51 protein-coding genes and 2 tRNA genes (1 of these 53 running past the window's edge) are annotated in these 57,671 nt (G+C 36.1%); 37 read left to right on the top strand and 16 right to left on the bottom strand.

The features are described from left to right. The 4 genes from FYJ80_RS05935 to FYJ80_RS05920 form a co-directional block, all read right to left on the bottom strand. Positions 1–1,503, bottom strand: the 5' portion of a protein-coding gene (locus FYJ80_RS05935) for a heavy metal translocating P-type ATPase (RefSeq protein WP_154425287.1). It extends 684 nt beyond the left edge of the window; the window shows 1,503 of its 2,187 coding nt (coding positions 1–1,503); its start codon is at positions 1,501–1,503; its stop codon lies beyond the left edge, outside the window. Positions 1,504–1,644: 141 nt separating this feature from the next. Continuing rightward, the gene (locus FYJ80_RS05930; RefSeq protein WP_206360988.1) at positions 1,645–2,895 is read right to left on the bottom strand and encodes a chloride channel protein; all 1,251 of its coding nucleotides are present in this window, start codon (positions 2,893–2,895) and stop codon (positions 1,645–1,647) included. 60 nt (positions 2,896–2,955) lie between these two features. Further along, on the bottom strand, positions 2,956–3,861 hold the full coding sequence (locus FYJ80_RS05925; protein ID WP_154425285.1) for a hypothetical protein: 906 nt from the start codon (positions 3,859–3,861) through the stop codon (positions 2,956–2,958). A gap of 10 nt (positions 3,862–3,871) precedes the next feature. Further along, positions 3,872–5,251, bottom strand: coding sequence for an aldehyde dehydrogenase family protein (locus FYJ80_RS05920; protein WP_154425284.1), 1,380 nt, complete (start codon positions 5,249–5,251; stop codon positions 3,872–3,874). A gap of 317 nt (positions 5,252–5,568) precedes the next feature. Here FYJ80_RS05920 and FYJ80_RS05915 point away from each other — a divergent pair, with 317 nt between their 5' ends. Then, positions 5,569–6,378, top strand: a complete 810-nt coding sequence (locus FYJ80_RS05915) for an Rpn family recombination-promoting nuclease/putative transposase (RefSeq protein ID WP_154425283.1) — start codon at positions 5,569–5,571, stop codon at positions 6,376–6,378. 202 nt (positions 6,379–6,580) lie between these two features. Here the strand turns inward: FYJ80_RS05915 and FYJ80_RS05910 are convergent, their stop codons facing one another. From FYJ80_RS05910 to FYJ80_RS05895, 4 genes are all read right to left on the bottom strand, one after another. Then, positions 6,581–6,820 carry a hypothetical protein gene (locus FYJ80_RS05910; RefSeq protein WP_154425282.1) on the bottom strand — a complete coding sequence of 80 codons (240 nt, stop codon included), beginning with the start codon at positions 6,818–6,820 and terminating at the stop codon, positions 6,581–6,583. 644 nt (positions 6,821–7,464) lie between these two features. Beyond that, positions 7,465–8,718 carry a phosphatidylserine decarboxylase gene (locus FYJ80_RS05905; protein WP_154425281.1) on the bottom strand — a complete coding sequence of 418 codons (1,254 nt, stop codon included), beginning with the start codon at positions 8,716–8,718 and terminating at the stop codon, positions 7,465–7,467. A 222-nt stretch (positions 8,719–8,940) separates the two neighbouring features. Continuing rightward, positions 8,941–9,012, bottom strand: a tRNA-Glu gene (locus tag FYJ80_RS05900). A 6-nt stretch (positions 9,013–9,018) separates the two neighbouring features. Further along, a tRNA-Lys gene (locus tag FYJ80_RS05895) sits at positions 9,019–9,091 on the bottom strand. Between the two features lie 186 nt (positions 9,092–9,277). Between FYJ80_RS05895 and FYJ80_RS05890 the strand changes: the two genes are divergently transcribed. Genes FYJ80_RS05890 through recN form a run of 7 tightly spaced genes read left to right on the top strand, consistent with a single transcriptional unit; the run spans position 9,278 to position 14,762 of the window. After that, positions 9,278–9,679, top strand: a complete 402-nt coding sequence (locus FYJ80_RS05890; RefSeq protein WP_154425280.1) for a hypothetical protein — start codon at positions 9,278–9,280, stop codon at positions 9,677–9,679. Positions 9,680–9,711: 32 nt separating this feature from the next. After that, a complete protein-coding gene (locus tag FYJ80_RS05885; protein WP_154425279.1) occupies positions 9,712–10,125 on the top strand; it encodes an EamA family transporter in 414 nt (137 codons plus the stop codon). 51 nt (positions 10,126–10,176) lie between these two features. Further along, a complete protein-coding gene (locus FYJ80_RS05880) occupies positions 10,177–10,893 on the top strand; it encodes an AzlC family ABC transporter permease (protein WP_154425278.1) in 717 nt (238 codons plus the stop codon). Further along, a complete protein-coding gene (locus FYJ80_RS05875) occupies positions 10,890–11,189 on the top strand; it encodes an AzlD domain-containing protein (RefSeq protein ID WP_154425277.1) in 300 nt (99 codons plus the stop codon). Before FYJ80_RS05880 ends, FYJ80_RS05875 begins: the two co-directional genes overlap by 4 nt. Before the next feature lie 34 nt (positions 11,190–11,223). After that, positions 11,224–12,252 carry a DegT/DnrJ/EryC1/StrS family aminotransferase gene (locus FYJ80_RS05870; RefSeq protein ID WP_154425276.1) on the top strand — a complete coding sequence of 343 codons (1,029 nt, stop codon included), beginning with the start codon at positions 11,224–11,226 and terminating at the stop codon, positions 12,250–12,252. 7 nt (positions 12,253–12,259) lie between these two features. Next, a complete protein-coding gene (locus FYJ80_RS05865; RefSeq protein WP_154425275.1) occupies positions 12,260–13,111 on the top strand; it encodes an NAD(+)/NADH kinase in 852 nt (283 codons plus the stop codon). Next, positions 13,104–14,762 carry a DNA repair protein RecN gene (recN, locus tag FYJ80_RS05860; protein ID WP_154425274.1) on the top strand — a complete coding sequence of 553 codons (1,659 nt, stop codon included), beginning with the start codon at positions 13,104–13,106 and terminating at the stop codon, positions 14,760–14,762. Before FYJ80_RS05865 ends, recN begins: the two co-directional genes overlap by 8 nt. Here recN and FYJ80_RS05855 read toward each other — a convergent pair. Then, on the bottom strand, positions 14,748–17,063 hold the full coding sequence (locus FYJ80_RS05855; RefSeq protein WP_206360987.1) for a DUF3536 domain-containing protein: 2,316 nt from the start codon (positions 17,061–17,063) through the stop codon (positions 14,748–14,750). The two genes, recN and FYJ80_RS05855, sit on opposite strands and share 15 nt — an antisense overlap. Before the next feature lie 215 nt (positions 17,064–17,278). On the opposite strand from FYJ80_RS05855, the gene FYJ80_RS05850 reads away from it, so the two are divergent. From FYJ80_RS05850 to FYJ80_RS05770, 17 genes are all read left to right on the top strand, one after another. After that, positions 17,279–17,998, top strand: a complete 720-nt coding sequence (locus FYJ80_RS05850) for a DUF4912 domain-containing protein (protein ID WP_154425272.1) — start codon at positions 17,279–17,281, stop codon at positions 17,996–17,998. Beyond that, entirely contained in the window at positions 17,999–19,597 is a 1,599-nt protein-coding gene (locus FYJ80_RS05845; protein WP_154425271.1) for a glycoside hydrolase family 57 protein, read from the top strand. Positions 19,598–19,758: 161 nt separating this feature from the next. After that, a complete protein-coding gene (locus FYJ80_RS05840) occupies positions 19,759–20,214 on the top strand; it encodes a division/cell wall cluster transcriptional repressor MraZ (protein WP_154425270.1) in 456 nt (151 codons plus the stop codon). Position 20,215: 1 nt separating this feature from the next. Beyond that, complete coding sequence (gene rsmH / locus FYJ80_RS05835) at positions 20,216–21,100, top strand: 16S rRNA (cytosine(1402)-N(4))-methyltransferase RsmH (protein WP_154425269.1); 885 nt, start codon at positions 20,216–20,218, stop codon at positions 21,098–21,100. Further along, positions 21,097–21,411: a hypothetical protein gene (locus FYJ80_RS05830; RefSeq protein ID WP_154425268.1), complete on the top strand. Its 315-nt coding sequence runs from the start codon at positions 21,097–21,099 to the stop codon at positions 21,409–21,411. The genes rsmH and FYJ80_RS05830 overlap by 4 nt, the downstream gene beginning before the upstream one ends. Continuing rightward, positions 21,408–22,751, top strand: a complete 1,344-nt coding sequence (locus FYJ80_RS05825; RefSeq protein WP_154425267.1) for a UDP-N-acetylmuramoyl-tripeptide--D-alanyl-D-alanine ligase — start codon at positions 21,408–21,410, stop codon at positions 22,749–22,751. The genes FYJ80_RS05830 and FYJ80_RS05825 overlap by 4 nt, the downstream gene beginning before the upstream one ends. A 1-nt stretch (position 22,752) precedes the next feature. Next, positions 22,753–23,640, top strand: a complete 888-nt coding sequence (locus tag FYJ80_RS05820; RefSeq protein ID WP_154425266.1) for an MraY family glycosyltransferase — start codon at positions 22,753–22,755, stop codon at positions 23,638–23,640. Beyond that, positions 23,637–24,815 carry an FtsW/RodA/SpoVE family cell cycle protein gene (locus FYJ80_RS05815; RefSeq protein WP_154425265.1) on the top strand — a complete coding sequence of 393 codons (1,179 nt, stop codon included), beginning with the start codon at positions 23,637–23,639 and terminating at the stop codon, positions 24,813–24,815. Before FYJ80_RS05820 ends, FYJ80_RS05815 begins: the two co-directional genes overlap by 4 nt. Then, complete coding sequence (locus FYJ80_RS05810) at positions 24,808–25,587, top strand: cell division protein FtsQ/DivIB (protein WP_154425264.1); 780 nt, start codon at positions 24,808–24,810, stop codon at positions 25,585–25,587. Before FYJ80_RS05815 ends, FYJ80_RS05810 begins: the two co-directional genes overlap by 8 nt. Next, positions 25,577–26,809, top strand: a complete 1,233-nt coding sequence (gene ftsA / locus FYJ80_RS05805) for a cell division protein FtsA (protein ID WP_154425263.1) — start codon at positions 25,577–25,579, stop codon at positions 26,807–26,809. Before FYJ80_RS05810 ends, ftsA begins: the two co-directional genes overlap by 11 nt. 9 nt (positions 26,810–26,818) lie before the next feature. Continuing rightward, on the top strand, positions 26,819–28,075 hold the full coding sequence (gene ftsZ, locus FYJ80_RS05800) for a cell division protein FtsZ (RefSeq protein ID WP_154425262.1): 1,257 nt from the start codon (positions 26,819–26,821) through the stop codon (positions 28,073–28,075). Further along, positions 28,059–29,012, top strand: coding sequence for a tyrosine-type recombinase/integrase (locus FYJ80_RS05795; protein ID WP_154425261.1), 954 nt, complete (start codon positions 28,059–28,061; stop codon positions 29,010–29,012). The genes ftsZ and FYJ80_RS05795 overlap by 17 nt, the downstream gene beginning before the upstream one ends. A 37-nt stretch (positions 29,013–29,049) precedes the next feature. Next, positions 29,050–29,769 carry a hypothetical protein gene (locus FYJ80_RS05790; protein WP_154425260.1) on the top strand — a complete coding sequence of 240 codons (720 nt, stop codon included), beginning with the start codon at positions 29,050–29,052 and terminating at the stop codon, positions 29,767–29,769. An 18-nt stretch (positions 29,770–29,787) separates the two neighbouring features. Next, on the top strand, positions 29,788–30,675 hold the full coding sequence (locus FYJ80_RS05785; protein WP_154425259.1) for a tyrosine-type recombinase/integrase: 888 nt from the start codon (positions 29,788–29,790) through the stop codon (positions 30,673–30,675). A gap of 11 nt (positions 30,676–30,686) precedes the next feature. Continuing rightward, positions 30,687–31,214 (top strand): ATP-dependent protease subunit HslV, encoded by a 528-nt coding sequence (gene hslV / locus FYJ80_RS05780; protein ID WP_154425258.1) that lies wholly within the window; start codon positions 30,687–30,689, stop codon positions 31,212–31,214. Then, a complete protein-coding gene (gene hslU, locus FYJ80_RS05775) occupies positions 31,214–32,554 on the top strand; it encodes an ATP-dependent protease ATPase subunit HslU (protein WP_154425257.1) in 1,341 nt (446 codons plus the stop codon). The genes hslV and hslU overlap by 1 nt, the downstream gene beginning before the upstream one ends. Positions 32,555–32,568: 14 nt before the next feature. Next, positions 32,569–33,663, top strand: a complete 1,095-nt coding sequence (locus FYJ80_RS05770; protein WP_154425256.1) for a flagellar biosynthesis protein FlhF — start codon at positions 32,569–32,571, stop codon at positions 33,661–33,663. Here FYJ80_RS05770 and FYJ80_RS05765 read toward each other — a convergent pair. Beyond that, positions 33,648–35,219, bottom strand: a complete 1,572-nt coding sequence (locus FYJ80_RS05765; protein ID WP_206360986.1) for a peptidoglycan D,D-transpeptidase FtsI family protein — start codon at positions 35,217–35,219, stop codon at positions 33,648–33,650. The two genes, FYJ80_RS05770 and FYJ80_RS05765, sit on opposite strands and share 16 nt — an antisense overlap. A 132-nt stretch (positions 35,220–35,351) precedes the next feature. Here FYJ80_RS05765 and FYJ80_RS05760 point away from each other — a divergent pair, with 132 nt between their 5' ends. After that, a complete protein-coding gene (locus FYJ80_RS05760; RefSeq protein ID WP_154425254.1) occupies positions 35,352–36,416 on the top strand; it encodes a M23 family metallopeptidase in 1,065 nt (354 codons plus the stop codon). 1 nt (position 36,417) lies between these two features. Next, the gene (locus tag FYJ80_RS05755; protein WP_154425253.1) at positions 36,418–37,644 is read left to right on the top strand and encodes a metallophosphoesterase; all 1,227 of its coding nucleotides are present in this window, start codon (positions 36,418–36,420) and stop codon (positions 37,642–37,644) included. Between the two features lie 30 nt (positions 37,645–37,674). On the opposite strand, the gene FYJ80_RS05750 is transcribed toward FYJ80_RS05755, so the two are convergent. Both FYJ80_RS05750 and secA read right to left on the bottom strand, forming a co-directional pair. Beyond that, positions 37,675–38,604, bottom strand: coding sequence for an aldose epimerase family protein (locus FYJ80_RS05750; RefSeq protein ID WP_206360985.1), 930 nt, complete (start codon positions 38,602–38,604; stop codon positions 37,675–37,677). Between the two features lie 10 nt (positions 38,605–38,614). Further along, entirely contained in the window at positions 38,615–41,368 is a 2,754-nt protein-coding gene (gene secA, locus FYJ80_RS05745; RefSeq protein WP_154425251.1) for a preprotein translocase subunit SecA, read from the bottom strand. Between the two features lie 127 nt (positions 41,369–41,495). Between secA and FYJ80_RS05740 the strand changes: the two genes are divergently transcribed. The 6 genes from FYJ80_RS05740 to FYJ80_RS05715 are packed head-to-tail and all read left to right on the top strand — an operon-like array spanning position 41,496 to position 48,770. Next, positions 41,496–42,521: a UDP-N-acetylglucosamine--N-acetylmuramyl-(pentapeptide) pyrophosphoryl-undecaprenol N-acetylglucosamine transferase gene (locus tag FYJ80_RS05740; RefSeq protein WP_154425250.1), complete on the top strand. Its 1,026-nt coding sequence runs from the start codon at positions 41,496–41,498 to the stop codon at positions 42,519–42,521. A 4-nt stretch (positions 42,522–42,525) separates the two neighbouring features. Beyond that, entirely contained in the window at positions 42,526–43,050 is a 525-nt protein-coding gene (locus FYJ80_RS05735) for a CvpA family protein (RefSeq protein ID WP_154425249.1), read from the top strand. Continuing rightward, the gene (locus tag FYJ80_RS05730) at positions 43,047–44,171 is read left to right on the top strand and encodes a hypothetical protein (RefSeq protein WP_154425248.1); all 1,125 of its coding nucleotides are present in this window, start codon (positions 43,047–43,049) and stop codon (positions 44,169–44,171) included. The genes FYJ80_RS05735 and FYJ80_RS05730 overlap by 4 nt, the downstream gene beginning before the upstream one ends. Then, a complete protein-coding gene (locus FYJ80_RS05725; protein WP_154425247.1) occupies positions 44,164–45,336 on the top strand; it encodes a two-component system sensor histidine kinase NtrB in 1,173 nt (390 codons plus the stop codon). The genes FYJ80_RS05730 and FYJ80_RS05725 overlap by 8 nt, the downstream gene beginning before the upstream one ends. 1 nt (position 45,337) lies before the next feature. Continuing rightward, positions 45,338–46,699: a sigma-54-dependent transcriptional regulator gene (locus FYJ80_RS05720; protein WP_154425246.1), complete on the top strand. Its 1,362-nt coding sequence runs from the start codon at positions 45,338–45,340 to the stop codon at positions 46,697–46,699. Then, positions 46,692–48,770: an ATP-dependent DNA helicase gene (locus FYJ80_RS05715; protein ID WP_206360984.1), complete on the top strand. Its 2,079-nt coding sequence runs from the start codon at positions 46,692–46,694 to the stop codon at positions 48,768–48,770. The genes FYJ80_RS05720 and FYJ80_RS05715 overlap by 8 nt, the downstream gene beginning before the upstream one ends. Here FYJ80_RS05715 and FYJ80_RS05710 read toward each other — a convergent pair. The 3 genes from FYJ80_RS05710 to FYJ80_RS05700 all read right to left on the bottom strand — a co-directional run bounded on the left by FYJ80_RS05710 (position 48,738) and on the right by FYJ80_RS05700 (position 50,794). Beyond that, a complete protein-coding gene (locus tag FYJ80_RS05710; protein WP_154425244.1) occupies positions 48,738–49,175 on the bottom strand; it encodes a GNAT family N-acetyltransferase in 438 nt (145 codons plus the stop codon). The two genes, FYJ80_RS05715 and FYJ80_RS05710, sit on opposite strands and share 33 nt — an antisense overlap. 77 nt (positions 49,176–49,252) lie before the next feature. Next, a complete protein-coding gene (locus tag FYJ80_RS05705) occupies positions 49,253–50,386 on the bottom strand; it encodes an RNA-guided endonuclease InsQ/TnpB family protein (protein ID WP_206360983.1) in 1,134 nt (377 codons plus the stop codon). 144 nt (positions 50,387–50,530) lie between these two features. Then, positions 50,531–50,794, bottom strand: coding sequence for a co-chaperone GroES (locus FYJ80_RS05700; RefSeq protein WP_154425242.1), 264 nt, complete (start codon positions 50,792–50,794; stop codon positions 50,531–50,533). Between the two features lie 187 nt (positions 50,795–50,981). On the opposite strand from FYJ80_RS05700, the gene FYJ80_RS05695 reads away from it, so the two are divergent. The 3 genes from FYJ80_RS05695 (at position 50,982) to ppdK (ending at position 55,379) form a co-directional block, all read left to right on the top strand. After that, on the top strand, positions 50,982–51,362 hold the full coding sequence (locus FYJ80_RS05695) for a hypothetical protein (RefSeq protein ID WP_154425241.1): 381 nt from the start codon (positions 50,982–50,984) through the stop codon (positions 51,360–51,362). A 184-nt stretch (positions 51,363–51,546) separates the two neighbouring features. Beyond that, a complete protein-coding gene (locus FYJ80_RS05690) occupies positions 51,547–52,422 on the top strand; it encodes a sigma-70 family RNA polymerase sigma factor (protein WP_235899595.1) in 876 nt (291 codons plus the stop codon). A 248-nt stretch (positions 52,423–52,670) separates the two neighbouring features. Next, positions 52,671–55,379, top strand: coding sequence for a pyruvate, phosphate dikinase (gene ppdK / locus FYJ80_RS05685; protein ID WP_154425240.1), 2,709 nt, complete (start codon positions 52,671–52,673; stop codon positions 55,377–55,379). A 421-nt stretch (positions 55,380–55,800) separates the two neighbouring features. Here the strand turns inward: ppdK and FYJ80_RS05680 are convergent, their stop codons facing one another. After that, positions 55,801–56,811 (bottom strand): hypothetical protein, encoded by a 1,011-nt coding sequence (locus FYJ80_RS05680; RefSeq protein WP_154425239.1) that lies wholly within the window; start codon positions 56,809–56,811, stop codon positions 55,801–55,803. Between the two features lie 126 nt (positions 56,812–56,937). On the opposite strand from FYJ80_RS05680, the gene FYJ80_RS05675 reads away from it, so the two are divergent. Next, positions 56,938–57,537, top strand: a complete 600-nt coding sequence (locus FYJ80_RS05675; protein ID WP_154425238.1) for a TetR/AcrR family transcriptional regulator — start codon at positions 56,938–56,940, stop codon at positions 57,535–57,537. Positions 57,538–57,671: the final 134 nt, after the last annotated feature.

The following is a 57,671-nucleotide window of genomic DNA, read 5'->3' as shown; positions in this document are numbered from 1 at the left end:
CTCTGTAAGATGATCAACCTTAAAAAGCTGCTCCTTATTACTCTTTACAATTGCTTTTGCTATTGGGTGTGTTGATGAGCTTTCAAGTGATGCTAAATAAGGCATGATATTTAAGCTTGTAAGATTAATAACACTTGTACAGGTTAATTCTCCTTTAGTTAGAGTTCCTGTTTTATCAAATGCAATTTTACTTACCTTAGAGAGCTTTTCAACAACATCAGAGCCCTTAACTAAGATTCCATTCTTAGCATATGCGCCAATTGAAGCAAAATAGGAGAGTGGAATAGAAAGTACTAAAGCACAAGGACATGAAATAACTAATAGCTCCATAGCTCTATAAATCCACATATTAAAAGGATCCTTTGTAATTAATGGAACTATAAAGGCAATTATTAAAGCTAAGAGACAAACAAGTGGAGTGTAGTATCTTGAAAAGCGTGTAATAAACTGCTCACTCTTACTCTTTTTATCGCTACTAGTTTCAATTAGCTCTATAATCTTTGTAGCTGTTGATTCATCATATCTCTTTGTAACTTTTACCTTTATTAATGATGAAAGGTTTACAGAGCCTGATAAAACATTAGAGCCTACTTCAACATCAACTGGTAAGCTCTCTCCTGTTAATGCCTTTTCATCGAGTGCAGAGGTGCCTTCAACTACAACACCGTCAAGAGCAACCTTTTCACCAGGTCTTACAACGATAATTGTTCCTACCTCTATTTTCTCAACACTAATTAATTCTCCATTCTCAAGTAGAGCTTCCTTAGCTGTTATATCGAGAAGAGCTTTAATTGATTTTCTACTTTTTCTAACTGCCTTTGCTTGGAAGTATTCACCTATCTGGTAGAAGATCATTACAGCAGCGGCTTCTGAGTAGGAGGAAAGAATTAATGCTCCAACAGTTGCAATACTCATTAAGAAGTTTTCATCAAAAATCTTTCCTTTGAAAATATTTTTAACTGCATTTATTAATACATCATAACCAGCTATTACATAGGAAAGTAAAAAAAGATAATGGAGCTTAAAAGTAAATGCAACTATAAAAATAGCTAGAGAAACACATATTCTTATTAGTTCTAGCTTTTGATCATTTTCTATCTCTTCATGTTCTGAAAGCTCAATATCATCCTCACACTCTTTACAGAGCTTTTCAATTTCTGCTTTATTTAATGTAGTTTTTACAACTAGCTTACCCTTTGGAAAATCGAAGGATGCATATGATACATTCTTATTTCCGCTTAGAGCTCTTTCAACCTTTTTAGCGCAATCTGCACAATCGATTTTAGCATTAAAGCTATAGGTTTTCTCAAAGCTTATTTCATCGGAGATAGCTGTAGCTATTTTAATAATCTCTTCTCGAGAAAGCTCGCTATTTACAGTTAATTTTTTATTATTAAAGTCGAGTATTGCTTTTTCGACTCTTTTATCACTATTTAGTGTGCTTTCAATTTTTTGAGCACAGTGTGGACAGTCAATAGAAATATTAAATGTATGCTTTGTCATAGATCCTCCAATATATGAATATATGAGCAACTATTCATATATTATATACCTATATTACTATTGTCAACATGAAAGATAATTAATTTAGTATTTTATAAAAATTAACACCTCCAAAGATTATCTAAGGAGGTGTTTAAAGGCTTAATAAGGCTTTTTCTGGTGGTTATATATTCCACTTGTTCCTGAGGCTAAGAAGCTCAGTGCTGCAGCTAGGAATAGTAGTGTAGGCTCACTGTAGCCAAATAGCTCAAGGCCTAAAGCAAAGCATGCAAGTGGAAGGTTAGTTCCTCCAGATAGCATTGAAATAGCTCCTAATACTGCAAACGCAGAAACTGGAAGAGAGAAGAGAGATGCAAAGCTCATGCCAAAGCCAGCTCCTACAATTAAAAGAGGGACAACCTCACCTCCAGCAAATCCAGCTGCAAAGGTAAATGCAACCATTAAGAGCTTCATAAGGTCTGCTACATGATTTGCTTTTCCTTCAATAATATCTGAAAGTAAAGCACCACCTAAGCCGTTATATTTAAATGATTTTGTAAAGGCATAGGTAATCATAGAAACTCCAAGTAGGATGATACTTGGTACTAATACCTGTAAATATTCATTTTTTATCTTGCTCTGGAATATGTGCTTAATAGAGTGAGTAATGAAGCAGAATAACCTTGAATAAAATCCAGCTAAAACTGCAAATATTGCTACTATTAAATAGTTACTTACTGTTACATCGAGAGGAATAAACTCAGGTATATGTAATATATGAATATTTAATAGCTTTGAAATTATTACTGCTGTAAATGAAGAAATCGTGCAAGGAAGCCAAGCATCGAGTCTTGTTGTCTTTGGAGATGCAAATTGTGTTCCAAACATAACTCCTGCTATAGGAGATGAAAATAGGGCACCAAAGGCTGCAGATGCTCCGCACATTAAATAATATTCGCTATTATTATTTGAATTTAATTTAAATAGCTTATTTTCTAGCATTTCAACAGCAGAGGCACCGGCAAGTCCAATTTGAACACCAGATCCCTCCTTACCACCTGAAGCACCAGTAATATGTGTGATTAAAGTAGCAATATAGGCAATTGCTCCCATTTGAGGGCATACAGCATGCTGTACCTGTGATTTTGCTAGGTTACGACTTCTATTATTAATATCATCAATAGCTTCTGTTGTACTATTTCTATATCTTGTTCCTGCTACCTTATATAAAAAGGTAGTTGCAACAGCTCCTAGTGGAATTAGAAAAACCAAGAAAGGGTAAGAGGAGTTTATTTTACCGACAACATTAATAGAGAGTGCAAATATGGTCATAAGGACACCAACAAGTGCACCTGTTAAAAAACCTCTAAATAATTGGAAGAGCCAATTAAGCTTATTTGAATTGTATTCCATAACAAGCATGGCATTATAGTTAAAAAAAAGCTGTAGGAAAAGTCCTACAACCTAAAATAGTTATTTTGTTATAGCTGCTAGAAGCTTATTAATTTCATCAAGCTTAGATGCATCAGAGTCAAACTTTACAGGAGTTTTTTCATAGAATGCTAAAGCGTATTTTAAAATCATTACAGCTTCCTGCTTATCTGAGATTTTATCCTGAGTAACAGTTGAGTAGAATGGCTTTCCATTCTTTCCATCCTTACCCTCATAGTACTTCATCTTCTCTGTAGGCACTGTCTCAGCATTATATTTCTTCTGCATTTTATCAAATTCTTTAGCTCTCTTAGATGCACTCCAATCTCTATCAACAAGCTGCTGGGCAAGCTCAAGATAGTTAGTAAGGTTATTTCTATTTACGTTATCTTGAGTATCGACACATCTTCTCATATAGCTAATTGCAAAGTCCTTATCACCAAAGCTAATACCACCTGGAAGCTGGTTATATAAAATACCTAAAACATACCAGGAATCTGTGTAATCGGCATTAAAGTCATTTTGAACCTTTTCTACTAAGGCTCTCATCGGTTTAGCCTTGCTTAAGCTATTGAGAGGTCCATTTACTTGTCCAATTCTACCAATAGCACTTGCTAACCAGTGGTAAGCATTGTAGCTTTCAACTAAATCAACAGATTGCTGAGCAAGCTCCTGGGCCTTTTCATATCCATCAAGTCTAGCCTGCTTGTTTTCACTAGTTTTCTCAATATCATCTGTTAAGGTTAATACGTTTCTTGAAAGTCTCCATAAGATCTCAGCCTTTTCACTGTTATCAGCTGCCTGGTTAAGACTTTTCTCAAGGTACGCCTTATCTGTTTGATAGTCATGAACATTGTAGAACTGGTAATCACTATAAGCAGGATTAAATGCTGCAAATAGTGTTGATGCAATGATTAACATCATCACAATAGCTAATAGTTTTTTCATTTTTTATCTCCTAGTGCATTAGTAATCTTACAATTTTATCCTTTAGATTACTTTTATATGGTGCATACCTAACTGGTATGTCTAAAAGAAGACTCTTTCTTAGGATACTCTTCTCATGTGTGAAGGTATCAAAGCCCTGCTTTGAGTGGTATGAACCAAGACCTGAGTTACCAACTCCTCCAAAAGGCATATTCGGATTAGTTAGATGTACAACACAGTCATTGACACATCCACCACCAAAGGTAAGAACCTCATGAGCTTTTTTTACTCTCTCATTATTCTTTGAGAAAATATAGAATGCAAGAGGCTTTTCTCTTTGTCTTATAAATTCTAATGCATCGTCAAAGGATTTATAAGTAATTAAAGGTAAAATTGGAGCAAAGATTTCATCACACATAAGTGGTGATGATAAATCAGGCTTCTCAATTAAGGTTGGTTCAATTTTTAATGTGTTGTTATCAAATCCTCCGCCAATTACTATTTTACCACACTTAAGAAGGCTCTTTGCTCTTTCAAAGTGCTTTTCATTAATTATCTTTGGTAAATCAGGTGATGTAATAGGATTAGTTGAGAACATTTTTGTAATAGCATTTTTAAACTCTACTACAAATCTATCCTTTACCTTTTCATCTATTAAAAGATAGTCAGGTGCTACACAGGTTTGTCCTGCATTTAAATATTTTCCCCATGCAAGTCTAGTTGCACTTAGCTTAATGTTTGCACTCTCATCAATAATTACAGGGCTTTTTCCTCCTAGCTCAAGTGTAACTGGAGTTACATTTTTACTAGCAGCTGCCATTACTACACGACCAACATTAGGACTTCCTGTAAAGAAGATGTGGTCAAATCTTAAATCGAGTAAGTCTTGGTTTGCTTGGTGACCACCCTCAACAACATATACAAGTCCTTCCTCAAAGAACTCTCCAAGTACCTTCTTTAAGGCCTTACTAGTATATTCTGAATATCTTGAAGGCTTCAGTATTACAGTACAGCCAGCTGCAAGTGCAGCTGCTAATGGATTTAATGCTAATTGAATAGGGTAGTTCCAAGGTGAAAAAATTAAAACATTACCCTTTGGCTGCTTGAGAATATATGAGCTTGAAGGAAAGTGTGCTAAAGGAGTTCCGACTCTCTTCTTTTTAGCCCATTTCTTTGTATGCTTTATTAAATGATTAATTTCACTATATACAACACCTAGCTCTGTCTCATAGCCTTCAAAATGAGTTTTTCCTAAATCCTTATATAACGCATCTAATAAAAGAGCTTCATTAGATTTCATAGCACTTTTAAGAGTCTTTAAATTCTTAATTCGCTCTTTTATTAAAAGAGTTTTACCACTCTTAAAGTACTCATCTTGTTTCTTACGAACAATTAAATATTCTTCATTCATAATTTTATTTTGACAAATAATGTATTAGCTGTCAATAAAACTAGACACGTATGAAATTAAATAAAATAGGGAAATGATTTTTAAGAAAAGTGCTAAGAAATTCAAATTCTAGATTAAAATATTCTTTATCCTTCTTTGGTTTTCCAGGAAGGATTTTTTGTACCTCCTAAAAAAATAATAAAAAATTTTTAATTCATTTTATCTTAAAGAAATAATAAATCTTAAGGCTTGGAATTTCATGTTTTTACCTCATTTTTATTACGATTTTTTTAACTTTTATTTGAATTATTAATAGAAACCAAAAAAAGGAGGCAGCGATGGCAAAGGAAAAAGATCGCGCAGCAAAGAATTTTTTCTCTGATCCTAAGATCTTTTCAGAGTTTGTTAATCTATCTCTATTTAATGGAGAAGAAAGAATAAAAGCTGAAGACCTAAGAGAAATAGACCCTGTTAATTCTACAGTGTTTACTAAGAATAAATCCTTAGAGGTATTAGTAGATAATCTTTATGATTCAACAGTAAAGGAGAGTGATGAAAATGTATATGCAATCATTGGTCTTGAGTCACAAGCATATAGTGATAAGCATATGGTAATAAGAGCAGGCATTGCATCACTATTAATCTATGATAATCAAATAGCTATTATCAAGGAGGGTGAGAAGCTAAAGCCAGTGTATATCATAGTGTTTAATATGCTAGATAGGAAATGGAGTAATGCAACTGATTTAAGAAAGCTTTTATCAGATGAAGCGATAAATGCCTTTGGATATCCATTAGTAAACTCAGGATACTATGTATTAGATCCTCATGAGCTAAAGGGCGAAAAGTTAAATAAAATAAGTAAGCCATTAAAGCTAGTATTAAATATTATTAAAAACCAAGGAGATAAAAATGCGCTTTTAAGTTATATTAATAGTGAAGAGGCCTTTAAGAACCTTGATTATAGAACAGCTAAGTTATTAGAAACAATAATGAAGGTAGATATTCCAAATGATGGAGGTTATAACATGTGTAAGGCAATTGAAGATATAAAAAATGATGGTAAGCTTGAGGGTCTACTCGAGGGAAAGCGAGAAGGAAAACGTGAAGGTAAGCGTGAGGGGAAACGCGAAGGTAAACGCGAATGAAAGTGCGAAACTCTATATGAATTAACTCGTGATGGAATAATTACAAAGGAAATAGCTGCAAATAAGCTTAATATTACTGTTGAAAAGTTTGAAAAGAATATGAAGGCTTACTTTTCTAAGTAATAGATTCTTGGAGTAGAATAAATAAGACTCATGAGTTCTTAATTTACTCATGAGCCAATTCTTAACATAAATAGGTCTTTCAGTTTAGATAATCGCCAACAGGACTGCTATTATACTGCTTAATTATTTTAACAACTGTGGAACCATCTGGCTGTTTACTTTCTTCGATAATCCTGTACAGAGTTCCTTTCTTAGTCATGCCTTCCTTGTACTGCTGATATTCCTTATCAGCTAGCTCAACAGCATATTCATGTGGAATATCTTCCTTTAGCTCGAAATGCAGTGTTTGGCAAATACATGCAGCTTGTACTCTCTTCATTTAATCACCTCCTCGTTAAATATCTCTCTGATTACGGCAATTTTTTTCGCACGAATAGAAAATAGAATAGCATTAATTCTGTATTATATAAGTAAATGCTACTCGATATACTTAAATTATTCTGATTAAATTTTAAAAGTCAAGAAAGTATATTTGAACTTTTTTGAAAAAATCACTACCTTCTAATTTGAAAGTAGTGATTACATCTCTAATCACTCTTTCGATAAATTCTTCTGTGTACGAACAACCTTTAACGATTATATATACCTACATGGGGAATATGAAGAGATACATTCTGCATATGGGGATATATATTAAGGAAATAGCTCCTTATAGCCTGAATACTGTTACTTTCATACAGGAAAATGGTAGCCAAGAATCCCCATTAATGAGGTAAGAAGAAAGATGACGGAGCTATTCATCTGTCAGCTTCTTTCACTACTCCATTATTTTCTTAATGGTTCTCATTGATTGGGTAAGGTCTTCAGCTATGGAGGTCAGGTATTATCCTCAGGACTGACTCTGTATCATCATGAACCGAAAACAGAATGCATAAATAAAACTCCATCCGCATATTCCTTACATTGTATATTTTGTCGAAAGCGGATGGAGTCTATCTGATTAAGTATTGTTGTAGAATCTGATTATTTTTTTGTTAACTCAGCATAAGGTTCGCCCATGAGGACATGAGAGTATCCTCCATTTCCGTCCTCAGGAACCACCATGTTTACATCCACACCATCCTGGAAGATCATGACGATATCGCTGCCTCCGAAAAGGAAGTAACCAAGCTCATCCCCCTTATCCACTTTATCACCAACGGACAGCCCCTCGGTGAAGTTGCATGAAGATACCTGACTCATACCTACAGGGATTATCGCGACAAGACCGTAATCGGTATCAAGTACGATTGAGTCACGTGTCTCTATTGCCTGCCAACCGATTACCTGAGACTGCAGCACATACCTTCCGCTCTCCTCATCCCACACCGTGATTCCGCCTGCGGCATCCATTGCGGGGATTTTGTTCATCTCAACCACTGTTCCGGAAACTGGGAAGTGATAACGGTGGTAGTCATTCACGTCAAGGAAGGTGTGAGTGAGAGTACCTCCGGCAAAGGCATCTCCGTAGCTGCTGTCCGGACCGAGAAGGTCGGAAACCCTGTTGAACTGTCTTGACTTGATTAACACGCCCTCAGGCTGGATGATGTCACCTTTTTCGTCGATCTTCCAGATGCCCTGAGGCTTTGAGTCTGCCGGTGCAACAAGCTCAGTTTCAGCAATCGGCCTTACATCGGGACTTATGAGATGGCGGGCAAAGAATTCATTGAACGTTTTCCACCTGTTTTCATCTCCGTACCAACCTTCGGAAAAACCGAAGTCACCGCTTTCAACCACTGCATTGAAGTAATCATCATTCCAGCTTTCAGGTGTTGAAAGATATTCACCCCACGAGGAAGCATACTTGATGCACCATTCTACGATTGCAGGACAGTACTGGACTGTCGGGTAGTAATAGCCCCTGTCTTCAAGCTCCTTAAGCGGCTGATCTAAATAGTAGTAGAAATAAATTAGGGACTGATCTATCTGATCATAGATGGACGGATAGGTTTCAGATACATCGATCATCTCCCATGGCATGCAAACCGCGCACCAGTCAAGGTAGTCATAGAACTCATCCAGGGACTGGACCGGGTTAGTTTTCCTATCGGGATTGACGGCAACACCCTTTTCGATTGATTTTTCCATAAGGGCTTTCAGCTCAGGATCTGAATCCATGATAGCAATGAAGTCCTTCGTGATATCTGCCCTCTCTTTCTCAGCCTTAACCGTGGTACAGCTCACGGTCATGATGATTATCATCAGTATAAGAAGTAAGTAAATTGATAGTCTTTTCATTATCGTCCTCCGTGAAAAAATTACCAATTTTTTAAATGTATTACAAGAAATCTTACTCTTTTTACATTATGATTTATCGTACGGTTGGTCTCATACAATTCTGCGGAGTGTCACAATGGGTTTAATAATCTGAGTACATGGGATTACGTTTCAGAACGTTTACAACTTATGAGGTGAAAAAAAAGTCAGAACCCGTTTATTCCAGATTCTGACTTCTAGGGACATCTCCGAGGGGAATTGAACCCCTGTTGCTGGGATGAAAACCCGGTGTACTAACCACTATACGACGGAGACATTATGTGAGCCGCACTGGATTCGAACCAGTGACCCACGCCTTAAAAGGGCGTTGCTCTACCTACTGAGCTAGCGGCCCTCGCAACGTGTGATACTCTACCAAGAAAACTATTGGTTAGTCAATAGAATATAGAAAAAATTATTACCAAATTTTTATTTTATTTTTGAATAAGGAAATAATAGGTGCCAGATGCCCGAATTACGATTTTTTTAATTTTTTTGGTGATTATTAGTAGAACAAAAATTTTTAGGAGGAGAGATTCATATGATTAATTACCTTATGAACCTATTTTCAAATGATGATGCATTTGCAGCAATTGTTAAGTATCAACTGCAAGAAGAGAATTTAACTGCTAGCGATATCGCTACTTTTAATCTTGTAATTCCAAAAGAGGCAACTGGAAGGTCCCTTAGGAAATTCGAAAAGTACAGAGATGAGTGTGTTGTAAAGGAAAGTGCAGATTTTATTTATTGTGTCCTTTTTGTTGAGGATCCTGATTTATATTTCGACCAAGCAATAAATACATCTATTTTAATTGCTAACACCTTTAGAGCAACACTAAGAAAGCCCAAGGTCATTAAAATGATTAGAATGAGTGTAGATCCTGAAACACTGCAACATGCTATAGAGTCCTTTTACGAACAAAATAATGTAGATGCTGATTGATAATAAAGCTATATAGGGCTAACATAGCCTTTATGTGGTTAATATTAGCTATTTGTTCAGCACTTTTTGCTGCACTTACATCTATTTTGGCAAAAATAGGTATTGATGGAGTAGATTCAACTCTTGCAACTGCTATAAGAACAGTAGTTGTTGTCTTACTTTCTTGGGGAATGGTATTTATAACAAATACTCAAAATGGAATTCTTGAGATAAGTAAGAAGAGTTGGATCTTTTTAATTTTATCTGGCTTAGCAACAGGGCTTTCTTGGCTTTGCTACTATAAAGCTATTCAGCTAGGAAGCGTTAGTAAGGTTGTACCTATAGATAAAATGAGTACAGTGCTATCAATAATTCTAGCTGTTGTAATCCTACATGAACAAATTACAATTAAGAGTGTAATTGGATGTATCTTACTTACAGCTGGAACCTTAATAATGGTGCTATGATTTTCATTTTTCATCTTTATACAAACGAGTTAAAGTAATATTATCATTTGCATGCCAAATGATAATAGAAACTATTTTATATCAGGGCTAAGGGGAGGCTTACCAATAGGGATTGGGTATTTTGCTGTCTCCTTTACTCTTGGTATTGTAATGCAAAATGCGGGACTCACAGCCTTTGAGGGGGCTTTAATGAGTCTATTAAATAATACATCTGCTGGTGAAGCTGCCGGTACTGTGATAATAGGCAATAACGGTTCATACATTGAGCTTGCTATGTCACAGCTTATTATTAACCTTCGTTATTTATTGATGAGTGCAGCTTTAATCCTGCATATCGATAAAAACCTTTCCTTAAAGCATCGTCTTTTGATGAGTCTCGATATCACAGATGAGGTATTTGCACTCTCAATTACTCAGCCACATCCTCTATCTCCATTCTTTTCATATGGTGTAATGTGCTCGACTATACCTTTTTGGGCAGCTGGCACAGCCTTAGGAATAATGTTTGGAAATATTTTACCAGCTGCTGTAGTAAAGGCTCTATCTGTTGCTCTTTATGCTATGTTTGTAGCTGTAGTAATACCACCATGTAAAAAGGATAAGAAGCTCATTTTAGTAGTTGCTAGCAGTATGGTATTAAGCTTCGCCTTTGCAAAGCTACCTTATCTATCAAAGCTAAGCGAAGGAAATAGAATAATAATTTTAACAATTATTTTAGGAGCTATATTTGCTCTAGCTTTTCCACATGCAGAGGAGGAAGAAAAATGAATATTATAATTGCTATAATTATTATGGCTGTCGTTACATACATTATAAGAGTTCTTCCTTTAGCAGTATTTAGAAAGCCAATAAAAAATAAGTTTATTCGTTCCTTTCTATACTATGTACCTTACGTTACCTTGTCTGTAATGACCTTCCCAGCAATATTAAATGCTACAGGAAACATTTATCTTGGTGGCGTTGGATTTATAGTAGCTATTTGTTTTTCATTATATAAGGGCTCATTACCATTGGTTGCTTTAGTAAGCTGCTTAGCAGCATACATACTTGAATTCTTCATTTAATGAAAAAAATCAAATTATTTTGTATTATTAGTATATGGCACTAGTAAGATTCTATAAACCAACATTAAGAAGAAGAGATATGGATGCGGTTCTCCAAACTATGGTCGATGAAAAAATCGGACCAGGGGAGAGGAGAAAACAGTTTTTAAAGCTAATGGCAGAGTATCTTAATTTAAAAGATGGTATTGCTGTGCGTTCATATACAGATGCTCTTCGAGCAGCGCTTACTGCTTTAGCTTTAAATGAAGGTGATAGCGTTGGTGTTTCTATCCTCTCACCAGAGATTTATAGAGTAGTTTTAAGTGATATGAACCTTAAGATGGTCTTACTAGATATAAGTAGTGAAGATGGTTGTATTAGTGCTGAGGAAGCAACAAAGGCAGAAGGCTTAAAAGCTATTTTGCTTCATGAGCCTCTTTCTCAGCTACCAGTTTCATTTAGTGAAGCTACCTTAAGTATTCCTATTATTGAGGACATAACACAATCGATTGGCTCATCATATAAAAACCTCCAAGCAGGTACTATCGGAAATATTGTTGTATGCGCACTTGAGGAGGAGTCCTTGATCTCAACTGGAGGTGGGGCTGTAGTACTTTCAAAGAAGAGCGAATACATTGAAATAATAAAAAAATATGCAAGACGCTACGACCCTTATTTTGAGCTTGCAGATATGAATGCGGCTTTAGGAATCGTACAGCTTACAAATTGCGAAGAAAATTTAAAAAAGAGAAGGGAGCTATATAACCTTTTTACACAGGCCGCTATGAAGAGTGATGTAAAGCTCTTTGGAATGAGAAATCTTGATTTCCTCTCATCTGGCTATAGCTTTCCAATTATTGCTAACTCAAAGCCTGATGATTTAATATCATTTGCTGCTAAATATACAGTTAGTGTAAAGCGCTCCTTTACAACAAGTGTAGGTATTAATTATCAAGATAAATTTGATCTTTATCCTAATGGTGTTATTCCTCTCTCAAGAGGTGTATCATTTCCTCTATATCCATTTCTTCAGCCGAAGGAAACAGAAGCTATAATAAAGGTGCTTTCGCATCTTCCACAGTGAGGTTTTTATGGAACTAAAGTATGTTGTAATAATTGCAAATGGAGGTAAGAGTCAAGCTCCAGCAATAGCTAAGGAGATTAATGATTATCTTGCATTACATGGGATAGTAACTCAAGTCTATATTACAAAGGACTGTGAGGAAAATATTCCACTCTCTATAAGAACTGATTTGGTAGTATCTGTTGGTGGAGATGGTACCGTACTTTATTGTGCAAGACTTGTTCAAAACCTTGGAATTCCAATTTTAGCAGTTAATCTTGGAACCTTTGGTTATATAACTGAAATTGGATGCCATGAGTGGAAGAGTGTCTTTGAGGATATCTTTGGCGATAGAGAAAGACTATCTAGAAGATTGATGCTAAGAGTAAGTGTAATTAGAAAGGGGCTAAAGGTTTACCAGGCTACTGGCTTAAATGAAGCAGTAGTATCAAGTGCTGGTATTTCAAAGGTAGTAAAGCTAGACCTTTCTATAAATAATACCTTTGCAGGAACCTTCAGAAGTGATGGACTTATCATCGCAACTCCTACAGGCTCAACAGGATACTCTCTTGCTGCAGGTGGTCCTATCATAGATAGTGAAATGTCTGCTTTGATTATTACTCCAATATGTCCATTTACTCTCTCAAATAGACCTTTAGTTCTTGGTAGTAGTGAGATGATCACAATAAATGTTGTTGAGGGACAGAGAACAGAATTAATGCTTACTGTTGATGGTCAACAGACATTCGACCTCGAAGAGGGTGATGACGTAATAGTAGAAAAGAGTAGAAGTAGAATTTTATTAGTAGCTTCCAATGTTAGAAACTACACTGAAATAATTAGAGCAAAGCTCAATTGGACAGGAGAGTTACATGCTTGAGCTACTTGATATAAAGAATTTTGTTTTAATTAATCATCTTTCTATTGATTTCTCCTCTGGCTTTAGTGTTATTAGTGGTGAAACTGGTGCTGGTAAATCTATTATTTTATCTGCTATTTCTCTAATTTTAGGTGAACGTTGTAAAAGTGATGTAATTAGAAGGGGTGAAAAGGAAGCTGTTTTAACAGGTGTCTTCTCTTATTCTGATAAAGCTTCACAAATTAAGGCTTTTCTTGAGAGTGAGGATTTAGCTTCAGAGGATAACCGAATAATTATTACTAGAACTATAAAAGATAATGGAAGAACAATTAATAAAGTAAACTCAAAGGCTGTTACTAGAGAGCTATTAGTTACTCTAGGCTCTCAGCTTATAGATATCTCCTCTCAGGCAGCTCATCAAGGCTTACTAAAGAGTGAAGTACAGCTTCAGCTTTTAGATAAGTTTTCAAAGTGTTTTTCTGAGCTTGAAGACTATAAAGCCTCCTATGATGAATATATATCCTCTGTTAAGGAGCTTGAGGAGCTAAAGGAAAAAAGCGAAAAGGCTAAGAGAGATTATGATTACTACTCATTTTGTCTAAATGAGCTAGATAAGGCTCAGCTTAAAAAGGGTGAGGATGATGAGCTTAGTCAGGAGCTAAAAAAAATAAGCTTAAGTGAGGCCTTAACAGATGAGGTAACTAGTGCTATTGACTTACTTAAGGGTGATATAGGGGAGGGTGCACTATCGCAGCTTTCTCATAGCGTTTCAGCGTTAAAGAAGGCTTCTAGTAAGGATAGTAGCTTAGATGAGCTATGCTCACGTTTAGAGTCATGTCAAATTGAAGCAGAGGATATAGCAGCATCGTTAAGAGATTATCTATCCTCATTAACATTTAGTGAAAGTGAATTAGAGGAGAAAAATGCTAGACTATCACAGCTTCAAAGAATAAAGAAAAAATATGGACCTTCTATAGGGGATGCAATTAATAAGAGAGAGGAGTACAGATCCTTTATCGATAGTGCTGATAATGCTGATACTATTATCTTGGACCTTGAGAGAGAGGTTGAAAAGAAAAAGAGTATTCTTGATAAATGTGCTAAAGCATTAAGTGAAAGAAGAAGGGCTGGAGCAAGAATTTTAGAGGAAAAAATTCTTGAAGTACTTCATAAGCTTTCAATGAATGGCGCAGATTTTTCTATTCAATTTGATAGTATTTCCTATACTCAGGATGGAATAGATAAAATAGAGTTTTTAATTCGTGCAAATACTGGTGAAAAGATGGGTCCTGTAAAGGACGTTGCTTCAGGTGGTGAGCTTTCAAGAATATTACTAGCCTTAAAGGCAGTCCTTGCTAAGGAGGATGAAACAGAGACTCTACTATTTGATGAGGTAGATAGTGGTATTGGTGGTGTAGTTGCCACAAGTGTAGGTGATGAAATAGTAGAGCTAAGTAAGGCTCATCAGGTTCTTGCTATTACCCATAGTGCCCAAATTGCTGCAAAGGCGAATGAGCATTTCCTTGTCTATAAAGCAGAGGAGGATGGTAGAACTCTATCTCATGTGAAGAAAATTGAAGGCGATGAGAGAGTAAAAGAAATCGCTCGCTTATTATCTGGTAAAGCGAGCGATAGTGCATTAATACATGCTAAAGAATTAATAGAAGTTTAATACATTATATACTTCTCTAGCTTTCTCTTTTGCGATTGTAAGAGGCTTTGCACCAGAGACATATTGATAAACCTCATTTTGAAGGCTCTTGCTATCTGGCTCAAAGCCAAAGCTTCTGATTAAAGCAAAGTAATCGATGATTAAATCGGCTAGGTTATCATCTAAGCCGTTATTTCTCATAGAGAACGCAAGCTGAGTTACATCAGAGTTTAAGTACTCTAATACAATCTTAATCTCATTTGCTCTTCCATACTTTCTAATAATATCTAAAAGAACAGTTAAATAAGCCTTCTTCTCATTCCAGCTTAGCTCATCGCTATGGAATGAATTTAATGACTTAAAGATCTTCAAGGAAAGTCCTAGATTTTCAAGAATCTGAGTCTTCATTGGAAGATACTTACTATTCTTTGTTAATACAGAGAAGTGGTAAAGTGCATTAACAATAGACTGTATTTGAGATAGTGGAAGGTATGATGCAGCCTTATCAACCCATTTATTATATCTATCAATTACTAAGAGAGGTATTTCATCATTTGTAATTCTATATCTTTCCATCGGAGCTTTATTTGATGCTAGATATAAATTTAAACCACCCTGAATAGAGGATGATGATAATACTGTAAAGTCATAATTGATTAATGAAATAGAGTCATGAAATTTAATTCTTGCATTATCAGGACATTCACTAATGTAGTTATCAATTTTGAATCGTCCATAGCTATCCTCATAATCATCCTTAACTGCGATAACTCTATTTAAATAGAAGTAAATAGCTGCTTCGCACTCTCCAGATAAATCCTTAAGCTCTCCTTGCGCAATACTCATTCCATCACCCTGAGCCTTAATATTACTTTTTGCATTTCTTAATTCAGATAAAAATGGAAGTAGTAAATCCTCAGTAGAATATGGCTGGAACATCTTTATTGCATAGAGTGCATATCTAATGTTCTGTCTTGGCTCTATTCCTGAAATATCATTAAAGAAGAATCCACAGCTAGTAAATGAGAAATGCTTATATTGGATACCTGAGAGTAGGGCAGAGATTTCACTATCATATATAGTTGAATAGCTATATTTCTCATGAATTCTCTTTATTACCTCTGGCATAGTATCTTTACCAATATAAACGCTACCTGCCTCATCTAAGATCATGGAAGCAGTAATACCCTTTTGGAATATCTTTTTACACTCCTGCTCAAAGATTAAATCTAGCTTACTGGAAAGCTCTCTTAATGCATTTCTTAATGGAGTTCTCCACTTTTGGTTCCAGCCCTCCTCACCACCAGTGTGACAGCCACAATCCTTATACCATCTTGATACACCGTGAGAGCAGGACCATGAGGTTCCCTTTCCTTCTTCTCCCTCATGTAGGATAGCGTGTAGCTTAGGCTGGTGTGATGCTAAGTAGGCTCCATAGTTTGTAAACTCAAAGTCATCTCTTTCCTTTACCTTTTTGATTAAGGCAGCAAGAGCCATATCCCCAAATGGTTCATGGTGACCATAAATTTCACCATCTGTAGCTGTATGGATTAGGCTTTGATTATCTGTGTGCTTAATATTTAATAGAGTATTATAAAGCTCATCTGCATTTCTAAGTGCATGACCAAAGCTAATGCTTTCTGCAAGACCTGGATGGTAGAAGAAGCCAGCGATTTCTTTACCCTTTTTACCTGTTAGAATGAAAGGCTCTGAATAAGGGGCAGGGCGGCCATTTAAATCCTCAATTTTCTTTGTGTATGGATTTTCAACGCTCTTACACTGCCATGGAGATAAAACTACAAACTTTATTCCACTTTCACTTAATAGGTCGATTACGTCCTCATTTATTCCCGCTTCAGGAAGCCACATTCCCTCTGGCATTCTTCCAAAGCGATAAATAAAATCCTCTATACCCCATTCAATTTGACGTTTTGCATCGCTTATTTTATCTAATGGTAAAATAGTATGGTTGTAGCCCATTGCCATACCATTTCCGTGTCCAAGTCTTTTAACACTTTCCTTATCAGCCTCTATAATCATCTCATGATAAATAGGGTGCTTATCCTTTAGCCAGCTAAGTATAGTGTGTCCAAAGTTAAATGAGATGTAGCTATAGTTGTTAGTTAATGAAAGGATTCTTCCATCTGGGCCTAAATATCGTGAAAATGCATTTGCACCATAGCACTCAGAACAAATTCTTTCATTCCAGTTATCAAATGGAGCTGCACTTGTTTGCTTTTCAATTATACCTGTATATGGATTCTCTCTAGGTGGCTGATAGAAGTGACCATGGAGAATTAATGATGTTTTTTGTGTGTCCATAAGGAGAATATTAACAAAGGAAATATGCACTCTCAAGAAAATAGTTGTAAACATTTTACTTTTTTTTTGAAAATTTTTTCCGATTTTTAAATTCAATTTGAGGGATTATGCAAAAAAATACACGCTTTTCTTAGCTGCGCGATTATTCTATATATTATGCATTGGTTGACTAAATTTTAATTTATCCTTAACCTAAGGAAGTTAAGGGGTTGCAAATGGTTTTAATCAAAATTGATTCCCTCTCGCAAAATGAACTTGAGTACATTGCGCAACAAGAGGGGATTAAGGATTTTGATACGCTCTCACGCGAAGAGCTTATCGATGAGTTGAAAGAAATCTATGATGACGATTACTCAGAGAGTTTGAGTGTTACAGGCGAAAATGTAAATAAACGTTATGTGGCTGGCCTAAGTGCTTATAGAGGAGATGTTAATGAGGAGCTCCCTAGCTTACCTGGCGTTGAAAAGCTACCTGAGCTTTATCCAGAAACAGCAATACATGTATTAAATAAAAATGCGTCATGGCTTTATTGTTATTGGTCAATTGCACCAGGCGATTTAGAGTCATATGATTTAAAATTTGGTTCATACGAGCTTTATTTAAATGTTAATGTAACAGGTAAGGATAAAAGCGAGAAATACGATATTTTAATTGGACGTGATGACGTTGAATGGAATATCAGTGTTCCTCTAGTAAATGGAGACTGTAGAGTTTCTCTTGTACTTCAAACTAAAGAGAAGAGATATCTATTAGCAATGAGTGAATCTGTTCCTCTTGTATATTGCTATTGGCTAAATAATCCTATTGATAAAATCTATGATGAAGCTTTATTTAGACATTATGTTGCTCCTTTAACAAATAGAGATGGATATATTATTCCAAGTGACATCGTTGAAGAGATTGTTGATAAAGTCAAAAATGAGGTGGAAAAGTAAATGGATATTACAGCTAATGTTAATTTAATACTTCACGCACATTTACCTTATGTTAGACATCTTGAATATCCAAAGTTCTTGGAAGAGGATTGGTTGTTTGAGGCACTACATGAAACATATATTCCTCTTTTAAGAGTTCTAGAGGAGCTTGAAGAAAGTAATAAGAGATTCAAGCTTACTATTTGTTTTTCTCCAACCTTCACAACAATGTGTCTTGACCAACCTCTTCAAGAGAGATTTGTAAACTATCTTACTTCAAGAATTGAGCTTGGAGAGAAGGAAGTATTAAGAACTCAGCGAGAGTGTCCTGAAGCATATAAGAGTGCTTTAATGTATTTAAAGGCAGCAAAGGAGAATCTTCAATACTATGAAGATTGCGGTAGAAATATATTAGCTCGTTATGCAAGCCTTTCGAAAAAGGGTTGTATCGAGTTAGTCGCTACAGCAGCAACTAATGCATATCTTCCTCTATATAGAAACTATGAAACAGCTATTAGAGCTCAGATCGATTTAGGTGTCATGAGTCATGTTAAGGTCTTTGGTGAGCAGCCAAAGGGCTTTTGGCTTCCTGAGTGTGGCTACTATCCAGGAGTTGAAGATATTCTAGAGGAATATGGAATTAAGTGGATACAGCTTCCAAGCCAATCTGTTATTACAGCAAAAAATAAGCTTATAAGAGCAGATCATGCACCAACCTTAGTAGGAGACTCTACAATTCATAGCTTTGTTAGAGACTGGTCACTTACTAACCTTGTTTGGTCAGATGCATATGGATATCCTTGTGATTCAGATTACAGAGAGTTCTATAGAGATATTGGATATGATTTACCAATGAGCTATATACAGCCATATATCCATGATGATATTCGTGTATTTACTGGCTTTAAATATTGGGCTATTACCTCTAAGAGTGCTGTAAATAAGAAATTCTATGATGCTCAAAAGGCAAATACAAAGGTCATATTGCATGCTAATAACTTCTTATATCATATAAGGAGAAGAGGCTTATCCTTAGCTGCAGAGACTAATGAGATTCCAACCTATACTATCTGCTTTGACGCTGATTTATTTGGTCATAGATGGTTTGAAGGAATTAATTTCATTAAGAATATCTTACTTTCTGATACAAAAGAAACAGGAATTAATTTCACAACTCCTTCAGAGTGCTTAAATTACACAATTGAAAGTGAAAGAGGATATTTTAATGAGTGCTCATGGGGTCATGGTGGTTTCTCAGATGTTTGGCTTGATGGTTCAAACGCTTGGATTTATCGTCATACTCATAAGGCTATCGAGAGAATGCAGGAGCTTGCCTTTAGGTTCCCAAATCAATCATCTCTCAAGGCTAGATTCTTAAATCAAGCTGCTAGAGAGGTTGTATTAGCAATGGCTTCTGACTGGCCATATATCTTATACGATAAAACAAGTGTAGGATATGCTGAGAAGAGACTAAGAAACCATTTAGGCTCATTTAATGTTGTATACTCAAATATGTGTAAGAATGCAGTAAATACTGAGTGGTTGATAAAAGCTGAAAGAAGAAATGCTATTTTCCCAGATATTGATTACAACATATTCCTACCTAGATCTACAAAATAGCTTATAAAGTAACCTATAAAAACTACCTAATTAAATTTAGGTAGTTTTTTTATTTATAACCTAGAAATCAAAAGTTCCTTTTTTATTATTTCTCCCAAGTGGGGAAATTTGGGGTAAACTGTGGTAAAAAGTGGGTCAAAATCCCATAAAGTGGTGAAACTATGTTGCTTACTGGAGAGTACATTGTAAGAATCGATGAGAAGGGTAGAGTATCTATACCTTCAAAGCTTCGTGCTCTTTTAGGTGTTTCTCAGGTTGTAGTAACAAAGGGCTTTGATGGCGAATGTCTTGCAATTTTTACACCTCAATTTTTTGATGAGACAGTAACAAATGCAATTGCCGGTGCTGATGGTCTCCAGATTCTATCCCCAACGGTAAGAAAATTTACAAGAAAGTTCGTCTCTCCATCACAGAACGTAGATCTCGATTCTAATGGAAGAATTAATATACCACCATCCTTAAGAGAGCATGCCCAGCTTGAGCTTAAGCAGGAAATAGTTCTCATCGGAATGGGTAAGTATATTGAGCTTTGGAATAAAGAGAAATATGAGGCTTTAGATTCAGATGAATCTATATCAGATTTAGCGCAAGAGCTTTCAAGAATGAATAGGAGTTGAAATGGAAATTTGTCACTACCCAGTAATGCACAAGGAAGTACTTGAATACCTTAAGCCTGTTTCTGAAGAGCCTATTATGATTGACTGTACTACGGGAGAGGGTGGGCATACCGCTCTATTTTTAGAAAAATACCCAAGCCTTAAGGTTATTGGTCTCGATAGAGATAAAGAGATACAAAAGAAAGCAATTGAACGCTTTAAGGATTATAAGGATCGCTTTGAGCCTCAAAACTGTTGGTTTAATGACTATCTAAAGAATCGTGAAAGTGATAGTGCCGATATGATTCTCTTTGATTTAGGAATAAGTGTTTACCACTATGTTGAGTCTGAAAGAGGCTTTTCCTTTGCACATGATGAGAGATTAGATATGCGTCTTAATGCAGAGCAAGAGTTAAGTGCTGAGGATATTGTAAATATTTATCCTGAAACAGAGCTTGCAAATATCATCTACAAATATGGTGAAGAGAGATATTCAAGGCGAATAGCAGAGAGAATTTGTCGAGAGCGCTTAGAAAAAAGAATAACAACAGCTAAGCAATTAGCAGATATTATTGCGGCAGCTGTCCCTGCTGCTTATCGCTATGGAAGGATAAATCCGGCAACCAGAACCTTCCAAGCAATAAGAATTGAGGTAAATAAGGAGCTCGATAGAATTGAGCCTGCTTTAAAAGAGGCGGTAAGAGTTGTTAAAAAGGGAGGACGTATTGGAGTAATAACGTTCCACTCCTTAGAGGATCGAAAGGTTAAATGGTTCTTTAAGGATGAAGCCTCTGAGAATAATACTATATCGATTTTGACTAAAAAACCGATTTGCCCAAGTGAAGAAGAGACTAGTGTGAATTCACCTAGTAGAAGCGCAAAGCTGAGGATAGTTGAGAAATTATGAGTAATGAAAAAGAAATAAATAGATGGTTAACAACACCTAATAAAGTTCTAGTTCTGTTTATCATTTTGTTTGTTTTTTTATCTGTATTTATACCTCTTTTCCAAAGAGCAGCTAAGCACGATTTAGAAAATAAAATACGACTCAGTGAGGAGAGAGTTTTAATTCTTGAGGACAAGGCTAGAATAATAGAGAGTGAGATAGCTATATCTAAGAGCCCCGAGGCATTAATAGAGCGCTCAGTTAAAAAGCTAGTTACCTATGAAGAAATAGATAATAAATCTATCCTACTTGCCTCAGTGGAGGGAGTATGAGATTTACCCTTAAAGAGTTTTCCTTTCTAACAGCATCAAAACACTTTGGTTCTGCTATGATTGACAGCATCTCCTTTGACTCGAGAAATGTCAAAAAGGGAACTCTTTTTGTCGCTATTAAGGGAAAAAATAGTGATGGCTTTGATTGGGTAAAGGACGCTATAGGAAATGGTGCCTCAGCTATATTAACAACCAATAGTAATTTTTTTAAAGCAAAAGAAATAATTGCAAAAGGCTTTCCTATCGCTTTTGCAGAAAACCCACTTCTTAGCATACATAAAATGCTTGAGATAAAGAAGAAGGAAATTAATAATCTTATCTCAATTGGAATAACAGGTAGCTGTGGTAAAACAACTACTAAGGAGATGCTTTCTTCAATTTTAGCTCAAAGAAATAGCTGTGTTTCAACTATTGGAAATCTAAATAGTGAATATGGCTTAGCAATAAGCATGATGCAGCTTAAAAAGGATACAGCCTACTGTGTCTTTGAATGTGGCATTGATCATATTGGTGAAATGGATAGTATGGTTAAAACCCTAGATCCAGATATCGCTATTATTACAAATATATCAAATAGCCACCTAGAAGCATTTGGTTCAATGGATATAACAGCTAGAGAAAAATCTAAGCTTCTCTCTCTTGGTGCTAAGGGCTTTATGCTAAAAGACTGTGAGTGGAGCAGTACAATTCAAAAAAGCTATCCAAAGCTTTATAGAGCTGCTTACGCCTTTGATAGTGTTAAGGACCTCGGACTTAATGGCTTTGAGGTTAGCTTTAATAATAAAAAATTTACTATTCCTGTAATTGGTAAAGCAAAGCTATTAGATGCAAGCTTAGCAATTAGTGTTGCTTCATATCTTGGCTTTGAGGATGAAGAAATAATTTCTGGACTTAAGAGTGTAAATACTCTCTTTGGCCGAAGTAGATTAGTAAAGGAGAGTGGACTTGAGATAATTGAGGATTGCTACAATGCTAATTTGCCATCCTCAATAGATGCAATTAGAACTATTAGCTCAATAAATACTAAGGGTAATAAGCATGTAGTATTAGCTGATATGAGAGAGCTGGGGTGCGAAAGCGTTCCTTCTCATAAAAGACTTGCTCAGGAGCTATCATGTGCAGATGTAGATGATATCCTACTCTATGGCAATGAAGTTAAAGCTACCTACAACACACTTATTGAATTAGGCTTAAAGGATAAGGTCTTTTACACTCCAGACTTTAATACTCTATGCGAAGAAACAAAGAAAAGGGCAAAGAAGGGGGATATCGTCCTATTGAAGGGAAGTCGAGTCATGGCTCTTGAACGACTATATCCTACACTTAGGGAGGTATGTTAAGTTGTCACTGCTTATCTCATTCCTACTTTGTTTCATTTCGATGCCTTTAGTAATTAAGGCATCGAAGAGATTTACATCTCCAATAAAATCGGAGTTAGGTGAGCATGCAAAAAAAGCAGGAACTCCAGCCTTTGGCTCTATAGCGATAGTCTTTTCTTTAATAATTTCTATAGCTTTATTTTTAAGTAAAGAGCAAAGAGATATTTTCTTACCAGCAATAATTATATTTTTCCTAATTGGCTTTATTGATGATTTTCTTAAGGTTAAGAGAACGTCAAGTGATGGCTTAAAAAGTATTTCAAAGCTAATATTACAAAGCCTTGGAGCTATAGTAATTTCATATTTAATAAGAGAGCAGGGCTACTACATTAATTTTAATAGCTATATTTATTATCCATTCTCTATTTTCTTAATCATCTTTTTTGTTAATGGTGTAAATATTACAGATGGCTTAGATTCTCTTGCTGTTAAAAGTGCTATTCCACCTTTAGTGATGCTTACACTATGCTTTTCATCTTTAAAAGCTGTTTCCTTGATAGTAATCAGTGTATATGTAGCCTTTTTATTTTATAACTGTCCAAAGGCTTCAATATTTATGGGTGATGGTGGAAGCCATATATTAGGAGCTACCTTAGCTACCTTAGCACTCTTAAGCCAAAGACCAATTATAGTTACTATTTCATGTGGTGTCTTTGCACTTGAGCTATTATCATCATTTATTCAAATATTTAGTATAAGATTATTTAAGAAGAAGGTGTTTTCCATCGCACCTCTTCATCATGCACTTGAAAAGAAAGGAATGAATGAAGAAAAAATCTGTGATAGAGCAGCTTGTTTATCATTTTTCTTCTCAATATTTTCTGCTACTCTTTTAAAGGGGTTATTATGAGAGAAGAGCAGTTTTATGACTACAGTGACTATCGTGATACTCTAGAGCTTGTAAGAGATAAAAATGAAGGAGCTCTATCTCCTTTTACCTTTATTTGTGTAGTTCTAATTTTAATCCTAATGGGTGGAGTTACGCTTTATTCAGCAAGCTATCCTGAAGCAATTTCTCAAGGTCTTCCTCACTATTACTACATCCTTAAGCAGAGTATATTTGCTGTTCTAGGAATTATTTGTAGCATAATAATTAATATTGTTCCTAAAAAGTGGATTAAGCTTTCTTCTATACCACTATTAGTAATATCCTTTATAGCGCTATTACTAACTCTCTTTACTCCCTTTGGTGTTAGTGTGTTAGGTGCCCGTAGATGGCTAGATCTTCCAATGCTACCATCCTTCCAGCCAAGTGAGATAGCAAAGCTTGCATTAATTATATTTTTAAGTAACTTTTTTGCTGATGAAAGATCAAAGAAATATATGGGCTGGTATTATTTAATTCCAATTTTAATAATATGTATCTTCTCAGCATTAATATTGATGCAAAAGGCATATACAACAACTATTCTATTTTTACTAACAGGATTAATCCTGTGCTTAGCTGGCGGCTTTAGACTAAGATATATTATTACCTTCCTAGCATTCTTAGTTCCTCCTGCATTACTTTTACTATTGAGTGAGAGCTATAGAGTTAAGCGTATCGCATCATTTTTATTTCCAGGTATTGATCCTACTGGCTTAGAGTGGCAGGTAAATATGTCTCTTAATGCTATCAAGGAGGGTGGACTCTTTGGAAAAGGCCTTGGAAATGGCTTTTATAAGCTAGGCTCACTTCCTGAGGTTCAAAATGATTTTATCTTCTCTTCCTTTGTTGAGGAGTGTGGATTAGTTGGTGTGTTCATTCTCTTTACACTCTTTCTTTTATTTACGATCTTAGGACTTAGAGGCTTTATGAGAGAGAGACTTAAGGATGAGTTTTTTAGTAATTTAGCTCTTGGAATAACTGCAATGATAATAATTCAAGTCTTAATTAATATTTGTGTTGTAACTGGATTATTACCTCCAACAGGAATTCCTCTTCCTTTCTTTAGTCAAGGTGGAACAAACCTATTTGTTGTAATAATAGAGTGTGGCCTTTTATATAGAGTGATAAAAGATTCCGTGAAGGTGAAAAATGGCTAAGAGCAAAACTATGGTTTATATCATTAGCTTGATATTGCTCTCAATATTCGCAATCATAGTGCTTTATTCTCTTTCTTACATACCATTATTTAATATTTCAGCAATTAAAATGTATGGAGTAAGTGAGGTTAGTGCTCCCTTAGAAAAATTAATTTCTTCATATTATAATGTTAATCGCTTTAAAATTGATTTTTCTAAGGAGGAGGAAAAAATTAAAGCCTTTTGCCAGGTTGAGGATGCGATAATTAGGTGGAAATTTCCTTCAACAATAGAAATACATATCACAGAGACTCAGGAAAAATGTCTACTATTTGATGAGAATGGATACTATATGAATAAAGCTGGGCGTCTAGTTGAGCTTGATAGTGATGAAGCAGCCTTTTTAAAGGATAAAATGGTAATAATAGAGGTATTACCAGAATATGTTTCATATTTAAAAACCTATGGTATTAGGGGTCAATTAGATAATGTACTATCATTAATTGCATCAGTTGGAGAAGAAAATGGTGCATTGATATCTCGAATAAAGTATGATAATAACAATAGTGATAGCTTTGGTCAGATAGTGATAACATTAGCATCTCTTTCTAGTCAACTTTTTGTCAAAGAGAGAGTGTCAAAGGATCGAATCAGTGATAGTATAAAAGTTATTAGAAAAGAAGCGGAGAGTGAGGTAAGCACTTACACGAAGAAGTCTATGATACGATATGATTTATATAAGGACGCACTCGTGAAACGCTTATCGTCAGGAGATATAAATTATGGCAAGTGATAGGATAATGATGGGACTTGATATTGGGTCTAGCTGGACTCGTGCAGTTATCGGTTCTGTAGGCCGTGAAGGCAATCTTATGATTGATGCCCTTTGTGAAAAGCCAACAGAGGGTGTACGCTCAGGTACCATCGTAAATATTGAACAAACCTTAAGAACCATAAACTCAGTTATCTCAGATGCAGAGCTACAGGCTGGCTGTGAGGTACATTCAGCTATATTGGGTGTTGGAGGAGACCACATTCAAGGTATTCAGTCTGTAGGTGTTGTTGGTATCAACTCAAAAGAGCAGGAGATAAAAAAGGATGATATCTATAGAAGCTTAGATGTTGCACGTGCTCGTGAGCTTCCTCAGGATAGAGAGTTTTTACACACACTAGTTCAAGATTTCCAGGTAGATAGTAGAAGTGGAATTAAGGATCCTATCGATATGCTAGGACGCCGTCTTGAGAGTAGAGTTCTATTGATTACAGGCTCCTCTTCTATTTGTCAGAACCAAAGAAAGTGTGTGCAGCGTGCAGGCTTGCAGGTTCAAAGATTGATGCTTCAATCTGTAGCTGATAGTGAAGTAGTTTTATCAAGTGAAGATAAAGAGATGGGAACTATCATTATTAATATTGGATATGGAACTACTAATATGATTGCATATTCAGGTGGTAGCCCAATATATGCTGGTGGAGTTGCCTTTGGAGGAGACTCAATTACTAGCGATTTATCATATATTTTAAATAAGCCTAAGCAGGTTGCAGAGCAAATTAAGTGTCAATCGGGCTCATGCTATGTTCCATCTGTGAATCCAGATGATATGATTATCATCCCACAGGTTGGAGGACTGCCTTCAATTAAGATGCCTAAGAGAGCTTTAGCTGAAATAATTGAGCCTCGTATGGCAGAGATTTTCACTCTCCTCTCTATGGAGCTTGAAAAGTGTGAAACTAAAGGAAACTTTGGTGGTGGCATTGTTCTTGTTGGTGGTGGCTCATTGCTTTCAGGTGTTACAGATTTAGCAAGTGAAATCTTTAGACTCCCTGCTAGAATTGGTTTTCCTGAAGCAATTGGGGGCTTAGACAGAAGCTACATTGATCCAAGGTATTCAACGGTTTTAGGTTTATTAAAGAGTGAAGCTAAGAAGCTCAGTAATCAAGGCTCACAGGGCACAAGGAAGGAAGAGAAGAGCTCCTTTGGCTCTAAGCTTAAAGGTTTTTTTGGAAAGTTATTTTAGGAGATAGATATGGGATTTGGTATTTTTGATATTGAAGACACTACTACAGGGGAACAGGCAGTTCCAACAATTATTAAGGTCGTAGGAGTAGGTGGAGCCGGTGGAAACGCGGTAAATAGAATGATCGCATCTGGCCTAAAGAAGGTATCATTCGTTGCTTTAAATACAGATGTCCAAGCACTGCAGAGATCAAATGCGCAGACCCGTATCGCAATTGGTAAGGAGCTAACAGGTGGTCTTGGTGCTGGTGGTCAGCCAGATGTAGGTGAAAAGGCTGCAATTGAATCAAAGGAAGAGATTAAAGCTGAGCTAGAGAATACCGATATGGTATTTATCACAGCTGGTATGGGTGGTGGTACAGGTACAGGTGCTGCTGCAGTAGTTGCTGAAATTGCTAAGAGCTGTAATGCTTTAACAGTTGCAGTTGTTACAACTCCATTTGCCTTTGAGGGTAAGAAGAAGTTCATGCTAGCTCAGGCTGGTATCGAACGCTTAAGAAAGCAGGTTGATACACTTATTCTTATTCCAAACCAGTATTTGCTAAAGGTAGTAGAGAATAATACTCCAATTAAGCAAGCATTCTTAATTGCAGACGATGTACTTTATCAGGGCGTACAGGGTATTAGTGAGTTAATTACTGAGCCTGGTGAAATTAACATTGACTTCGCAGATGTTAAGACTGTAATGAAGGGTAAGGGTGATGCTCTAATGGGTATTGGCTTTGGTGAGGGTGCTAACCGTGCAATCGATGCAGCTAAGGAGGCTATTAGTAATCCTCTACTTGAGAATGCCTCAATTGATGGTGCTAAGAGCGTTCTAGTAAACCTTGCAGGAAGTGATAACCTTACACTCCAGGAGTATCAGGATGTAGTTGAGCTCATCACAGAAAACTGTGCTGATGATGCATTGATCATCGCTGGTCAGGCTTATAATCCTGAGCTTGGTGATAGAATTAAGGTTACTGTAGTTGCTACAGGCTTTGAGCCTAAGACAGATGTAATGGGAGGGGAGGCCGATACAGAATCTGCTGTAAGAAGATTTGTAAATAATGAGCAGCCAAAGGAACAGCAATATCACATTGATCAGAGAGCTCAGAAGCCAGAGGCTTCTCAGCCTCCAAAGAGCTCAGTCTCTGATGCTGAATCAATTACTGTTAATCGCTGGCAGGATTTACAGCAGCAGCTTGGAAAGCGTGGTGTACAGCCAAATGATTACAGCATTCCAGCAGTAATGAGATATCGTTCTGGTGATGATAGTGACAAATAAGCTTACTTTTCAGTCCAAGGAATTAATTACTAATTACCTTGATTATCTCGAGCATGAGAGACGATTAGATGAGAAGACAAGGGAGGTCTATTCAAGGGAAGTGACCTCCCTTTTAACTTATTGTGAAGAGAATGAGCTAGATATCTCTACACTTACTCTAAATGATTTAGAGTCTTACATAGTTACTCATACTAAGGATATGAAGGCAAGAACGGTATCTAAAATTGAATCCGCCCTTCGATCCTTTTTTAAGTTTTTAATTGTAGAAAAAATTAGAGAGGATAATCCAACACTATTAATTGAAAAGCCTAAAAAGGAGGACTATTTACCATATACTCTCACAGAAGAAGAGGTAAATGATGTTTTATCAATTTTTAAAAATGAAGAGGGTGATGTAAATCTTTCATTTCGTGATTACACCTTCTTTGAAGTAATTTACTCATGTGGCTTAAGAATTAGTGAAGCAGTTAATCTTGAATTAAATTCCTATAATCCAGATGAAAAAACTCTAAGAGTTATTGGTAAAAGAAGTAAGGAGCGAATTACCTTTGTAGGGGAGGTTGCTGCTGAAGCCTTAGATGAATATTTAAGAGATGTTAGACCTGTTCTTGCTTCTAGAAGAAAGGAAAACCAGGATAGAAGAGTTAAAAAGAATAGAGAGAGTGAGGATGCACTCTTTTTAGGAAGAAGGGGGCAGAAGCTAACTAGACAAGCTATGCATAAGCGCTACCATGCTTTACTAGAGAAATATGGTATTAAAGCAACTGTACATACATTGCGTCATAGCTTTGCAACGCACCTTTTAAACCATGGTGCAAATATTAGAGAGGTTCAAACTCTACTTGGCCATAGTGATATTAAAACAACACAGATTTATACACATATCGAGAAGGATGAGCTATTAGATATATTCGATAAATTTTCTCATCTATCTTAGCTTTTTAATTTTTTCACTATTTTTTTGTATTATTAGTATGGATACATTAAAATCGTGCAACTATAGAGAATGCTATAAAAAGCAATTTGCTCAAGGCATAAGCTTTATCGAGAAGGGAGAAGTTAACTTTCCAAAGCTCTCAGATGAGTGTGAGGTCTTTATGACACTAGGTAACTCATGTCAGTCAGAGATTGCATTTATTGGAAAGGATTTTCCTTGTGATGAGGATAAGAATGCAATTCGTACATATACCTCTGAAGCGTGCTTAAATGGGTATATAGTTACTCTTCGATCTCTATTTGGCTCTACCTACTCAGCTCTAAATGGAGCCTTTATATCTGGAGGAAGAGTAAGAGTTATAGCTGATATGGGCTTAAGCTTAGCTCTTAAGAAATATCGTTATTTAATAAGCTCAGTTTTGATAAATGATGGGCAAATATTATCACCCTTTGAGCCAGATATAGCTTCAAGCCGTGAAACAGCAAGACTATGTGATTCTCTTATTGAGAGTATTCCTCTAATTGTATTTTTCTCATTCACAAAAAGAGAATATATATTGGCATGTAATGCTTTAGATAGAGGGAGTGATATAGTAATTCATCGAAATGCATTAAAATATAAATATGCAAGAAGATTAGTAGTTGAGGGAGCGATAGTAACAGATAGCTTTTCTGATTTACTTATTAGATGTGGTAAAACACCAAATGGGTATCTTTACTTTGATAAAGATAAAAATCCTCTATTTCTCAAAATATAAAAAGGATATTATTAGCTTATGGATCTATATGAAGAATATCTTACATATTTAAAGGGCGTTAAAAACCTTACAGATTCAACCTTAATTGCTTATGGAGAGGATCTTAAGGAGCTACTTACTTATTTAGAGGAAAAGAATATCCCTCTTAATGAGTTTACTATTCATGATGCTCGCTTATATATTAAGACCTTAAATGATAAATATTCAAAAAAGAGTGTATCAAGAAAGATTTCAGCACTTAGAACATATTTTACATATCTCGTTAAAAGAGAAGTAGTAAAGCATAATATCTTTCAGGATATCTCTGTAAAGGATAGGGGCTTTCATCTTCCATCCTTTCTTTCAGAGGATGAGGTTAAAAGATTATTAAGTGTTCCTCGTTCCTGCTTTGAGGATGAAAGAGACCATATTATGTTTCTCTTTATATATAATAGTGGAGCCCGAATTAGTGAGGCCTTAGAGATAGATGTTGATGACTTTGATTTTCTAAAAAGAAGAGTATTAATTAGAGGAAAGGGTAGAAAGTATAGATATTTATTTTTTTCAAAATCTACTTGTGAAGAAATCAAAGAATATATTAAGTTAAGAGAATCTTTTTTACTTGAAAAGGGAAAAGGTGATGAAAGAGCTTTTCTAGTTTCTTCTAGGGGAAACAGGTTGCCTTTCAGTTCAAGTCATATTATTTTTGAAAAGTATGCACGCCTTTGTGGTTTTGATAAGGAGTTTACGCCTCATACCTTGAGGCATAGCTTTGCAACTCATTTGTTGGACAGGGGTGCAGACATTAGAGTCGTTCAGGAGCTACTCGGACATGAGAGTATATCAACGACTCAAATATATACGCATGTGACTAAGGCTCGTCTCCATGAGACATATGATAAGGCCCATCCACATGCTAAAGGATAGGAGAAAAGCAAATGCAGGGAACAACAATCTGCTGTGTCAGAAAGGATGGACACATAGCTATCGCAGGAGATGGACAAGTAACACAGGGAAATACAGTAGTTAAGGGTAATGCTAGAAAGGTCAGAAGACTTTATGATTCAAAGGTTATCATAGGGTTTGCTGGATCAACAGCAGATGCTTTTACATTGTTTGAGCTTTTTGAAGCTAAGCTAAAGACATACTCTGGTGATTTAACTAGAGCTGCTGTAGAGCTTGCTAAGCAGTGGAGAATGGATAAGCAGCTAAGAAACCTTGAAGCTATGATGATTGCTTCAGATGGAGTTAAGATGTTTTTAATTTCTGGAGTTGGTGATGTACTAGAGCCAGAGGGTGACACATTGGCAATTGGTTCAGGTGGAGACTTTGCTCGTTCTGCTGCTGAAGCTTACTTAGATAGTAAGGCAGATTTATCTGCTGAAGAAATTGCGAAGAGAAGTGTTAAGATTGCTTCAAACATTTGCATATATACAAATTCTAATATTATTACAGAGGTCATTTAATGAAAAAGCTAGATGAGATGTTTCCTCGCGAAATAGTGAAGGAGCTTGATAAATATATTATTGGTCAGGATGAAGCGAAGAAGATGATTGCAATTGCAATTAGAAATCGCTCTAGACGTAAGATGCTTCCTGATTCAATTAGAGAAGAGGTTTCACCAAAGAACATCATGATGATTGGTCCAACTGGTGTTGGTAAGACAGAGATCGCAAGAAGAATTGCAAAGCTTGCTAATGCACCTTTTATCAAGATTGAAGCAACCAAATATACAGAGGTTGGTTACGTTGGTCGTGATGTAGAGTCAATGGTTAGAGATCTTATGGCAACCTCAATTCAAATGGTTCGTGATGAGATGGCAAAGAGTAAGGAGGATGAAGTAACAGATCGTGTTAATAACCGCTTAGTCGATCTTCTTCTTCCTACTGTATCAACACAGGATAATGCAATGGAGGAGAGTATCACACAAACTAGAGATAAGTTTAAGACTCTTCTCTTAAGTGGTGCCTTTGATGATAAAGAGGTTGAGATGAAGGTAAATCCTTCTACTCGTGTCGAAATTGGTGTTATGGGTAATGGTAATATGACCGATGATATCCAGGATGCTATGAGCTCACTCTCTTCACTTTTCCAAAAGCCAAAGACTAGAAAGGTAACAATTAAAAGAGCTCGTGAGATAATTAGAGAAGAGGAGCTAGATAAGGCAGTAGACCCAGAAAGAGCTATCGATGAAGCAAAGGTAAGATGCCAGGAAATGGGTATTATCTTTATCGATGAGATCGATAAGATTGCTCAAAAGGGTGGTGACGGTGGTGGCCGTGGTGAGGTATCTCGTGAGGGTGTTCAGAGAGATATCCTTCCAATTGTTGAAGGAACTAAGGTTTCAACTAAGTGGGGTGCTATCGATACTACAAATATTCTATTTATCGCAGCTGGTGCCTTCTCACTCTCTAAGCCATCAGATCTTATCCCTGAGCTACAGGGAAGATTCCCAATTAGAGTAGAGCTAAGTGATCTCTCTGCAGATGATTTTTATAGAATCCTCACAGAGCCTAACAATGCAATTACAAAGCAATATAAGGCATTAATTGGAACAGAGGGTGTAAACCTCGAATTTACTGAAGGTGGCTTAAAGAGAATTGCTGAGCTTGCTCATGAGGTAAACCAAACTAATGAGAATATTGGAGCTAGAAGACTTCATACTATCATGGAAAAGCTTCTTGAGGAGGTTAGCTTCTCTGCCGACCAAATTGTTGGACAGACAGTAACTATTACTCCTAATTATGTTGATGAGAGATTAAAGGATATAGCTCAAAGTCAGGATCTTTCTCGCTATATTCTCTAATATTGGAGAAGATAATGGAATATATCACTATAACCTCTGACTCTTATGAGAGTTGTGTTAGTGAAGCTAAAGCTAAATATGGTGAAAGAGTACGCATCCATTCCCGCAGAGATTACACTGTCGGGGGTGGATTATTTGCTAAAAAAAGAAACAAATGTGAAATTGTTTGTTATCTTGCACCAGAAAAGGCAGTAGCTAATTCACAAAATGTCACAAAAGAGGATTTAAAGGAATTTGAGAAGGAAGCTCGTACTCCTGATCCAAGTTCCCTAACACTTGAGGAGAAGCTGGAAACTAATCTTAGAAAGAATGAAGGTGAAAAAAGTAGAGTAGTTGATGCACTCTTAGATGAGAATGATATTAAGGGACCTTTTAGAGATAAGGTTTTACTCGACTTTGATTTCAGTGTATCAGATATCCCACTAGAGCTTTCAGATAGGATAATTTCTAATGTCTCTATTGACCATCTTTCACAGGCCCACCCAAAAAGGTATATGGTATTTTTGGGACCAACAGGCTCTGGAAAGACAACAACTCTAGCTAAGATAGGCTCACTATATAAGAATGTAGGAAAGAGTGTGGCTATTATCACTCTCGACAGCTACAGAGTTGGTGCCTATGAGCAGGTTAAGGCCTTCGGGGATGCATTTGATATCCCTGTACTGCTTGTAAAGGATGAGGATGAGGTTATCCTAGCTCAGGAGAAGCTAAGAGGCTATGAATTAGTCCTTGTCGATACTATGGGTATTAGTCCTGAGGATGGTGCGTTAAACCTTAAGCTCAAGGGACTATTATCACTATTTAGATCAAATGAAACTTCATTTATTTTAACACTCGCAGCAAATTTAAAGAGTGGTGATATGATGAAGCAATATAAGAGCTACAATGCCTTTAATATCTCTTCATTAATTGTTACTAAGCTAGATGAAACAGAGTCTATTGGCTCCTTCTTAACCTTTGCTTATGAAAGTGGTAAGCCAATTAGCTTTGCTACCTGTGGACAAAAGGTACCACAGGACCTTAAGAAGGCTTCTACAACTGTAGTACTTGAATATCTAAAGGGCTTTGGAATAGACGTAAAGCGTTTAGCGGCTCAATTACTTAACTGAACTAATTCTTGAGATGAGCTTCTAACCTTACCTTGGTTTACAAGGCCTTGGATTATAGCTGAAATAGATGGGGCTGCTACATTAGCACCCCATATGCTATCTCCCTTAGGAGCAGATACAGCAAAATAAATAATATATTTAGGGGCATCTGCTGGGACAAATGCAATAGTGGAGGCAAGTGATGAGCCATCTTCATAGCTTTTTGTGACCTCATTTATAATCTCAGCTGTACCGGTTTTAGCTGCAACCCTTACACCCTCAACACCTGCTTTTTGAGCAGTTCCACTCTTTACAGCCTCCTCCATATAGCTAAGGATTTTTTCACAGGTTGCACTTTGTAATACTCTTTCCTCTGTAAAGCTATTTGTACTAATTACAGTGCCATCATGTTCCTTAATTCTTTTTATAATAGAAGGGGCTATAAGCTTTCCATCATTAGTTAATGCTGTTGCAGCTCTTGCAATTTGAAGAGCATTTACACTTATTTCTTGACCAAATGCGATAGTAGCTTGAGTTCTATTTGACCATGCTGAAACAGGTGAGAGATATCCACTAGTAACACCAGGTATTTCAATATCTATTTTTTTAGAAAAGCCAAGCTTAGTTAAATACTCTCTAAAGGCCTCAGGATCTGTTTGCATTACCCAATATGCTATTGCACCATTACAGCTCTTTGAGATCATAGCTTTTCCATCGACCTCTCCATGTGCTTCGTGGCAGCTAATTGTGAAGCTTTTATTATTTACAGTAAAGGTTTCTTCTCCATCACAAAAAAATGGAGTATCTATATCAACTCCCTGCTCTATACACCAAGCAAGTGTAAATATCTTAAATACACTTCCTGGCTCATAGGTGTAGGAAACATTTCTATTCATCCTTTCTGAGTCACTGCTTGCTGATGCATATGCTAAGTCATACCAAGGATAGGAGGAGGCTGCATAAATTTCTCCATCCTTAGCTCCCATTATCATTGCCATGATGTAGTCAGGCTTATGAGTTTCACTAATTTCCTGAACCTGAACATCTAAAAGATATTGCATATCTAAATCAAGAGTTAAAGAGATATCATTTCCATAGGTTGTGTCGCTTCCAAGCTTTGGATATGGAAGTAGAATATCATCACAGGATAGCTCTATACCCTCTAAGCCAACATTAGAGCTATTTACAAAGCCAATAGTTTGGCAAGCATGGAACGTTGATGGATAGGTCCTACCATCGTAGCGCTCAAGATAAATTGAATTTTTATATTCTGATTGCTTAAGTACCTCTTCTATCTCCTGGGCTTCACTTAAGCTAAGCCCTCTCTTTATTAAAGCAATTCTATTGTATAGGGCTGCTCGCTTTAATATATCGTTTTGGCTCATATTTAAATATGGAGAGATAAAGAGGGCTGCAGAGTTTAAATCACTTATTTCAGTTAAGCGAAAATATAGATTGTACTTACTAGTTTGTATAGCTAATAGCTTTCCATTTCTATCGGTTATTTCGCCTCTTACAACATTTGAAGAGACTACTGGATCGTCATATTTGACAATTTTTATATTTGTTATCACCATATAGGCTATATGCAAAAAAAGAATCACAAATAGAACTATTGTGATGATAAGTAAGAAAAAAGGAAGTTTTTTGCTATTGGAACTCATCAAGAAGTATATTATTCTTAATAGAGAGGTTTGTCAAAAAAATAAATGGCGAGAGATAGTTATGATGATATGGTAAGTCCAGATCCACGGATGAGAAGAGGCTCTAGCTCCTCTAAGGTGGGTCTTATAGCAGCATTCTGCGTATTAATATGTCTAGTTGCTGTTGTATTATATCTTTTGTTTGCTCCTCCTCAGGAAGAGAAGGTGGAAGCTATTACAACCTCTCATGAACCAATTAGTGTTGAAGTTAAGGAGCCTGTAAAGGTTGTTGAGCCGGAGACAAAGGAAGTAGTCGAAGTAAAGACTGAAGCCCCAGTTCAGAGTGTGAAGGAAGAGAGCACAGTTGCTCCTGTAGTTGCTAGAGAGCTTTCCTCTGCAATTAAAAATGATATTTCACCTAGTAATAAGCTTACATTTAAAGAGCACATTGTACAGGATGGAGAGAGCCTAGTATCTATTGCAGAGCTTTATTCCTTAAAGCCAGAAACACTAATAAGTGTTAATAGAATTAAAAATATTGCTGCAATTACACCTGGTGTAAAGCTCATGATTCCAGATCGTGATGGTGTTTACTACACTGTAAAAGATGGTGATATGCTATCAAAGATTGTAAGACGCTTTGAGCTCGATATGACTTGGAAGGAGCTTCAGGAGCTAAATGGCCTAAAGAGTGAAAATATTAAGGTTGGACAAGAGCTATTTATCCCTGATCCTATTCAAACAGTTGGTGCTGTTTCAGCATCATCAATTAGCTTTAAGTCTCCATTAAAGGGCTCTATTACAGCTTCCTTTGGCCAAACAGTAGATGGTAAAAATGTAAAGGGAATTTATATTTCAGCCTCTGCAGGTTCTCCAGTTATGGCAGCAGGAAAGGGTGCCGTTGTTGATGCTGGTGTAAATGATGAGTTTGGAAGATTCGTAGTAATAAGCCACGATGAGGGATATAAAACTACATATGCTTACCTGGAAAGAGTTGAAGTAAAGGTTGGAAATGAAGTAGAGCAGGGTGATATTATTGCATCTGTTGGATTATCATCACTAATTCCATCAACACTATACTTCCTACTTGAGCAAAGTGGTATTACTTTAAATCCAGAGATTTTTATTTAAGTTGAAAAGATTTATTTTTACTCTAATATTCCTTTGCACGATCTTAAGCTTTTTAGTCGCAAAGGATTATACAATTGTTCATGCAAGTGATATCCACTTTCTATCACATCGAATAGCAGAAGTAGATGAGCATTTTATGAAGGTAATACAAAATGCAGATGGAAAGGTAACTCATTTAACACCAGAGCTTACCAGTGCTTTTGTCTACGATATGCTTAAGCTAAAACCCGATGCTATTATTTTAAGTGGTGATTTAACTTTAAATGGTGCATTAGAAAGCCATGAGGATTTAATAAAAACGTTAAAGCCGTTAGTTAAAGCAAATATCCCAGTATTAGTTATCCCAGGTAACCATGATTGTGATGGATCCGCATATGTTTTCAAAGATAATGAAACCTATGAAATAGACTCTATTACCTCTTCTGATTTTCTAAAGCTATATAAGGATTTTGGGTACTCTAATACTATTCTTGATAACCATTCCTTAAGTTATTTTTATAAGCTTTCTGATAAGCTTTGGATTTTAATGCTAGATGTTAATGCAAACGCTACTTTTTATAGAGTAAAAGATGAGTCGTTAGTTTGGCTTGAAGAAAATCTAAAGAAAGCAAAGAAAGAGGGTGCTTTAGTAATAAGCTCAACACATCAGCCATTAACTATTCATAATAAACGCTTTACTTTTGGCTATCAGGTTTCTAATTCAAATGAAGTGCTACCACTTTTAAAAAAGTATGGGGTAAAACTAAATCTTTCAGGGCATCTTCACCTACAGCATATTACTAAGGAAGATAGCTTTGTTGATATTGCAGCATCATCACTAGTTGTTAGTCCTAATCAATATGGGATTATTAAGATAAAGGATAATAAGCTAATTAGCTATGAAACTAAAAGTGTTGATGTTTCTGCTTGGGCTAAGAGCAATAATATTAATTCTTCAGAGCTTCTTAATTTTTCATCATATTCTGAGTCCTTCTTTGATAACACAACTATTAACAAGCTAAAGGGTAAGGTTGAAAGTATAAAGGGCTTAAGTAGTAGTGAAGTGCAATTAGCTCTTAATTATGCTGCTAAACTTAATAGAGAGTATTTTGCTGGTCATGTGAAAGCAAATAAAAATGATGCAGGGTGGAAGCTATGGGAAGAAAAGCTTTCTAATGTCTCGTTTTACTCTTATTTATATTCTATCGTGAATGAGAATAAAGAGGATAATACTCGTTTAATATTTTAAATAAATAGGGGTGTTATCCACCCCAATTTGCTACTTTCTATTTAGCTGATAAACAGTTTCTGTCTCATAGATTTCTCCAGGCATTAAATATTTACCTTTAAAATCTGGACGGTTAGGGAAGTTCGGGAAGTACTCACTCTCTAAAGCAAAGCCTGAGAATGGAACAAGACTTGAGCCATCCTTAGCCTTTTCCTTTTTATTCATACCACCTGCAGTATAGAATTGAACACCTGGAAGGTCTGTTGTACATGTTAAAACTAAAGCATCTGTTTCTGCTTTAATTATTGCATCCTTATTTAATACAAAGCAGTGATCAAAGTAGCCATTTCTTAATGAGCCAACTCTAACAGGCTTTCTTAAATCAAATTCAGTATTTTCAACACTTGTTATCTCTGTTGGAATTCCTTCTTCATCTGTTGCAACATAACTATCAGCTGGAAGAGTAATATTAATTTCTCGTGAGTCCTTCTTTCCAAGTGTAAAATACACATGATTAGTGATATTAACAGGTGTCTTCTTTGTTGATGTCATTGTGTAATGAAGTTTTAACTCTCCCTCTTGTGTTATTGAATACTTGAGTGTTGTATCGATATCACCTGGGAAGCCCGCACTTTCAGGAGAGTGTAAGAATAGTGTTACAGAGCTATCTGTCTTTTCTACAGCTGACCAAAACTGCTTACCAAAGGTTCGAGAGCCTGAGTGGATATTATATGAGCCTCTATTATTTTCAAGCTTATAAATAATTCCATCCATCTCAAATTGTGCATTACTAATTCTATTAGCAAATGGACCAACTACTTGAGATAAAAAGCCTCTTTCACTTGCAAAGGTGTCATAATCCTGTAGGCCAAGTACTACATCTATATCATCGATATAGAATGATTTAATCATAGCACCATAATTTATGATTTCAGCTTTATAGCTTCCAGCTTGAATTAAATAGGTTTCAACTTTCTCCATAGCTTTATCCTTAAATATTTCTTCCGCAGCAGTTTTTATATTTTTTACCACTTCCACAAGGGCATGGATCATTTCTACCAACCTTTGCAGTTGTTCTAATAATAGTATTATTCTGCTGAGCCTGTGCTGTGATATGACTCTCTCTTCTCTTTGGACCAAGAGTTATCTGAGGACCAGCACTCTGAGTTCTTGTTGGTGTTCTAAGAGTAAACTTTACAGCAATTGCCATTCTACAGATATTCTCTGTAATATCATTAAGCATTCTATCATAAGCATCTCCAGCTTCATTTTTATACTCAACTAGAGGGTTCTTCTGAGCATAGCTACGAAGTGATGCTGCATCCTTAATATCCTCAAGTGCATCAAGATGGTCGATCCAGCGCTTATCGATATTTCTAAGATATAGGGACCTTAAGAAGATATTAAATTGCTCCTTAGAAATAAGGTTTTCCTTATCCTGGATAATCCTTTCAGCTCTTTGATTAATAATATTTAATACATCGCTACTATTTAGCTCCTCCTCTGAGAGGCTAAAGTCAGTAGTAAACTCTCTTAAAAGACTATCTCTAAAGCTATTAATATCCTTTTTGTTTTCTTCATAAAGGCTATTAACTAGGTCTGAGATATTATCTAATACTCTCTTAGATAAATCCTCATCCTTTAGGATTTCATCACGCTGCTCATAGATATAATTTCTCTGCTCATTGAGAACATTATCATAATCAAGGAGACGCTTTCTTATTTCAAAGTTTCTCTCCTCAACTCTTAGCTGTGCCTTCTCAATTGCATTAGTAAGCATCTTGTTTTCAAGAGGCTCACCATCCTTAAGTCCAAGCTTTCCTACAACATTTTTAACGCTATCGGAAGCAAAGAGTCTCATTAGAGAGTCATCGAGTGAAACAAAGAAGCGTGAAGTACCTGGGTCCCCTTGACGGCCTGAACGTCCTCTGAGCTGGTTATCAATTCTTCTTGATTCATGGCGCTCTGAGCCAATGATGTATAAGCCTCCTAAGGCTTTTACCTCCTCATTAGCCTTTAACCATTCAGGACGTAGATCCTCCATAGCCTGCTTTAGCTCCTCTGAGGATGCCTCTGTTCCAACCTTCTTAAGTGCTAGATGCTCAAGAGAACCACCAAGCTTAATATCGGTACCACGACCAGCCATGTTAGTTGAAATAGTTACAGCGCCCTTAGCACCAGCCTCACCAATGATAAAGGCTTCACGTGCATGGTTTTTAGCATTTAATACCTCATGCTTAATACCAGCTCTTCTAAATAGGGCAGAGAGTACCTCTGATTTCTCAATTGATACAGTACCAATTAAAACTGGCTGTCCTGTTAAATGTATCTTCTTTACTTCTTCAACAATTGCATTAAACTTTTGCTTTTCATCGAAATAAATTAAATCTGGAAGATCAACTCTTTTTACTGGCTTATTAGTAGGAACTACAACTACATCGAGATCATAAATTTGCTTAAACTCTGTTGCTTCAGTATCAGCAGTACCTGTCATACCTGAGAGCTTATCATACATTCTAAAGAAGTTTTGGAAGGTAATAGTTGCAAAGGTCTTACTCTGTGCTTGAATCTTGACACCTTCCTTAGCTTCAATTGCTTGGTGTAAGCCATTGTTATATCTTCTACCAGGTAATATTCTTCCTGTAAATTGATCTACGATTTGGACCTCTCCATCCTTAACGACGTAATCGACATCCTTTTCAAACATCTTATGAGCTATTACAGCCTCAGTTACATAGTGGATATACTCGAAGTTTCCATCATCATAAATACTTGTAGTATCCTCTCCATTTTCATCCTTGCTAGTAATAAGTAGACCTTGGCTCTTTAAAATATTTTCTAGGTGTGTAATACCCTGCTTAGTAAAGGTAATATTTTTACTCTTTTCATCGATTCTATAGTCACCCTTTTCATCAAAGGCAGCTACTGCATCCTTATCGAGCATTTCAAACTTTGAAAGCTCATAGTACTCTCCAGTTGCAGGATCCTTTTCACATTCCTTTAAGAATTGAACAATAGAATCAGCAGTTCTTACTGATTTTGAGTCATCCTCAGCTTGACCTGAGATGATAAGAGGGGTTCTAGCCTCATCAATTAAAATAGAGTCTATTTCATCGACGATACAGAAGTGGTGCTTAGGCTGGATTTTATCCTCCATTCTCCACTTCATATTATCTCTTAGATAGTCAAAGCCAAATTCATTATTAGTTCCGTATGTAATATCCTTACTATAGGCTTCCTTCTTTCTTTGGTTATCCTGTGTTGATAAAATAACTCCAACAGATAAGCCAAGATACTCATAAATCGGACCCATCCAGGTAGCATCACGCTGTGCTAGGTAATCATTTACAGTAACAATATGAACGCCTTCACCTGAAAGAGCATTTAAATATGCTGCAGGTACACAGGTTAATGTCTTACCTTCACCTGTTTTAAGCTCAAGGATTGACCCCTCATGAAGTACAATTGCACCCATTATTTGTACATCATAGTGTCTTTCACCAAGTACTCTAGCTGAAGCTTCACGAGCAACAGCGAAGGCCCAAGGAAGAATATCATCTAGCTTCTTTTGACCGCTTTGTATCTCTTCTTTCCATTCTTGAGTCTGGTTTAATATATCTTCATGAGAAAGTCCCTCAGCCCAAGTGGATAAGGAATTAACTTTTTCTACAATAGGCTTTAGCCTTTTAATATCTTTATCTTGCTTTGTGCCACCAAATAAGGCAGCGAGAAATTTATTTGCCATAGTCCATATAATACAAAAGGATGAGACAAAAGAAAAGAATGAATGATTAAAAGGTGATTAAATCGTGTCAAAAAGAAACAACTGTTTCTTATTGACTCTCTATGTGATAGGAAATACACTCATTCTTATGAAGATAGCTCTTACAGGAGGAGGCACACTTGGACACGTAATACCGTGCTTAAGTGTGATGGATACCTTAAAGGAAATAGATCCCAATATAAATTTCTTCTATATAGGTAGCGAAAAGGAGAATGAAAAGGCTCTAGTTACTAATAGAGGAATAAAATACTATAGTGTAAAAACAGGAAAGCTAAGAAGATATTTCTCCTTAAAAAACTTCGTTGATTGCTTTTTAATTATTATTGGCTTTTTTCAATCCTATAGAATTTTAAGAAAAGAAAGACCAGATGTATTATTTTCTAAAGGCGGCTTTGTATCTGTTCCTCCTGTTATCGCGGCACATCTATTAAAAATTAGATGTATTACTCATGAATCAGATAGATCAATGGGACTTGCAAACAAAATTAATTCAAGATTTTGTGAGTGTGTCTGTTTAGGCTTTAAAAATGAGAATTTAAAACCACCTAAATATGTATATACAGGTAATCCTATAAGACGTGATATAAAAAATCTTAAGCGCGTTAAAGGAGAAAGAAAGCTAATACTAGTATTAGGTGGCTCTCAGGGCGCTGTTGAAATTAATGAGTTAATATATAAAAACCTCGATAAGCTTTTAGAGTATGCAGATGTTTATCATCAAGCGGGAAGGTTTTTAGATAAAACTATTAAAAGAGAAGGGTACTATCAAACAGAGTTTATCGGTAGTGAATTTAAGGATGTTTTAGCAAGAGCAACTTTAGTTATATCACGCTCTGGAGCAAATGCACTCTCTGAGCTAATTAGTGTCCACATACCTATGTACCTAATCCCTCTTTCGTTAAATGCAAGTAGGGGGGACCAAATTGAGAATTCAAAGTGGGCAGAAAGTAACGCTTGTGCTATAGTAATGAAGGATAAAGAAGCTTTCTTAAAGGATATATGCAGTATTATCACAAATGATGAGCTTTTAGCTAAGCTAGAAGAGGCTGCTAAGAGGCTAGATGATAGAGATGGCTCAATGGAAATATGTAAGGTCATCTTAAGAAAGGAGTAGAATTATGGATTTTGCTATAAATATTGGATCTCATACTATTGGAATAGTAGATATGGTTATCTTTCTAATTGTAATGATAAGTGCAGTAGTAAACTGTATTAGAGGCTTTGTCTCTGAATTTAGTCATGTTGGCGGTTTAATTGCTGGCTTTTTTACAGGAATAATGTTTACTTCTACTCTTGCTGTAAAATTAAATGAAGTAATTACATATTCTCTTCCACTATGGGTTTCAAGCTTATTATCCTTTGTTATCTTAGTATTAATTGGATATTTAATAATTAGATTATTAGGAAATGCTGTAGAAACTATTGTTGATAGCTTCCATTTAGGAGCCATTAACAATATTTTAGGATTCTTTTGGGGCCTATTTTCTTCAATCTTCTTCTTGTCTGTAATAATGTATGTGCTTACACTACAAACAGTATTTGATTTTTCAAATATCTTTTCATCATCAATATTTATCACAAGAGTAATTGAACCATTACTCCCTGAGACTATCTCAACACTTGAGAGTGTATTGAGCTTATGAGTTTAGAAAGATTAAAGCGTACACAACCACATATAGCTGAAAGACTTAATGAGGAATTAGAAAAGAACGTAGTTCCTCAGTCAATTATGTTCCTAGGACCATCCTTTTCTTCAAGAATGAGTGGAGCTATAGAGCTTGCTTTAAATCTTTTAGGAGAGGAGGAGCACTACCAGGCACTCGATGTAAATGATTTAATAATTCTTTCTAATAGAAATCATAGCTTAAGGCTTAAAGCGTTAAGAAATGCTTTTGCAGCAGCTAGAAACCAGAAAACCTGGAATATGCTTTTGCATGAAACAAGGCTATTACTACTATCCTACCATAGTGCACTCTCTCAAAGTGGTGATAAGGATACATTTAAATTAGCTGGAGATTTATCTGATTTACTTTACTCATATAAAAGTGATATGTCTCAAAGTGAAATTGATAAATTTATTTCAGATTATGATAAAGCTTTAAATGCACTTTTAAATTCATCAAAGAAGAAATCAGGGTTTACTATAGATCAAATTAGAGATGTGCAGGCTTTTCTTCAGCTTGAAAGTAAGCGTGGTAAGGCTGTTATTTTAGAAAATATTGAGGATGTAACTGTAGGTGCTATGAATAGCCTATTAAAGCTATTAGAGGAGCCTATGGATAAGGCTTATCTAATATTAATAAGTAAGGATCAATCGAGAATATTAGATACTATCCTCTCTAGAGTTAGAAAGTATGAGTTTAATGCAATTGATTCAGCTCTGACCCAAGGCTTTATCCTTGATAGCTTCTTTAAAAAGTCATCCCTTTCATTAGAGGAGTTCTTCTATACTCAAGCTGGCTTTGATAGCGATAAATTAAAGAGCTATGTAGATTCCTTCTTTGAAAAATCTTTTGTAAGAAGAGAGCATCAATACTATGAGGATTTAAATGAGCTAAATAGCTTTTTAGAAGAGTTTGATACATATTCTCTTTTTATGAGAGCTTTGTATGAAAAGGTTCAGGAAAAAGCACTATACTCTCACGATACAAGAGCTATGAAGGTGCTAAAAAGCTTAACGACAATGAATATTGATTCATCTGTGTATAATCAAAATAAAAAAATTATGATTGATAGAGTAGAAAGGAGTCTAAGATTTGAGTAACAAATTATTAAAGAGAGCCATTGATAGACTCGAGCAATTTCCTAAAAAGGAAGTAGAGAAATTAGTACGTCTTCAAATTGCTGAAGCCGATATGCTAGATGCTATTTTAGAGGAAAGTCCTATTGGGCATCTTCTACTTAAAAATAAAATTATTAGATATGTTAACACCTCCTTCTGCACACTTCTTCCTACAGATAGAAGATATTTAAGAAAGAATGCAGAGGGTAAGCATATTAAGGACCTAGTTGTTGATAAGGAGGTCCTTGATTACCTTGTTACTCTAAGTGAGAAAAATGTAAGAGAGGAAAAGGAATTTAATTTCCAGCTTGGTAGTGAGGTTAGAACTATGCTAATTACCCACCGTATTGTTGAAACAGAGGAGGGGGATTATCTTGATATCAATGTTCGCGATATCACAGAGGAAAAGCGTAGAGAGGCAAGATTAAGAAGAAGTGAGTCACTAGCTAGTATGACTACTATGGCTGCAGGAATTGCTCATGAGATAAAGAACCCATTAGCAGCAATGCAGATTCATATCCAGCTTATGCATAAGGCATTCCAAAAGAAGGGTGTACTTAATGAGGAGGATGCTTCTAGATATCTTGATGTCATTGAGGAAGAGATAGAGAGATTAAATCGTATCGCTGTTGATTTCTTATTTGCTGTTAGACCTGTAAATATAGATTTAAAGCTAATTAGTGTAGATGAAATTTTAAGTGGACTATGTGACTTTATCTCTCCTGAGATAGAAAGCCATGGAATTAAGCTAATTTGGAATGTAGAAAAGTACCTTCCAAAGCTAATGATGGATAAAAACCATATTAACCAGGCTCTATTAAATATTATTCAAAATGCAATTCATGCAATGAGTAATGGAGGAACCTTAACTCTTACTGTAAAGAATGATGGGGACTATGTGCTCTTTTCTGTTGAAGATACTGGCTGTGGTATTGCTGAAGAAAATTTAGCAAAGATATTTGAGCCATACTTCACAACTAAGGAGACTGGAACTGGTCTTGGCTTAACAAATGTATATAAGATCGTTAAGGAGCATAATGGTGATATCTCTGTTGAGAGTAAGGTTGGAGTTGGTACTACCTTTAATATCCGTCTACCTGTTCCAACTACAGAGCGTATGCAGCTAGACCATATAGAGGAGGCTTAATATGGCTTGTGTATTAATTGTTGATGACGAAAAGAATATTCGTTCAGGGTTAGCACTTGCCTTTGAGGATGAGGGCTATGATACCTTAGAAGCTGAAAATGGTGAGGTTGCTTGGAATATAATTAATAAAAAGAGTGTTGACTTAGTTATTACAGATTTAAGAATGCCTGTAATGTCTGGCTATGAGCTTTTAAAGAGAGCTGCTTCTACCTTTCCAACACTTCCTATCATAGTTCTTACTGGTCATGGCTCTATAGAGGATGCTGTAAAGGCTATGCAGGATGGTGCGATAGACTTCTTTACTAAGCCTGTTGACCTAGATCATATAATGCTCACAGCTAAGAAGGCTTTAAATAATAGTAAGATAATTGAGCAAAACATTAAGCTTACTCAAGAAATTACAACCTTAAAGCAAAAGGCTAAGCTTTCTAAGACTATCATAGGAAAAAGCGAAAAGCTTACTAAGATGATGAGTACTATTGAGCAGGTTGCTCCGACTAAGGCGACTGTACTAATAACTGGAGAATCTGGTGTTGGTAAGGAGCTAGTTGCTGATGCTCTTCATAGCTTATCAGATAGAAAGGATGGTCCTTTTATTAAGGTCCATTGTGCATCTCTCTCTGCAAATCTATTAGAGTCAGAGCTCTTTGGTCATGAAAAGGGAAGCTTCACAGGTGCTGTTAGCCAGAAGAAGGGACGCTTTGAGTTAGCTAATGGGGGAACTATATTTTTAGATGAAATTGGTGAAATCGATGCTAATACTCAAGTAAAGATATTAAGAGTCCTTCAGGAGAGAGAGTTTGAAAGAGTAGGTGGAACACAGACTATCCACACAGATGTAAGAGTTGTTGCAGCTACAAATAGAAATCTTGAGGAGGAGGTTAAGAAGGGTAACTTCAGAGAGGATTTATATTACCGCTTAAATGTTGTCCATATTGAGGTTCCTCCACTAAGAGAGAGAAAGGAGGATATCCCGCTACTATTAAACTCATTTCTTAATGAATTTAATAGCGAAAACTCAAAGAATATTGAGGGCTTTACACCTCAAGCAAGAAAGCTACTTTGCTCCTACTCTTGGCCAGGAAATATTAGGCAGCTAAGAAACTCTATAGAGTCTGCAGTAGTACTTTCTAGGGGTAAGCTTATTGATGTCGAGGATCTTCCAGAGCAGGTTGTAAACCATGAAAATGAGAGTGAGCTAAGTATTAAGGTTGGGCTTTCTCTAGATGAAGCTGAAAAGCTATTTATAATGAGTACTCTCGATTATTGCGGTGGAAATAAAACTAAAGCAAGTGAGATGCTTAAGATTGGAAGAAAGACTCTTCATAGAAAGCTAGAGGAATATGGAAAGGCCGATGATTGATCCTCTTAAAATTGATGATATCTTAGGTGCAGGAGGAGCGCTATCAAATTATTTTACCTCCTATGAGGAGCGAGGTGACCAAATTGAAATGTCTAAGCTTGTCCTTGAGGGGTATGAGAAGAATATGGCGGAGGTCATAGAGGCTGGTACCGGTATAGGAAAGAGCTTTGGATATTTAGTGCCTGCAATTCTTCACTATAAAGAAACAGGTGAAAAAACAGTAGTTGCTACTAGCACTATTACTCTTCAAAAGCAGCTAGTTGATAAGGATTTACCAACTCTAGCTAATGCTCTTTCTTTAGATATCCCATATGCGCTAGTAATGGGTAGAGCAAACTATCTCTGCCTTAGAAGATATTATGATAATAGTGTATCAGCATCAATTTTCTTAAATGATATAGAGTCTAGTGAGAGTAAGCTTTTATCATGGGTAAGAAGCACTGAGGAGGGTGTATTAGATGAGCTTGAAAGCCTTCCAAAGGGTGTTTTAAAGAGTGATATTGCCTCTGATTACGAGCTATGCTTAGGCTCAAAATGTCCATACTACAATAAATGCTTTTTTTATAAGAGTAGAAGAAAGGCAGATGGTGCAGGTATTATCATAACTAACCACCATCTACTCTTTTTAGATGCTAAAAAAAGAGATGAAAATGATGAGGATTATTCTGAGAAAGCTCTTCTTCCTCCATACAATAGACTTATCATAGATGAGTGTCACAATATGGATAAGAACGCGACCTCTCTATTTACTAAGGTCTTATCCTATAGCTCCTTTCTTTGGGAGTTTAGAAAGCTAGTTGGCGTTAAGCATGGTGCTAATGCTAATAATTTAATTACCTTAGCAGCTGGTCATAGTAAGGGAACAGAGGAGAAGGCTATTGAGGTTATAAAGGAGCTTGAAAGCTGTGAGAAGCTTTTCAACCACTTTAATTCAACTCTAGTTTTATCGTTAAATGGCTCAGAGCAAAGAGTTGATAGAGGAAACTACGCTCTATTTTTAAAAAAATATCAGGATTCATTAATAGCAATAAAGCACAGCTTAGACTTAATTTCTGCAACCTTAAATTATATTATTTCTAAGAGTGCCTTTTCCGATGAGGATGCTTATATCCAGCAGGGGATTACTTCCTCTATTTGTACCTTCGAGGGCTTTTCAAGCTTTATACTTGAGTTTTTAAATGTTAAGGAATTTAAGGATAAGGTATATTACCTTGTAAGAGAAAAAACTAGAAATAGAGAAGAGGTTGGCTTAAGAATATCACCATTAGAGGTAAATGATATTTTAAGAGAATCTATTTTTGATAAGCTTGGAACTGTAATTTGCTTATCAGCTACCTTAAAGGTTGATAGAGAGTTTGATTTCTTCCGCCATCAGGTAGGGCTTGATGATAGAGAGATATTATCAGGGTGCTATGAGTCTCCATTCGATTATAGAAGAAATCTATTACTGCTAATCGATAATGGAAAGGTAATATATAAAAATGATCAAGAGGAAGAGTATTTTGAGCATGCTACAAATAAGATTGTAACAGCTATAAAGGCTAGTGGCGGTGGAGCTTTAGTTCTCTTTACCTCCTATAAGATGCTATCTTACGTTAGCTCAAGGGCTCTATCTGAATTAGATGGAATGAATATATTAATTCAAAATGGAGAATTAAGCCGATCTCAGCTTCTAAATAGATTTAGAGAGGATAAGGATAGTGTCTTATTTGCAACTCAATCCTTCTGGGAGGGCGTTGATATCCCAGGTGATTCCTTAAGACTTTTAATATTAACAAAGCTTCCATATCCACAGGTTAATGAGCCTTTATTTAAATCTAGATGTGAAAAGATAGATAGTGAAGGTCAGAGCTCTTATATGCTCTTAAGTGTTCCAAGTATGATAATGAAGCTTAAGCAGGGCTTAGGTCGATTAATTAGAAGTAAGGATGATAAGGGTGTTGCTTTTATTCTAGATGGTAGAATTAATAGAAATCGTGATTATATATTATCTCAGCTACCAGCATGTAACTGTCCTGAGGATTTTATCGATGAGTCATTAGAGCGTAGGATCGAGGATTTTCTCTATTGATAAAAGAACATATGGTCCATCTATAGATTCACCAAAGCTACATTCCTTAGCTCCTAGCTTTTTATAAAAGGCTAATGCATTTTTATTTTTAATTAAGCATTTAAGCTTAATAGGTTTTTTATAATATTCTAACAAAGCTTTTATTAGAGCTGTTCCAATTCTCTTCCTTCTTTCACTTTTTTTGATAAAAAGGAAGTGTAGAAATATTTCATCACCTTCCCAAATTGTTGCAAAGCCAGCTAAATTTGGGTTGTAATATGCATAGATTTTTTCGCCCTCTATTTCTTTTTCTATTATTGCAGCATTTGGCCCTATAGCCTCTATAAAAACCTCATTAAATAGATTTTTTATTTCATTTATCTGTTTGACGTACTCCCACGGGCAAGCCCATGGGAATCTGGCCATGGTAACGACGGCTGCGTCCCGAAGGATGTCTTACACCATCTCTGGCCCGCGAGACCCGTCCGGCCTCGCCTTATAGTCTAGGCGTTCTTCGCCTGTTCCATTCGATTCATGATACGCTTTGCCTCAGCGAGAATGTTCACCGCGGCATTCACGTCCCTGTCGTGATGCACCCCGCATTCCGGGCAGGTCCACTCACGGACACTGAGGTCTTTGGTGCTCGGCCACACATGTCCGCAGACGGAGCAGGTTTGGGACGACGGGTAGTACCGTCCAATCCTAATGACCCTGGTCCCGTACTTTCGGGCACACCACTCAAGTATTTCCACAAACTCCGAAAACGCATAGTCGTGGACCTTGCGTCCCCACATCCTCGCCATACCCTTGATATTAAGGTCTTCTATGGCTATGACGCCGTACCTTGAACAGAGTTCATGGCTTAGCTTCCAGAACCAGTCCCTGCGTCTGTTCGCAATGTCCTGATGCCTGCGGTACAGTGCCTTCAGTGCACGGTCGTATCCGTTACTTCCCATCACCTTACGGCTCAGGGCACGGCTAGCCTTGCGGATACCTGCCACTCCTTGTCTGAAAAACTCCGGGGACCTAATCACACTGCCGTCCGACAGCGAAAGGAACATCTTGAGTCCGAAGTCCATGCCGACCTCACCGCGCTCGTCCCTGGTTTCACGCATGGTGACGGGGCTGTCGGTGGTGACGTAGACGAAAAACTCTCCGAGTATGTTGCGCTTTACCGTTACGGTCTTGATTTTGATCCGTTCCAGGAGTCCGTCATAGGAGTCCCAGTATCTATAGATGTGTCCGTTTATGCTGATACGTCCGCCAGTAAGGAATCTGTATCCCGCCTGTTTGTAGGTGACGCTTTTGTACTTTTTGACCTTGCGACGACGCGGTGGCGAACATTTGACTCCCTTCTCCCTGTTAGTGAAAAACAGCCGGTACGCCCTGTATATCCTGTCGGTTATCTCCTGTACCGCCTGACTTCCCACATATCGCCAGTGGCGGTTTTCATCCGCGTTGCGAAGACCACGGAGCTGTTTCTGGAGTTCGTATTTATCCAAAAGCTTCCCTGTCGCATCGTAGTGGTCCTGTATGATTGTCAGTGCCGTGTTGTATATGATCCCGGCGATATTTATCATATCACTAAGGTATCCGAAGTCATCGCTGCCATACAGTTTTACTGTCAGTGTCCGCATGACATCATTATAGCACATTTTTGTGGTATTACGCATTACCGCCTTTCATCCCATGGCCAAGGCGCGTGGGCTTTCTCGGCGGTTAATTTGTAAAAAAATGTGCCTGAAAATTAAGTCAGGCACATAGCTTAAAATTTTATTATCTTACTCAACAATTGCAAGAATATCACCCATTGAGAGAATGAGGTAATCATCTCCATCAACCTTTACTGTTGTTCCTGCATATTTATCGTGAAGAACCTTATCACCAACCTTTACCTTGATTGATTCATCATCACCAACTGCTTCAACAACTGCGATCTGAGTCTTTTCCTGGCTTGTCTGAGGAATGAAAAGTCCGCTAGCTGTCTTTTCTTCTGTAACTGTGCTCTTTACGAGAACTCTGTCATTCAATGGAATAATCTTCATTTTATATCTCCTTAGATGTTATTTTGCTTTTTTAACACAGAGTCTAATATATCCAAGAGACGATAAATCGGCAAGTAGAAAACAGAATGTGTAATTATTTTTCACACTGTTACAAAATTTTATATTTTTCCTCTTGCCTTGAGAAAAAAACAAACTATATTTGAATTCAATAGGGCAAATAAATAGTATGAAAAAAGAGCTTTTAGAGATGAGTTTACATTACTATGATATGGCATCAGAGAAGGCCAAGGAGGGATCAAAGCGCGAAGCAGCAAAGCTTTATGCTAGAACCTTTTTTATTCGCTGTGCTGAAAATCTACAGGATGTTTCCTTCTTAAATTTTTTTGCTCACCAATTCTTTAGATACCTTCAATGTAAAAAACAGCTTATTATGTCTTTACCTGAGGGTGATATGGTTTCTGATTTAATTAAAGAAACCTATTTAAATCTTATTTCAGATGTAGAGGATAGTATATTTAATATTACTGCCGATGGCTTTAAGAACATTTGTAATAATTTTGAAATTTGTTTTCCGAGTCAAAAAGACTCAAAATGTAGCTCATTTTAACTAAACGGGTCAAAAAGACCCATTTTTTATTTGTAAAAATAATTTTGTGTCAATTTGATACTTGCTTCATATAAACTTCATAAAATATTATATTAGTTAACTTATTATAATATAAATAATTAAATATAATAATATTAATGTTGGCACGTTTTTTGCTTAGTATATAGACGTAAGGAGCTAGACTATGGCAAAAATGTTAAATTCAGAATACTACATGGATGATGATAAGGATGTATTATCAATATATCTAAAACAAATTAATAAGATTCCAATGATTTCACATGAAGAAGAATATGAATTAGCTCTGAAAGCACAGCAAGGTGATAAAAAGGCTAGGGAGAAGCTAATTAATTCAAATCTTCGCTTTGTTGTAACTGTTGCAAAGAAATATCAAGGTCAAGGTTTACCTCTTGAGGATTTAATTAATGAAGGTAATATTGGTCTTTTGACAGCTATTGATAAGTTTGAGCCAGATAAGGGCTATCACTTTATTTCATATGCTGTTTGGTGGATTAGACAATCTATTATGAAGGCTGTTTGTGAGAAGAGTAGAGCTGTTAGACTTCCTCTTAATAGAGCAAATGAGCTATTCCAGATTCAGAAGATTCAAAAAGCACTTATCCATGATTCTGGTTCAACAGATGTTTCTGTTGAGGAAATTGCTGATGCTAGCGGGCTTGAGGCAGACTTAGTAAAGGACTTACTTGCTGTTTCAAGAGAGATGGTATCCTTTGACGCACCTGTTGCATCTAAGGGTGAGCTTAGTGACTCTAAGGTTGGTGATTTCATCGAGGATGAAAAACTTGGTCCAGAGGAAGAGGTTATCAACAAGTCATTAAAGAATGATATTGAAAGTCTTCTTTCAACTCTCACAGATAAGGAAAGAGAGATTATCATAATGCGCTTTGGTCTTTACGATGTTAAGCCAATGTCTCTTAAGGAAATTGGTGACCAATATGGTTTAACTAAGGAAAGAATTCGTCAAATCGAGAAGAGAGCAATTGAGAAGATGAGAATGCCAAATAGATATAAGCTTATTGAAAGCTATAAAATTGCATAAATTAAAAGCCTTCAGGATGAAAAATCTTGGAGGTTTTTTATTTTTGTTTTCTACTTAATTATCTTATTGGTATTACATTAATCTAAAAAGCTAATTTTTTATCGATAATTTTTTTATAAAATAAAGTGTTAATATCGAAACAGAGTTTCATTTATTTTTTATATAGAAATAGAATAATTAATTGACAAGTAATTATTTTTTGGTACAATTATTGTGCTATTTATTCAAAAACAAAGAAGGAAATTGCAATGGAAAAAGAAAGTAAGAAGTATGTGTATTTCTTCGGAAAAGGTATGACCGAAGGGTCAGCAGACATGAAAGCTCTTCTTGGTGGAAAGGGTGCAAATCTTGCAGATATGACAAGTATTGGACTTCCTGTTCCTCCTGGCTTTACTATCACGACAGAAGCATGTGCTTATTTTGATCAACATAAAGGCGGTTACCCAGAGGGCTTAAGAGATGAGGTTATTGCTAATCTTCATAAGCTAGAGAAGCTTATGGGAGCAAAGCTTGGTGACAAAGAAAATCCTCTCCTAGTATCTGTTCGTTCAGGTGCAGCTCAGTCTATGCCAGGTATGATGGATACAGTACTTAACCTAGGTCTTAATCCTGATTCACTCCAGGCACTTATTAAAAAGACTGGTAATGAACGATTTGCTTGGGATAGCTATCGCCGCTTTATTCAGATGTTTGGCGATGTAGTAATGGGTGTTCCTCATGCAGAATTTGAAAGAGTTTTACAATCTGTTAAGGATGAAAATGGTAAGAAATTCGATACTGAGCTAGATGTTGAGAACTTAAAGGAAGTAATTAAGAGATATAAGATTGTTTATAAGAAGTTTACAGGTGAAGAGTTCCCTGTTGATCCAGAGTATCAGCTCTTTAAGACAATCGATGCTGTATTTAATTCTTGGAATAATGAAAGAGCTATTAAGTACCGCTTAATGAACGATATTAGAGGTCTCTTAGGTACTGCTGTTAACGTTCAGTGTATGGTATTTGGTAACATGGGTGAAACCTCTGGTACAGGTGTTGCTTTCACACGTGACCCATCTTCAGGTGAGAATAAGTTCTTCGGTGAATACTTGATGAACGCTCAGGGTGAAGACGTAGTAGCAGGTATTAGAACTCCTCAAACTATCGATACACTTAAGAATGTAAACCCAGAGGTTTATGCTCAGCTTTGTGAAATTCGTGAAACTCTTGAGAAGCACTACCATGATATGCAGGACCTTGAATTTACTATTCAGGAAGGTAAGCTCTACATGCTCCAGACTAGAAATGGTAAGAGAACAATCTTCTCATGGCTCAGAAGCCAGGTTGAGATGGTTGAAGAGGGCTTAATTAGCAAGGAAACAGCTGTAGAGAGAGTTCCTGCTCAAGAATTTAATAAGCTCTTTGCTCCTATTCTCGATAATAAGATTATTAGAGATCTTAACTGTAAGGTAGCTACTACAGGTCTTAATGCTTCTCCAGGTGGTGCTTGCGGACAGATTTACTTCACAGCAAAGGCTGCTGAAGAGGCTGCTGCAGAAGGTAAGGATGTAATCCTAGTAAGAGAAGAAACATCTCCTGAAGATATCGGTGGTATGGCTGTATCACGTGGTGTTGTAACCTGTCGTGGTGGTATGACATCTCACGCAGCAGTAGTTGCACGTGGTATGGGTTGTCCTTGTGTATCTGGTTGTGGCGAAATCCATGTTGATGAAATCAAGAAGACATTAACTGTAAATGGTGTAATGCTTTCTGAGGGTGACTACATGGCAATTGATGGTTTCACAGGTGCTGTTTATACACAGAAGATTCCTGTTAAGCCAAGTGAAATCATGCAGGTACTCGATGGAACAATGAGAGAGAGTGAATCACTCTTATTCCAGAACTATAAGAAGTTCATGAGCTACGTAAATGAGATTAAGACTATGGGTGTTAGAACTAATGCTGATACTCCTAAGGATGCTCATCACGCAGTTCTTCTCGGTGCTGAGGGTATTGGTCTTTGTAGAACAGAGCACATGTTCTTCGGTGGAAACAGAATCCTTTCAATGAGAAAGATGATTCTTGCTGATAACATTGGTGCTAGAGAGCAGGCTCTTTCAGAGCTTCTCCCAATGCAGAGAGGTGACTTCTACAATATCTTTAAGGAGCTTAATGGTCTTCCTGTTACTATCCGTCTCTTGGACCCACCTCTACATGAGTTCCTTCCAAATGACAGCACAACTCGTCACGAGACTGCTTTACAGCTTGGTATTTCAGTTGAAGAAATTGCTCAAAAGATTTCTAAGCTCCATGAGTTTAACCCAATGCTTGGTTTCAGAGGCTGCCGCTTAGCAGTTATCTATCCAGAAATTCTTGCAATGCAGGTTAGAGCTATTATCGAAGCTGCTATCCAGGCTAAGAGAGAGGGCTATGATGTTAAGCCAGAAATCATGATTCCACTCGTAGGAATTTATAAAGAGTTTAACTTCTGCCGTGATAAAGCTATTGAAGTTATTAATAAGGTATTTGATGAACAGGGCTTAAAGGTTGCATATAAGATTGGTACAATGATTGAAGTTCCACGTGCTGCAATTACAGCTGATGAGATTGCAAAGACAGCTGAGTTCTTCAGCTTCGGTACTAATGACCTTACTCAGATGACTTGTGGTTTCTCACGTGATGATGCTGCATCATTCTTAGGTCACTATGTAAATGACCCTGACAAGCAGTTCTATGAATATGACCCATTTGCAACTATCGATTTCGATGGTGTAGGCAAGCTTGTTAAGATGGCTGCTGGTCTTGGTAGATCTGTTAGACCTGATATCAAGCTTGGTATTTGTGGTGAGCATGGTGGTGATCCAAAGACTATTGCATTCTGTCAGGAAGTTGGTCTTAACTATGTTTCATGTTCTCCTTTCCGTGTTCCTATTGCTCGCTTAGCAGCAGCTCAGGCAGCAATTTCAAAGAAGAAAGCTTGAGAATTAATTTAAATACTCTTTATCCCGGATACGCTATGTACCCGGGAATTTTTTTGTAAAGTAAAAAAGTCCTTTAAAGATAGTGTTGCACTGCTAAGTAACACCACTACTAATAAAGGAGAATTAATTAAAAAAATATTTAAAATCATACAATTTTAAATTGTAAATATAAACAATAATGAATAAAGATATGGTAATAAGAATATTTAAAAGCAACCTAAGTTAAAGTAAATTAATTATTAATGCAACAGTAATTGCTTTCTTTTTTAACCTTTACTTAAATGCTATTTGATTTCTAACCTTCCTTTTGTGGAAATGAGTGATTTACAATATATTGATGGTTAGTATTTATATAAAGGTAATTATGATATTTAAATTTATGGAAACATAAAAATGGGGATGATTTTTCATCCCCGTTTAGTTACTTATAAAATGTAATATTTCTAGTCGTAGAGAAATACTTATCGCCATTTTTAACTTTCAATGTAATTGAATAATTAACATTTTTTTCAAAAGTATAATTTACATCATCTCCAGGATTATAAGATTTTTCAGTGGTACCATCACTAATTATAATGTAATGATTAGCATCAAGAATTGTTCCTGATGAAAAAGGACTAAATCTAGCTTGTTTTTTAGTATTATCAAGAATTGTAGTTCCATTATATCGTTTAGCATATTTCAAATTACTCAAGCCAGTTACTGTAGAATATGTATTATTAAAAATAGCAATTGAGTTAAAATCAGTAGAAGGATCGTATATATCTATTTCCTTAACTATTACAAATGGAGTAGTTGAATCAGTATAAGCATATAATAAATCATATCCTTTTGTGGTTTTATTAGTATTATTGTTAAGCATTATTTCTGTATTCGTTTTGCTATTGTAAAGCATTACCATTATTTCATCTCTACCACTTGCATCAGGTAATGTTATTATTGAACCACTGTCGTCGAAATATTTAACATCAAAAATGATACTTTTAATATCATTCAATGTCTTACCAACTTCAATAGGTTTATCTGTCAATTTTGCATAACAAATTGAATTAGCTTCATAGGCACAAATATCATAAGAATTACTCTTTAGTCCGTTGTACTCAGCCCAAACTGTATAAATCTCATTTGTTTCAAATCTAAAGTTTGAGCCAATTGTAATAGTTGAATCATCATTTAAGTTTTTTTTCGCCTTGATTGTTGCATTAACATTTGAATAAGAACCATTAGATAAATAACCTCTTGTAACAAATGTTTTATTTGCAGAATAAGTATTACCTGCAAAGATAGCATATCCATTTGCATTTTCGATAGTAGAAGTTACAGGTTTTTCTAATACAATTGATGTTAAAGTTGGATCTTGTGACTTATTACTACATGAGGTGAATATAAAAGCTAACAAAATTGCTAACGATATTAATAAAATTTTTTTCATGTTTAATTCCTTTAGAAGAAATTATTGAAAAACGATTGTTGCAAAAGCGTTGTATATCATTTACTTGACAAAATATAAACAATCGTTTACTTTTGTATGTAAACGAACGTTTACAAAGAGAAAACTATGAAAATAACAAAAGAAAAGCTTCTTATGACAGCTTTAAATTTATTTAGTAAGTATGGATATGATGGAGTTTCTATTAGTTATTTAGCTAATGAATTAGGAGTTACTAAGGGTGCTATATATAGGCATTATGAAAGTAAGCAAGCTATTTTTGATGAAATTATTCAAAGGGTTGTTAAAAATGATAAGGATGTAGCAATCAAAAATGATTTGCCAACAGAGAGGGAAGGGGAATACTTTGTATCATCTCTCGATGACTTTATAAGCTTTACTCTTGATCAATTTTCTTTCTATGCAATTGATGAATTTGGTTCTGCTTTTAGAAAGATGGTAATGCTTGAGCAATTTAGAAACATTGACATGATTGAGCTTTATCGGGGTATTTTCCTAACAGGCCCAATTGAATATACAGCAAAGGTTTTTAAATCCCTTATTAATGTTAAGAAGTTAAAGGGCTCAGATGCAGAGCAAATGGCAAGAGAGTATTATTCATCATTTTTTATGTATCTATCGCTATCTGATTATACAAGTGACAAGATTAAGCTAATCCAAGAATTAAAAGATCAATTATTAATATTTAAAAGAAATCATGGAGGTTAATTATGAGTATGCTAAGAGACATGTCAAGACAATTAGTTAAAAATTATCCGAATATTTAAGCTACCTCTTCTATATTAATATTAGGGAAAGTTCCCTGTTTATATACTTCATCTGGTGTTTGATAATCTAAGCTT

This window comes from Bullifex porci (assembly GCF_009695635.1).
GTDB classification, from domain to species: Bacteria; Spirochaetota; Spirochaetia; order Sphaerochaetales; family Sphaerochaetaceae; genus Bullifex; species Bullifex porci.
This window is presented reverse-complemented; position numbering and strand designations above follow the sequence as displayed.

Coding starts and splice junctions, on each gene's coding strand:
- FYJ80_RS05920 (WP_154425284.1), bottom strand. CDS start 5,251: ATGAATGAAGAATATTTAATTGTTCGTAAGAAACAAGATGAGTACTTT.
- hslV (WP_154425258.1), top strand. CDS start 30,687: ATGCAGGGAACAACAATCTGCTGTGTCAGAAAGGATGGACACATAGCT.
- FYJ80_RS05735 (WP_154425249.1), top strand. CDS start 42,526: ATGGATTTTGCTATAAATATTGGATCTCATACTATTGGAATAGTAGAT.
- FYJ80_RS05790 (WP_154425260.1), top strand. CDS start 29,050: ATGGATACATTAAAATCGTGCAACTATAGAGAATGCTATAAAAAGCAA.
- FYJ80_RS05695 (WP_154425241.1), top strand. CDS start 50,982: ATGAAAAAAGAGCTTTTAGAGATGAGTTTACATTACTATGATATGGCA.
- FYJ80_RS05810 (WP_154425264.1), top strand. CDS start 24,808: ATGGCTAAGAGCAAAACTATGGTTTATATCATTAGCTTGATATTGCTC.
- FYJ80_RS05880 (WP_154425278.1), top strand. CDS start 10,177: ATGCCAAATGATAATAGAAACTATTTTATATCAGGGCTAAGGGGAGGC.
- FYJ80_RS05785 (WP_154425259.1), top strand. CDS start 29,788: ATGGATCTATATGAAGAATATCTTACATATTTAAAGGGCGTTAAAAAC.
- FYJ80_RS05870 (WP_154425276.1), top strand. CDS start 11,224: ATGGCACTAGTAAGATTCTATAAACCAACATTAAGAAGAAGAGATATG.
- FYJ80_RS05705 (WP_206360983.1), bottom strand. CDS start 50,386: ATGCGGACACTGACAGTAAAACTGTATGGCAGCGATGACTTCGGATAC.
- FYJ80_RS05675 (WP_154425238.1), top strand. CDS start 56,938: ATGAAAATAACAAAAGAAAAGCTTCTTATGACAGCTTTAAATTTATTT.
- FYJ80_RS05850 (WP_154425272.1), top strand. CDS start 17,279: ATGGTTTTAATCAAAATTGATTCCCTCTCGCAAAATGAACTTGAGTAC.
- FYJ80_RS05720 (WP_154425246.1), top strand. CDS start 45,338: ATGGCTTGTGTATTAATTGTTGATGACGAAAAGAATATTCGTTCAGGG.
- FYJ80_RS05680 (WP_154425239.1), bottom strand. CDS start 56,811: ATGAAAAAAATTTTATTAATATCGTTAGCAATTTTGTTAGCTTTTATA.
- FYJ80_RS05930 (WP_206360988.1), bottom strand. CDS start 2,895: ATGGAATACAATTCAAATAAGCTTAATTGGCTCTTCCAATTATTTAGA.
- FYJ80_RS05690 (WP_235899595.1), top strand. CDS start 51,547: ATGGCAAAAATGTTAAATTCAGAATACTACATGGATGATGATAAGGAT.
- FYJ80_RS05865 (WP_154425275.1), top strand. CDS start 12,260: ATGGAACTAAAGTATGTTGTAATAATTGCAAATGGAGGTAAGAGTCAA.
- hslU (WP_154425257.1), top strand. CDS start 31,214: ATGAAAAAGCTAGATGAGATGTTTCCTCGCGAAATAGTGAAGGAGCTT.
- FYJ80_RS05715 (WP_206360984.1), top strand. CDS start 46,692: ATGATTGATCCTCTTAAAATTGATGATATCTTAGGTGCAGGAGGAGCG.
- ftsZ (WP_154425262.1), top strand. CDS start 26,819: ATGGGATTTGGTATTTTTGATATTGAAGACACTACTACAGGGGAACAG.
- FYJ80_RS05760 (WP_154425254.1), top strand. CDS start 35,352: ATGGCGAGAGATAGTTATGATGATATGGTAAGTCCAGATCCACGGATG.
- FYJ80_RS05770 (WP_154425256.1), top strand. CDS start 32,569: ATGGAATATATCACTATAACCTCTGACTCTTATGAGAGTTGTGTTAGT.
- FYJ80_RS05825 (WP_154425267.1), top strand. CDS start 21,408: ATGAGATTTACCCTTAAAGAGTTTTCCTTTCTAACAGCATCAAAACAC.
- FYJ80_RS05845 (WP_154425271.1), top strand. CDS start 17,999: ATGGATATTACAGCTAATGTTAATTTAATACTTCACGCACATTTACCT.
- FYJ80_RS05855 (WP_206360987.1), bottom strand. CDS start 17,063: ATGGACACACAAAAAACATCATTAATTCTCCATGGTCACTTCTATCAG.
- rsmH (WP_154425269.1), top strand. CDS start 20,216: ATGGAAATTTGTCACTACCCAGTAATGCACAAGGAAGTACTTGAATAC.
- FYJ80_RS05700 (WP_154425242.1), bottom strand. CDS start 50,794: ATGAAGATTATTCCATTGAATGACAGAGTTCTCGTAAAGAGCACAGTT.
- FYJ80_RS05730 (WP_154425248.1), top strand. CDS start 43,047: ATGAGTTTAGAAAGATTAAAGCGTACACAACCACATATAGCTGAAAGA.
- FYJ80_RS05875 (WP_154425277.1), top strand. CDS start 10,890: ATGAATATTATAATTGCTATAATTATTATGGCTGTCGTTACATACATT.
- FYJ80_RS05815 (WP_154425265.1), top strand. CDS start 23,637: ATGAGAGAAGAGCAGTTTTATGACTACAGTGACTATCGTGATACTCTA.
- FYJ80_RS05885 (WP_154425279.1), top strand. CDS start 9,712: ATGTGGTTAATATTAGCTATTTGTTCAGCACTTTTTGCTGCACTTACA.
- ftsA (WP_154425263.1), top strand. CDS start 25,577: ATGGCAAGTGATAGGATAATGATGGGACTTGATATTGGGTCTAGCTGG.
- FYJ80_RS05740 (WP_154425250.1), top strand. CDS start 41,496: ATGAAGATAGCTCTTACAGGAGGAGGCACACTTGGACACGTAATACCG.
- FYJ80_RS05830 (WP_154425268.1), top strand. CDS start 21,097: ATGAGTAATGAAAAAGAAATAAATAGATGGTTAACAACACCTAATAAA.
- secA (WP_154425251.1), bottom strand. CDS start 41,368: ATGGCAAATAAATTTCTCGCTGCCTTATTTGGTGGCACAAAGCAAGAT.
- ppdK (WP_154425240.1), top strand. CDS start 52,671: ATGGAAAAAGAAAGTAAGAAGTATGTGTATTTCTTCGGAAAAGGTATG.
- FYJ80_RS05910 (WP_154425282.1), bottom strand. CDS start 6,820: ATGAAGAGAGTACAAGCTGCATGTATTTGCCAAACACTGCATTTCGAG.
- FYJ80_RS05925 (WP_154425285.1), bottom strand. CDS start 3,861: ATGAAAAAACTATTAGCTATTGTGATGATGTTAATCATTGCATCAACA.
- FYJ80_RS05750 (WP_206360985.1), bottom strand. CDS start 38,604: ATGGAGAAAGTTGAAACCTATTTAATTCAAGCTGGAAGCTATAAAGCT.
- FYJ80_RS05905 (WP_154425281.1), bottom strand. CDS start 8,718: ATGAAAAGACTATCAATTTACTTACTTCTTATACTGATGATAATCATC.
- FYJ80_RS05765 (WP_206360986.1), bottom strand. CDS start 35,219: ATGGTGATAACAAATATAAAAATTGTCAAATATGACGATCCAGTAGTC.
- FYJ80_RS05890 (WP_154425280.1), top strand. CDS start 9,278: ATGATTAATTACCTTATGAACCTATTTTCAAATGATGATGCATTTGCA.
- FYJ80_RS05710 (WP_154425244.1), bottom strand. CDS start 49,175: ATGGCCAGATTCCCATGGGCTTGCCCGTGGGAGTACGTCAAACAGATA.
- FYJ80_RS05840 (WP_154425270.1), top strand. CDS start 19,759: ATGTTGCTTACTGGAGAGTACATTGTAAGAATCGATGAGAAGGGTAGA.
- FYJ80_RS05915 (WP_154425283.1), top strand. CDS start 5,569: ATGGCAAAGGAAAAAGATCGCGCAGCAAAGAATTTTTTCTCTGATCCT.
- recN (WP_154425274.1), top strand. CDS start 13,104: ATGCTTGAGCTACTTGATATAAAGAATTTTGTTTTAATTAATCATCTT.
- FYJ80_RS05795 (WP_154425261.1), top strand. CDS start 28,059: ATGATAGTGACAAATAAGCTTACTTTTCAGTCCAAGGAATTAATTACT.